The following is a 57,671-nucleotide window of genomic DNA, read 5'->3' as shown; positions in this document are numbered from 1 at the left end:
TGAAAAAATGCGTATTTTTTGGACATTCTTTTGGAGTTTAGTTCTTATCAACATGTCCGCATATGTTGTTAGCTCTATGCAAGGTTTTACATATGACTTTGTAATCGCTTCAATTATTTCAGTTGTTTTCTCCGTTTTTGTGATTATCCTGGGAGAAGCGCTGATTCCAAACGAACCAGTAGATCATCATTAAAAAGAAGCTGCTGAGAATTTCTCAGCAGCTTCTTTTTTTAATGGCTGTTTTTGCAAACATTGTTGCTTTTGGAACATCTGACTTTTAAAATGGTCAAATAAAGTTAGCCTTCCTCAAAGGCAAGTCAAAAAGGTTTTTAGTCACAATAAAAAGAAGCATTGAATCATTCAATGCTTCTTTTTACACGAAACCACACTGATAACGTTTCTTGCTTTTAATGGGCCTAAATGGACTCGAACCATCGACCTCACGCTTATCAGGCGTGCGCTCTAACCAGCTGAGCTATAGGCCCGTATTTTCCACCTGTCAAAGTTTGAACAGTCGCTTTCGCTTGAAATACGAGGATGTACAAATGAAGACGTTGCGCTCTTAGTCTTCGTTCCTTCAATTGGAGCGGGTGATGAGAATCGAACTCACGACATCAGCTTGGAAGGCTGAGGTTTTACCATTAAACTACACCCGCTTATATTTATCTCTATTCATGGGGCGATTGATGGGAATCGAACCCACGAGTGCCAGAGCCACAATCTGGTGCGTTAACCACTTCGCCACAACCGCCATATTTTTTTTTGGCAGGGGCAGTAGGAATCGAACCCACACCGGAGGTTTTGGAGACCTCTGTTCTACCGTTAAACTATGCCCCTATATAAAATGGTGGAGGGGGACGGATTCGAACCGCCGAACCCTGAGGGAGCGGATTTACAGTCCGCCGCGTTTAGCCACTTCGCTACCCCTCCATTTATTTACATAAAAGATGCCGGCGAGAGGACTTGAACCCCCAACCTACTGATTACAAGTCAGTTGCTCTACCAATTGAGCTACACCGGCATCAATAAAATGGTGGCTCGGGACGGAATCGAACCGCCGACACAAGGATTTTCAGTCCTTTGCTCTACCAACTGAGCTACCGAGCCATGGTAATTTGAAATTTTCTTTCTGAGTATTAGCTTTTCTCTTTGCTCGTCGTACCTTACGGTCTTTCTCGCAGCTACATTGATGACTATTCATGGATGTTTACGCTGCTCTACCAACTGAGCTACCGAGCCATGGTATGGCTTGCGATAAACGTCGAATTTCTTTGTCAGCCTCGCTCGCTCACATCCTCACGTATGCAAATACGCTGCGGTGCTTGCTCGATTTCTTCCTCGAACTTCTCGTTTCTCTCAACTCTTTTAAAATTAACATTGTATATCTTACATAGAAAATGGCGGTCCCGACGGGACTCGAACCCGCGATCTCCTGCGTGACAGGCAGGCATGTTAACCACTACACCACGGGACCACCTTAAAAATAATTTATTAAACATGAATTAGAATAAGTGGCGGAGGAAGAGGGATTCGAACCCCCGCGAGCTGTTACACCCCTGTCGGTTTTCAAGACCGATCCCTTCAGCCGGACTTGGGTATTCCTCCACATTATTATAAAATCCATAAAAATAAATTGGCTCCACAGGCAGGACTCGAACCTGCGACCAATCGGTTAACAGCCGATTGCTCTACCACTGAGCTACTGTGGAATGGTGGAGCCTAGCGGGATCGAACCGCTGACCTCCTGCGTGCAAGGCAGGCGCTCTCCCAGCTGAGCTAAGGCCCCTTTATTCTCTAATTCTTTCTTATAATATGGCGCGCCCGACAGGAGTCGAACCCATAACCTTCTGATCCGTAGTCAGACGCTCTATCCAATTGAGCTACGGGCGCATATTTTATTCATTGTCTAGCTGCGAAAGCCAAACCGTACGGCTGTTTTACTTCTTCCTGCGCAGTCAAAAAACGACTCCTTCTCAGAAGCTCCAACATCCTATCGGTTTAAGCGGGCTTTCTCCGCTTTTCTTAATTGGTGCCGAGGACCGGAATCGAACCGGTACGGTAGTCACCTACCGCAGGATTTTAAGTCCTGTGCGTCTGCCAGTTCCGCCACCCCGGCACTTACAATGTCTAGTTTCGGCTCCTAACCTTTCGGTCGTTTCACTTCTGCTATTGAAACCAAAAAGCGGTTTCTATATCCGAAGCTCCAACGCCTCTCAAGGCTGAACAGTCGCCTACACTTGACGTACATGGATGTACAAATGAAGACGTTGCAACAGGACGTTGCGTTCTTAGTCTTCGTTCCTTAATTGGAGCGGAAGACGGGATTCGAACCCGCGACCCCCACCTTGGCAAGGTGGTGTTCTACCACTGAACTACTTCCGCGAAATGAGCCATGAAGGACTCGAACCTTCGACCCTCTGATTAAAAGTCAGATGCTCTACCGACTGAGCTAATGGCTCTTTGGCTGGGCTAGCTGGATTCGAACCAACGCATGACGGAGTCAAAGTCCGTTGCCTTACCGCTTGGCTATAGCCCAATATGAATGGTGGAGGATGACGGGATCGAACCGCCGACCCCCTGCTTGTAAGGCAGGTGCTCTCCCAGCTGAGCTAATCCTCCACTATAATGGTGACCCGTACGGGATTCGAACCCGTGTTACCGCCGTGAAAGGGCGGTGTCTTAACCGCTTGACCAACGGGCCACATTTAAAAAAGCCTGGCAACGTCCTACTCTCACAGGGGGAAACCCCCAACTACCATCGGCGCTGAAGAGCTTAACTTCCGTGTTCGGCATGGGAACGGGTGTGACCTCTTCGCCATCATCACCAAGCCTACTGCATGAGTTTACATCTCTGCAGGCTTGCACTGAGGAATCTTTCTTCCTTGAATCCACTTGCAGACGCAAGTGCAGACAGAATATCAAAGGTTATTCCTTCAAAACTAGATAACGAGCTGCTGAGTATTGCTTTACTTTTCTTCATTGTCCAGCTACGGTTCCTAATCTTTCGGCCGTTTCACTTCTGCCCATGAAACCAAAAAGCGGTTTCCCGTTCAGAAGCTCCAACGTCTCTCAAGATTGAACAGTCGCCTTCGCTTTTCTTTAGGTTAAGTCCTCGATCGATTAGTATCAGTCAACTCCACATGTCGCCACGCTTCCATCTCTGACCTATCAACCTGATCATCTTTCAGGGATCTTACTAGCTTGACGCTATGGGAAATCTCATCTTGAGGGGGGCTTCATGCTTAGATGCTTTCAGCACTTATCCCGTCCGCACATAGCTACCCAGCGATGCCTTTGGCAAGACAACTGGTACACCAGCGGTGCGTCCATCCCGGTCCTCTCGTACTAAGGACAGCTCCTCTCAAATTTCCTGCGCCCGCGACGGATAGGGACCGAACTGTCTCACGACGTTCTGAACCCAGCTCGCGTACCGCTTTAATGGGCGAACAGCCCAACCCTTGGGACCGACTACAGCCCCAGGATGCGATGAGCCGACATCGAGGTGCCAAACCTCCCCGTCGATGTGGACTCTTGGGGGAGATAAGCCTGTTATCCCCGGGGTAGCTTTTATCCGTTGAGCGATGGCCCTTCCATGCGGAACCACCGGATCACTAAGCCCGACTTTCGTCCCTGCTCGACTTGTAGGTCTCGCAGTCAAGCTCCCTTGTGCCTTTACACTCTACGAATGATTTCCAACCATTCTGAGGGAACCTTTGGGCGCCTCCGTTACATTTTAGGAGGCGACCGCCCCAGTCAAACTGCCCACCTGACACTGTCTCCCACCCCGATGAGGGGTGCGGGTTAGAATTTCAATACAGCCAGGGTAGTATCCCACCGACGCCTCCACCGAAGCTAGCGCTCCGGCTTCCAAGGCTCCTACCTATCCTGTACAAGCTGTACCAAAATTCAATATCAGGCTACAGTAAAGCTCCACGGGGTCTTTCCGTCCTGTCGCGGGTAACCTGCATCTTCACAGGTACTATAATTTCACCGAGTCTCTCGTTGAGACAGTGCCCAGATCGTTACACCTTTCGTGCGGGTCGGAACTTACCCGACAAGGAATTTCGCTACCTTAGGACCGTTATAGTTACGGCCGCCGTTTACTGGGGCTTCGGTTCAAAGCTTCGCTTGCGCTAACCTCTCCCCTTAACCTTCCAGCACCGGGCAGGTGTCAGCCCCTATACTTCGCCTTACGGCTTCGCAGAGACCTGTGTTTTTGCTAAACAGTCGCCTGGGCCTATTCACTGCGGCTCTCTCGGGCTTGCACCCTATCAGAGCACCCCTTCTCCCGAAGTTACGGGGTCATTTTGCCGAGTTCCTTAACGAGAGTTCTCTCGAACACCTTAGGATTCTCTCCTCGCCTACCTGTGTCGGTTTGCGGTACGGGTACCTCCCACCTCGCTAGAGGCTTTTCTTGGCAGCGTGAAATCAGGAACTTCGGTACTCTATTTCCCTCGCCATCACAGCTCAGCCTTACGGTGAACGGATTTGCCTATTCACCAGCCTTACTGCTTGGACGCGCATATCCAACAGCGCGCTTACCCTATCCTTCTGCGTCCCCCCATTGCTCAAACGGTGGGGAGGTAGTACAGGAATATCAACCTGTTATCCATCGCCTACGCCTTTCGGCCTCGGCTTAGGTCCCGACTAACCCTGAGCGGACGAGCCTTCCTCAGGAAACCTTAGGCATACGGTGGACAAGATTCTCACTTGTCTTTCGCTACTCATACCGGCATTCTCACTTCTAAGCGCTCCACCAGTCCTTACGGTCTAGCTTCACCGCCCTTAGAACGCTCTCCTACCACTGACATCGCAGATGTCAATCCACAGCTTCGGTGATACGTTTAGCCCCGGTACATTTTCGGCGCAGAGTCACTCGACCAGTGAGCTATTACGCACTCTTTAAATGGTGGCTGCTTCTAAGCCAACATCCTGGTTGTCTAAGCAACTCCACATCCTTTTCCACTTAACGTATACTTTGGGACCTTAGCTGGTGGTCTGGGCTGTTTCCCTCTTGACTACGGATCTTATCACTCGCAGTCTGACTCCCAAGAATAAGTCATCGGCATTCGGAGTTTGACTGAATTCGGTAACCCGTTGGGGGCCCCTAGTCCAATCAGTGCTCTACCTCCGAGACTCTTATCTTGAGGCTAGCCCTAAAGCTATTTCGGAGAGAACCAGCTATCTCCAAGTTCGATTGGAATTTCTCCGCTACCCACACCTCATCCCCGCACTTTTCAACGTGCGTGGGTTCGGGCCTCCATCCAGTGTTACCTGGACTTCACCCTGGACATGGGTAGATCACCTGGTTTCGGGTCTACGACCACATACTCATTCGCCCTATTCAGACTCGCTTTCGCTGCGGCTCCGTCTCTTCAACTTAACCTTGCATGGGATCGTAACTCGCCGGTTCATTCTACAAAAGGCACGCCATCACCCGTTAACGGGCTCTGACTACTTGTAGGCACACGGTTTCAGGTTCTCTTTCACTCCCCTTCCGGGGTGCTTTTCACCTTTCCCTCACGGTACTGGTTCACTATCGGTCACTAGGGAGTATTTAGCCTTGGGAGATGGTCCTCCCAGCTTCCGACGGGATTTCACGTGTCCCGCCGTACTCAGGATCCACTCAAGAGGGAACGAAGTTTCAACTACAGGGTTGTTACCTTCTTTGACGGGCCTTTCCAGACCTCTTCGTCTACTCCGTTCCTTTGTAACTCCGTATAGAGTGTCCTACAACCCCAAGAGGCAAGCCTCTTGGTTTGGGCTAATTCCGTTTCGCTCGCCGCTACTCAGGAAATCGCAATTGCTTTCTCTTCCTCCGGGTACTTAGATGTTTCAGTTCCCCGGGTCTGCCATCAATATCCTATGTATTCAGATAAAGATACTGTTCCATTACGAACAGTGGGTTTCCCCATTCGGAAATCTCCGGATCAAAGCTCACTTACAGCTCCCCGAAGCATATCGGTGTTAGTCCCGTCCTTCATCGGCTCCTAGTGCCAAGGCATCCACCGTGCGCCCTTTCTAACTTAACCTTGCGGTAAAAGATTAGCGTCGAATTTCTTCGTTGGCTTCGTTTCTGCGCTGCTCACGTATATAAATACGCTGTGCTGCTCGAAACTTCGCCGCCTCGAACTTCTCGCTTCTCTTTTCCCTTTGTTCATTGACAAAGGATTTATGTTTAGAAAAGTTTTCACTTTCCTCAGCTATTACTGTTATCTAGTTTTCAAGGAACAAACATAGCAAGAGATAAAAAATATCTTATGCAAGATAAGATAAGTTATTCATCTCTATTTTGAGAGAATGAACTCTCAAAACTGAACAAAACGTTTCGTCAACGACTCTTGTAAAAATCCTTAGAAAGGAGGTGATCCAGCCGCACCTTCCGATACGGCTACCTTGTTACGACTTCACCCCAATCATCTACCCCACCTTAGGCGGCTGGCTCCTTACGGTTACCTCACCGACTTCGGGTGTTGCAAACTCTCGTGGTGTGACGGGCGGTGTGTACAAGGCCCGGGAACGTATTCACCGCGGCATGCTGATCCGCGATTACTAGCGATTCCGGCTTCATGCAGGCGAGTTGCAGCCTGCAATCCGAACTGAGAACGGTTTTATGAGATTAGCTCCACCTCGCGGTCTTGCGACTCTTTGTACCGTCCATTGTAGCACGTGTGTAGCCCAGGTCATAAGGGGCATGATGATTTGACGTCATCCCCACCTTCCTCCGGTTTGTCACCGGCAGTCACCTTAGAGTGCCCAACTAAATGCTGGCAACTAAGATCAAGGGTTGCGCTCGTTGCGGGACTTAACCCAACATCTCACGACACGAGCTGACGACAACCATGCACCACCTGTCACTCTGTCCCCCGAAGGGGAACGCTCTATCTCTAGAGTTGTCAGAGGATGTCAAGACCTGGTAAGGTTCTTCGCGTTGCTTCGAATTAAACCACATGCTCCACCGCTTGTGCGGGCCCCCGTCAATTCCTTTGAGTTTCAGCCTTGCGGCCGTACTCCCCAGGCGGAGTGCTTAATGCGTTAGCTGCAGCACTAAGGGGCGGAAACCCCCTAACACTTAGCACTCATCGTTTACGGCGTGGACTACCAGGGTATCTAATCCTGTTTGCTCCCCACGCTTTCGCGCCTCAGCGTCAGTTACAGACCAGAAAGCCGCCTTCGCCACTGGTGTTCCTCCACATCTCTACGCATTTCACCGCTACACGTGGAATTCCGCTTTCCTCTTCTGCACTCAAGTTCCCCAGTTTCCAATGACCCTCCACGGTTGAGCCGTGGGCTTTCACATCAGACTTAAGGAACCGCCTGCGCGCGCTTTACGCCCAATAATTCCGGACAACGCTTGCCACCTACGTATTACCGCGGCTGCTGGCACGTAGTTAGCCGTGGCTTTCTGGTTAGGTACCGTCAAGGTACCAGCAGTTACTCTGGTACTTGTTCTTCCCTAACAACAGAGCTTTACGACCCGAAGGCCTTCATCGCTCACGCGGCGTTGCTCCGTCAGACTTTCGTCCATTGCGGAAGATTCCCTACTGCTGCCTCCCGTAGGAGTCTGGGCCGTGTCTCAGTCCCAGTGTGGCCGATCACCCTCTCAGGTCGGCTACGCATCGTTGCCTTGGTGAGCCGTTACCTCACCAACTAGCTAATGCGCCGCGGGCCCATCTGTAAGTGATAGCCGAAGCCATCTTTCAACCAAGGACCATGTGGTCCTCGGTGTTATCCGGTATTAGCTCCGGTTTCCCGAAGTTATCCCAGTCTTACAGGCAGGTTGCCCACGTGTTACTCACCCGTCCGCCGCTGACTTCAGGGAGCAAGCTCCCATCTGTCCGCTCGACTTGCATGTATTAGGCACGCCGCCAGCGTTCGTCCTGAGCCAGGATCAAACTCTCCGAAGAAATGTTTGACTTGCTCATAATAAAATAGAATTAACGTTGACGTTTTTTTGTTTTGTTCAGTTTTCAAAGTTCACTATCGCTCCGAAGCGACTTTTTTATCATATCATTTACTACCAATCAAGTCAACAACTTTTTTATTTGTTTTCCCAACATATAATTTGTTTTGCTGACAGGAATATAATATATCACCTCAAATCTTTATCGTCAATAATATTTTTCAATATATCTTCCTTTTTTTATAATTACCTAATAATTGGCGCTTTGTTTTGCCTAAAACTTAAAAAGGATGTTGTCCGATAAGTAATAGATTTTCACGCAAAAAGAGACGGTAAGATCCGTCTCTTTTTACTATAACCGTTGAATGACAAAAGCATCGTTTGCCACGTCGATGATTAGTTCATCATGATCATGGATTTTTCCTGCAATCAATTCCCGTGCCAATTTAGTTTCTATATGTTTTTGAATATATCGTTTTAATGGTCTTGCTCCGTATACCGGATCAAAAGCCGCTGTTGCAATGTAATTTTTTGCAGCATCTGTCAATTTAAACGTAATATGACGATCTGCTAATCTAATTTCAAGATGCTTTAACAGTTTTTCCACAATTCCTATTATCTCTTTCGCAGCAAGAGGCTTAAATAAAATAAGATCATCCACTCGATTTAAAAACTCAGGACGGAAATGGCTCCGCAACTGAGACAGCACTTGTTCTTTCGCTTCTTCCTTAATATCCCCTTGTTCTGTAACACCCTCCAATAAATAATGCGATCCGATATTCGATGTCATAATAATAACCGTATTTTTAAAATCAACTGTTTTTCCCTTTGAATCGGTAACACGACCATCATCAAGCATTTGCAATAGAACATTAAAAACCTCCGGATGGGCCTTTTCGATTTCATCCAGCAAGATCACAGAATAAGGGTTACGACGAACAGCCTCTGTTAATTGACCTCCTTCTTCATAGCCTACATATCCGGGAGGTGCCCCAATCAAACGGGAAACAGCATGTTTTTCCATATATTCCGACATATCGATTCGGATAATATGTTCTTCACTATCAAATAGCGCTTGAGCCAATGTTTTGGCCAACTCTGTTTTCCCCACCCCCGTCGGACCAAGAAAAATAAAGGAACCGATTGGGCGATTGGGATCTTTAATACCAGCACGGGCACGTAATACTGCGTCCGTAACAAGGGAAACAGCCTCATCTTGCCCGATGACACGTTCATGAAGAATCGATTCAAGGCGTAAAAGTTTTTCCCGTTCTCCCTCCACAAGCTTGGAAACGGGAATCCCTGTCCACCGCCCTACAATCTCGGCAATTTCTTCCTCCGTTACTTCCTCACGTAATAATCGGTTTTCAGCTTGATTGTTAATAGAGGATTGTTCCATCTCTTTTATTTCCTTTTCTAATAGCGGAATGATTCCGTGTCGGAGTTCTGCCGCCCTGTTTAAATCATATTGATTTTCTGCTTCTTCTAAATCACGTTTCGTTTTCTCCAATTTTTCACGTGCTTCTTGGATTGTTTGAATGGATTTCTTTTCATGCTCCCACTGAAGTTGCATAACATGAACTTTTCCTTGTAAATTGGCAATTTCCTTATTAATAGCCTCTAAGCGTTCCTTGCTCATTTGGTCTGTTTCCTTTTTTAAAGCCGCTTCTTCAATTTGCAGCTGCATCAATCGCCGTGTGACTTCATCCAATTCTGAAGGCATGGAATCAATTTCAGTGCGAATGGTCGCACATGCTTCATCGATAAGGTCGATGGCTTTATCTGGCAGGAATCGATCAGTAATATAACGATTAGACATAGTGGCTGCAGCAACGAGAGCACGATCATGAATATTAACTCCATGATGGATTTCAAAGCGTTCCTTTAACCCGCGCAAAATGGAAATCGTATCTTCCACTGTCGGTTCGCTTACAACCACTTGTTGGAATCGACGCTCTAAAGCCGCATCTTTTTCGATATACTGACGATACTCATCAATTGTTGTAGCACCTATACAATGCAGCTCTCCTCTTGCAAGCATAGGTTTCAATAGATTTCCTGCATCCATTGCTCCATCCGTACGCCCTGCCCCTACAATCGTATGTAGTTCGTCAATGAAGAGTAACACTCTCCCTTCGCTTTTCTTCACTTCCTGTAACACTGCTTTTAAACGCTCCTCAAATTCTCCCCGAAATTTGGCTCCGGCTACAAGTGCCCCCATATCTAAAGCAAAAATGGTTTTGTCTTTCAGTCCCTCCGGTACATCCCGCCTAACAATCCGCTGAGCCAATCCTTCAACAATGGCTGTTTTACCAACACCCGGCTCTCCAATTAATACGGGATTATTTTTCGTCTTGCGCGATAAAATGCGAATAACCCGGCGGATTTCGCTGTCTCGACCAATAACGGGATCAATCTTTCCGGAACGTACATCAGCTACTAAATCTCGTCCGTATTTTTTTAATGCTTCATATGTAGCTTCTGGATTTTGACTAGTCACGCGCTGATTCCCCCTAATGACTTTTAATATTTGCACTAGTCGATCTCTCGTTATTCTATGACGAGAGAATAGCGATTTTATATCTGAAGAAGTTGAATCTGTTAAGGCTAAGAATACATGCTCCACCGATACAAATTCATCCTGTAATTGATGAGCTTCTTGCTCTGACTTTATTAGCACCTGCTGCAACTGATTTGTAATATATATTTTTCCTGTTTCAGCACCAGTCCCTGTGACAACAGGACGCTTTTTTAACATTTTCAGCATCTGTTCCTTAAATGCTTCGCAGGAAATATCCATGGCTTCTAATATTCTGGGGCCAATCCCATCTTGTTGATTGACTAAAGACCATACTAAATGGGCAATGTCAATTTCTTGATGATGTTTTTGTATAGCAAATGATTGTGCCTCTATAAAGGCTTCTTGCAGTTTTTGCGTCATTCTGTTCATATCCATACAAAAAACCTCCCAAAATCATTTGACCATTTCTGACTTTTGTTTATATTATACCTACTTTTACACAAAAAGAAAACTCGTCTGGCAACGAGTTTTCTCGAAAGTTATCTCTCAGTTAGGGTTTACGCATATAGGTCCAATGGCGATTATGATTAGCCGTTTCAGGAAAACGATCGCCCGCTTTTAGTTTTATTTTTTGCGGATTTTTCACATTGCTTCCTGTTTCGCCGATTTCTATATAAACACCGTTATTCGGTGCCTTTTGACCAGGTGTAAAATGTCGGTTTTGACCCATTTTTATTGCCTCCTTTAATAAGGTGCTTCATTCAATATCATCCCCATTTTTCTCATTTTCATGAATGCATGGAAAACGACTGTTAAATTTAACATGAAAATTTCATCTTCAAATTAGAGGAAATATTTTCTATACTGATAGAGTCTGTTTTTTTGAACGTACAATCAAAAGTTGGAGAGGATATGAATGGAACAGTTATATAATGTGTTGAAATATTTATTTTTAGGATTATTCCAAGGGTTTACAGAACCTATTCCCATTTCGTCCAGCGGACACCTCGTTTTGGCGCAATATTTTTTAGGATTGGAAATAGAAGGATTAAGCTTTGAGCTTCTCGTAAATTTCGCTTCATTATTAGCCGTCCTGCTTATTTATCGTGAAGACCTAGTCAGATTGGCTTCAAATGGGATCCGATATACGACTACCCGAGACCCATCAGCCAAAGCCGACTTTCGCTTCATTATTTACTTAATTGTAGGCACCATTCCAGCTGGTTTTATTGGTATACTGTTCGAGGATTTTATTTCAGAAAATTTAAAGTCAGTTAAAGTATTGGGTGTAACTCTTCTCATTACAGGCTTTGCTTTATGGACGATTCGAAACTTGCGCGGTCGCAAGGGTGATGCCGGATTAACCATTAAGGATGCACTCATCATAGGTTTGGCTCAAGCGGTGGCTCTTATTCCTGGGATTAGTCGCTCCGGGGCTACCATCGTAGCTGCCATGCTGCGCGGTACAAAACAGGAAACAGCCCTTCGCTTTTCTTTCTTATTGTTTATCCCTGTTAGTGTTGGCGGAATGATTTTGGGCGCATCCGACCTTTTACGGGACCCACATCTTAACGAGTTGATGCTGCCATATACTGTAGCGTTTTTAGGATCCCTTGTCGCTTCTTATTTTTCTCTGAAGTGGTTTCAAGGGATCATGGAACGAGGCAACTTAAAATACTTTGCTGTTTACTGCTTTATCGTAGGGACACTCGTCCTGCTATTCACTTAATTCCTTCCCTCTAAAAAAATCAAATAAATTTTCACCTAAAAATGTTATAGGTACTTTTCACAGCTATTAAAAAATCCGGCCAGATGGCCGGATTTTTTTATCCAAGTATAGCTTGTAACAAGGCTTTTTGGACATGCATACGATTCCCTGCCTGTTGGAAAACAAAAGAACGAGCACCGTCTATAACTTCCGCCGTTACCTCTTCGCCGCGGTGAGCCGGCAGGCAATGCAAAAATAAATAATCATTTTTAGCGTATTGAACGAGTTCTTGATTAATTTGATAAGGGGCAAAAACCGCTAAACGTTCTTTCGATTCCTCTTCCTGCCCCATACTTGTCCATACATCTGTATAAAGGGCATCTGCATCCTTTGCAGCAGCAACAGGGTCATGACAAATCGTAATAGTTGCACCCGTTGCCTTAGCCGTTTCTTGTGCATATTTGACGACGAACTCCTTTGGTTCATAGCCTTCAGGACACGCAAGCGTGAAATCCATTCCTACTTTAGCGCAGGCAATCATAAGTGAATGAGCAACATTGTTGCCATCTCCGATATAAGCCGTCTTTAGGCCTTTAAACGATTTCTTATGCTCATAAATGGTTAATAAGTCAGCAAGAGCCTGACAAGGATGGAAATCATCTGTTAAACCGTTGATGACCGGGATGCTGGCATGCTTAGCGAGTTCAACCACTTTTTCGTGTTCAAAAGTACGAATCATAATGACATCAATGAACTCTGACAATACCTTTGCTGTGTCGGCAATCGTTTCTCCTCTTCCAATTTGCAAATCTTTGCTATTTAAGAAAAGAGCATTTCCTCCTAGTTGCATCATGCCTGCTTCAAATGACACACGAGTGCGGGTGGACGATTTTTCAAAAATCATTCCAAGAGTTTTTCCTTTTAAAGAAGAAATGATCTCGCCATTTTTATGCTTCTTTTTAAGCTCAAGAGCACTTTCCAACAAGTACAGGATCTCCTCTTGTGTTACATCCATTAAGGTCAACAAATCTTTACCCTTTAATTGAGTTTGCCCTTCTTTTAACGAAACTGCTCCCATCATACCGTCACTCCTTTTGCTTGTTGATCATCATATTTCCATTTTTGTAATGAACAAACATCGTATTGCTCCTGTTTGAGAGCTGTCATGAATAAGTCCACTGTTTCTTTTTCTGTCAAAACAAGTAAGCCATGTTTTAAGGCTGTTAATCGTTTTTGCTTTCCTTCTTCCCCTTTGTTGAAGCTGATAAAGAGCAGCGCCTCTGGTTTTGATACCCATTCACTTACTTCTTCCTCTGTGACAATATCTACACCATGCTCCACTAACTCGTTAAGCCATTGTTCATCTGCTGGGCCATCCACATACAACTGACCAGCAGTTGAACGAGCTGATAAGTAAGGGTAAAAGACTTTTAACGCAGCTTCTTCAATCGTTGAGGCAATGGCAATTCCTTCACCGGTTGATTTCATTTCCGGTCCGACAAGAGGGTCGACTCCTGCTAACTTATTTGTTGAAAAAACAGGAAACTTAATTGTTTGATAAGTAGGATCTGACAACAATCCTGTTTTTTCATGAATTTCCGCCAAAGATTTCCCGAGCAATATTTTAGTCGACAGCGAAATTAACGGAACACCGGTCACTTTACTGACGATAGGAACCGTACGACTCGCTCGCGGATTTACTTCTAGAACGAGTACATTGTCTCCATCCACCAAATATTGAATGTTCATGACGCCTTTATAGCAAAGTTTTTGGGCTATTTTTTCAGCATAGTCCACAATTTTTTCTTTAACCGTCTCTTTTAACGTCTGAGCTGGCAAGTAAGCATAGCTGTCACCGGAGTGAACACCTGCTTTTTCAACATGCTCCATGATGGTTGGAACAAGAATGTGTTGTCCATCTGTCACTACATCAATTTCAGCCTCTTTTGCCGGTAAATACGCATCAATTAAAATTGGATAATGACTTGGCTCAATCAACTGTACATAAGAGGCTAACTCCTCTTGATCATAAAGAGTCACCATTCCTCTTCCTCCAATGACATAGGAAGGACGAATTAAAATCGGAAAACCGATTGCATCTGCCTTTTCCATCAATTCCTGTTCAGTGTCAGCCATTTCTCCAGGTACGTGAGGAATAGCCAGCTCTTCCAACAGCTGATAAAACTTATCGCGATCTTCCAGCGCATCGATGATGTCTTCTGTGACACCTAAAATCGAAACCCCCGCTTCCGTTAATCCTTTCACAAGTGAAATCGCGGTTTGTCCCCCATATTGAATGATGACATGGTCAATTCCTTCTGCTTCAATCACATTTAATACATCTTCGACCGTGATCGGCTCAAAGTATAAGCGGTCTGCCACCTGAAAATCCGTACTGACGGTCTCAGGATTGTTGTTAATTAGAATCGTTTCGTACCCTTCTTCTTGCAGTGCGTAAACACCGTGAACAGAACTGTAATCGAATTCGACTCCCTGCCCGATTCGAATAGGACCTGAACCGATAATCGCTACTTTCGTTTTATTCGATTCCCATAATTCGCTCTCACCATAATAACTGGAATAAAAGTAAGCTGTAGTGGACTTAAACTCTGCTGCGCACGTATCAACCATTTTATAACTCGGCACAATATCAAGCTGTTTTCGTTTCTCCCGCACTGCCATTTCCTCTACATTCCAGATGAAAGCGAGATATTCATCAGAAAAGCCTTTTTCTTTTGCTTGTTTAAGCAGCGCAGGCTCCACTGTTTCCAGATTCAAGGATTTCAGCTTTTGTTCAAAATCAATTAATTGAACAAAATGAGTTAAATAAAAATAATCGATTTTCGTTACCTCATGAATATCTTTTATGCTGTATCCGCGGCGAATCCATTCGAAGATGACAAATAAACGCTCATCATTTTGCCCGCTCATTCTGTCTGCCAATTCTTCTTTTGATAAGCCTTGTAAAGCTGGAAGCTCCAATCCATTCAATTTAATTTCCAGAGAAGAAATGGCTTTTTGCAGACTTCTCTCTAAGTTACGATCAATTGCCATGACTTCTCCGGTGGCCTTCATTTGCGTACCAAGCTTGCGATCGGCTTGCGCAAATTTATCGAACGGCCAGCGCGGGAACTTCACAACCACATAATCAAGTGCCGGTTCGAAACTTGCATATGTGTTTCCTGTTACCGGATTTAAGATTTCATCCAATGTATATCCGACAGATAATTTAGCTGCAATTTTAGCAATTGGATATCCTGTTGCTTTAGAAGCAAGGGCAGATGAACGGCTGACGCGAGGATTCACTTCAATCAGATAATATTGCTTACTTTCCGGGTCGAGGGCAAATTGAATATTGCATCCTCCGATAATTCCTAAAGATGAAATGATTTTAATAGATGCTGTTCTCAGCATCTGATATTCGACATCTGTCAATGTTTGAGATGGAGCCACAACGATGGAGTCTCCTGTATGAATACCAACTGGATCAATATTTTCCATATTACAAATCGTAATGCACGTATTATTCGCGTCTCGCATGACTTCATATTCGACTTCTTTGTAACCCGCAATGCTTTTCTCAATCAAACATTGATGAATGGCACTTTCACGCAGACCGCTTGTTGCCAAAGACTTCAGCTCATCTGTATTATGGGCAATTCCTCCACCTGTTCCTCCAAGCGTATAGGCGGGACGAACAATGACTGGAAAGCCGATTTCTTCTCCAAAAGCAAGCGCTTCTTCTACTTTTGTCACAATCGTACTTTCAGGTACCGGCTCGTTCAGTTCCTTCATTAATGCACGAAAATCTTCGCGATTTTCTCCCTTTTTAATGGATTCAATCGGTGTGCCCAGCAATTTTACACCATGTTTTTTCAAAATCCCTTTTTCATTTAACTCAAGCGCAAGGTTTAAACCTGTTTGTCCGCCTAATGTTGCCAATAGCCCTTCCGGCTTTTCTTTTTCCAGAATTTTATCGATGCTGTCAACGGTTAATGGTTCGAAATAAATGACATCTGCGACGTTTTCATCCGTCATGATAGTAGCTGGATTATTGTTGACTAAAATGACTTTGTATCCTTCTTCTCTTAATGAAAGGCAGGCCTGAGTTCCGGAATAATCGAACTCCGCTGCCTGGCCGATAATGATAGGACCTGAGCCAATGACTAAGATGGTTTGTAATGATGTATCTTTAGGCATACACTTTTTCTCTCCCTGCTTGCTTCACTAATGTTAAGAATTCGTCAAAAATGTAGCTGCTATCGCTTGGTCCCGGATGTGCTTCAGGATGATACTGTACGGATAATACCGGTAACGTTTCATGCATCAATCCTTCAACAGAGCCATCGTTTACATTTTTAAAACGTACTTTTAGTTTCGTATTTTTAACACTCGTCTCATCTACCACATAGCTGTGATTTTGAGAGGTCATATATACTTTTTGCTTTAGTAAATCCATTACTGGCTGATTGGCGCCTCGATGGCCGAATGTCAGCTTTTTCGTTTTGGCACCGCAAGCAAGCCCGATTAATTGATGGCCAAGGCAAATGCCCAGTGTTGGATACGATTCAATCGCCTTCTTTAGAACCGGAAGCTGAGGAATCAATTGAACCGGGTCTCCAGGCCCATTGGATAAGACGATTCCGTCAGGCTTTAATTCTGCCAATTGTTCAAAAGAAAAGTTATAAGGAAGGACAGTTACCTTACATTGGCGTTCCATGATTTCTTGTAAAATGGATTTTTTATAGCCAAAATCAATGAGGGCAATATGCTTATCACCTTTTCCGTACGTTTCTGCTTGTGGGGTGGATACTTCTTTTACAACAGAACTCTTTTGCTCTTGGAAAGCATCCGCCGAAACAGAAGACTTAGCAGAAACAACAGCTTGCATCGTTCCTTCATTGCGAATACGCTTGACGACTGCACGCGTATCCACATGTGTAATAAGGGGAATATTCCACTTGTTTAAATACTCTTTTAATGTATAAACCGCTTCGTAGTGAAATCCTTGATCCCAGCACTCGTAGACCACTACTCCTGCCACATGAGGTTTTTTGCTTTCAAAATCTTGCTCATTGATTCCATAATTTCCGATCAGCGGATACGTGAATACAATAATTTGATTTTTATATGACGGATCTGTCAGTACTTCTTGATAACCGGTCATTCCTGTAAAAAAAACGATTTCTCCCGTCATCTCTTTACTTGTGGAGGTATCCTCCAAAGTCCCTTCAAACGACTCGCCGTTTTCTAAATGAACGTAACTTTTCATGATAGTCCCCCGAACGAATTTTTATTTACAAATAAGTATTTTTATACATTTTATTTTATAAAAAACCGCTTCATTTTACAATGAATTTTTTTCTTGAATGCATATATTTTCAATAATATTCAAAGCTTGGTCCATTTCTTCCATGGTAACCGTTAGCGGTGGCAGCAATCGAACAACAGATGGACCAGCTCCTAATACAAGCAAACCGTTCTCTCTCATTTTCGCTATAAGCTCACTTTGCTTTTCCCCGCATTCAATTCCAATTAAAAAACCTTTCCCGCGGATCGTGGAGATAAAAGGTACAGATGATAGTCGTTTTTGAAGCTCCTCCATAAAGTAAGCCGATTTTTGCTCTACCTCATTCAGGAAGCCCTGCTGGAAGATAATTTGCAGCGTAGCTTTAGCAGCCGCCAAGGCGATTGGATTCCCCCCAAATGTTGATCCGTGTGAACCAGGTCCAAATGCCTCTATTAAACGGCTTTTCCCAATAAGGGCCCCGACCGGCAAACCGCTTCCTAACCCTTTAGCTGCTGTGATGATATCAGGAGATAAGCCGTAGTGTTGATAAGCGAACGGTTTTCCTGTACGCCCGATTCCGGTTTGTACTTCATCAACAATAAGCAATGCCCCATTTTCCTGACAAAGATGCTGCACAGCTTGTAAAAATTCTGCTTGGGCCGGAACGACTCCGCCTTCCCCTTGAATGACTTCCAGCATCACGGCCGCTGTTGTCTCATCCATGGCTTTCTTTACTGCTTCTATATCGTTATAAGGTACATAGACAAATTCCTGCAGCAGCGGTCCGAATCCGTCATGAATTTTGGATTGTCCCGTCGCTGACATAGTTGCAAACGTTCGACCATGGAACGATTTTTCAAATGTAATGATTTTATGGCGTTTCGTATATTTTCGGGCTAATTTAATGGCCGCTTCATTCGCTTCCGCTCCGCTGTTACAAAAGAAAACAGCATCTCCGTCCGAATACTGGACAAGCAATTCCGCCACATCTTCTTGAAGAGAAACATGAAATAAGTTCGATACGTGCCATACTTGATTTAATTGTTCTTCGACAGCTTTTTGTACATCCGGATGGCGATGACCTAGATTGCATACCGCAATACCAGAAATAAAGTCGAGATACTCCTTATCATTTTCATCCACCAGCTTTGCTCCGCTCGCACTTTTTACTTTTACATCAAACCGTTGATACGTTGGAAACAAAAAACTCATGTGTTTCTCCCTCCGCTTCATCTTCTGTATATTGAATCGTTGTTCCGATCCATTCCCCGTTTTCATTCATGAAAGAACTTTTTCCACTGACAATTTGCACTTTTGGCAAGGAAGAAGACAATGCTTTTATAGCCGATTTTACTTTTGGAATCATCCCGCCGTATATAACCCCATCTTTAATTAATTGTTCAATATAAACAGGTGTTACCTCGTCAAGCAGCTCACCATCTTTTATAATTCCTTGCACATCTGTTACGAACAATAGCTGCTTCGCTCCAAGCGCCTGGGCGACCGCACCCGCTGCCAAGTCAGCGTTAATATTGAAAGATTCACCCTCTTGATTTGCTCCAATGGACGAAATAACAGGGACATATTCTTTTTCCATTAAATGATGGAGAAGTTCATCATTCACGTTAACTACTTCACCAACATATCCCAACTCTTCATAATTAATGGCTTCTGTTTCAAGAAGCATTCCATCACACCCGGACAGGCCCACACTATTCAACCCACATGCTTGTAAAGACATAACCAGCTGTTTGTTCACCTTTCCTGCCAACACCATTTTCACGACATCCAGTACTTCCGCTGATGTTTTACGCAGTCCATTGACGAACTCTGATTGAATATTAAGCTGTTTTAATATCCCTTCAATATCTGGGCCTCCCCCATGAACAATGACGAGACGATAGCCTTGTTCTGCTAAACGGGACAAGCTTTGAAAGAAAGAATCGTTCAATTGACTCATAACGCTGCCACCGCATTTCACGACAATGGTTTCTTGATTACCCATCATTTCTCTCCCCTATGAGCGATAGCTCGCATTGATTTTCACATAATCGTATGTTAAGTCACATCCCCAAGCCGTTCCGTTTTCATCGCCTTCACCAAGCTGAACGTGAATAACGACTTCTGGCTGCTGCAGATACTCCTTAGCTGCCGTTTCGTCAAAGGGCTGCGGCTGGCTTTTCTTCAACATGCAAATGTTCCCAAGGCTTACATCGACTTTAGTCGGATCAATTTCGACCCCGCTGTACCCAATGGCTCCTATGATGCGGCCCCAGTTAGCATCCGCTCCATATACAGCTGTTTTGACAAGATTGGATCCAACAATTTGTTTCGCAATTTTATTGGCGTCTTCTTTCGTTTTGGCTCCATTCACTTGAACCTCAATTAACTTTGTCGCGCCTTCCCCGTCTCGGGCAATTGCCTTTGCCAGGTCTTCACATGTCAGCTTCAATGCTTCATAAAACTGTGCCCACTCGGGGTGGCTTGGTGTTAACGGGTTATTTCCTGCCATTCCATTCGCCATCACGATGACCATATCGTTTGTGGATGTGTCTCCATCCACTGTAATCTGATTAAATGTTTTATTCGTAATAGAGCTTAAAGCTTCTTGAAGAACAATGGAATCAACCGCTGCATCGGTTGTTACAAAGCCAAGCATTGTCGCCATATTCGGATGAATCATTCCAGAACCTTTAGCAGCTCCGCCGACTGTCACCTTTTTGCCATCAATCATCGTTTCATAGCAAGCCGTTTTCATCACGAGATCTGTTGTTAAAATAGCCGTTTGAAAGTCTTCCGCTCCAGTTTGGTCTGCACTTGGCTCCAATTCTGAAATTCCTTTACGGATTTTCTCCATATTCAGTAATTCACCAATTACACCCGTAGAAGCGACTGCTACATAATGGGAAGCCACTCCGAATTTCTCCGCAAACGCTTCTCTCATTTCATAGGCATCTTTTAATCCCTGTTCTCCTGTACAAGCATTGGCACATGCACTGTTTGCAATAATTCCTTGCAACTTCTTTTCCTTGCTAATGCTTTCTTTTGTTACATGAAGAGGTGCTGCCTGAAAACTGCTTTGTGTATAAACCGCTGCACAGCTTGCAGGACTTTCGCTCATTACGGCTCCCACATCTTTTTTTCCGTGACTCAAGCCTGCATACACACCTGCTGCAAAGAACCCTTTTGGTGTCACTACCGTTCCGTTTTCAACCTTCTTTACCTCTGTTTTCACTTTCGCCTTAATCACATTCATTCTCCTCTCTCTACATCTTTCTCTTATGGATAAACAGGAACGAAAGTTAAGCCAGTTTGCTGTTCATAGCCCATCATGATATTGGCGTTTTGAATCGCTTGACCTGCCGCTCCTTTTACTAAATTGTCGATAACTGCTACTACCGTAATGCGTTTCGTTCGTTCATCAAATGCGAGCCCGATATCACAATAGTTAGAGCCGCATACTTCTTTTGTGGATGGAAATTTCCCTTTCTCTCTTACTCTGACAAAAGGGGCTCCTTCATAGCTTGCTAGATAAAGAGCATGTAAATCTTCAAAAGTCATATCACTTTTCGCCTTTGCATAAACCGTGCTCATAATCCCTCTTGTCATCGGCACTAAATGCGTACTGAATGTAATTGGTTTGATGTTTCCATTCCATCTTGTAAGCACTTGTTCAATTTCTGGAATATGCTGATGTTGATTTACTTTATAGATTTTAAAATTCTCATTCGTTTCTGCATAATGTGTAGCACTTGATAAGCCTTTTCCTGCTCCTGAAATGCCTGACTTTGCATCCACAATAATCGAATCTTCTTCAATCAAACCATTTTTCACGAGAGGAGCTAATGCCAATAACGTTGCTGTCGGATAGCAGCCAGGGTTGGCTATAAACGAACTGCTTGTTACTTCTTCCGCAAACCACTCAGATAACCCGTACACTGCTTGATTTAGATAAGTTGTTGGAGCAGATGGCTTTTTATACCATTGTTCATATACCTCTTCTTCTTTTAAACGAAAATCGCCTGACAAATCGACTACCTTTACCCCCGCATCGATTAAGTCAGGTACAAGCTGGCTTGAGATTCCCGAAGGTGTAGCGGTAAATACCAAATCTACATCTTTGGCTATTTGAACCGGGTCAATATCCTGAAGTTTCCATTTTTCATGAGATAAATGCGGATATACATCCTTCAATTGCATCCCTTCTTGAGATGAAGAATAAATTGAATAAATATGAAAAAATGGATGAGAAGATAACAACCTGATCAACTCGATCCCACCATATCCTGTTGCGCCAATAATACCGACTTTAATCTTTTTCATCATAATGTAATTTTAACGTCCCTTCATATCTATTAAATTATTAATCATTATAATACCGTATAAAAATAAAATCAAATGAATATTTAATTATTAAGATTGATTTGGAAAATATGGCGTGACCAAAAGACGGTCACGCCATATTTTCCAAACCTAAGCGGCTGCCACTCCCCTTGCGGGGTCAGCGCCATCCGCTTAGGTGAACCTTTGAAGGCAAATTCAAGTGGTCTAAATAACTGATTGTGAATATCCCTCAATCGAATGAAGATGTGTCAAATTATTAAGTGGAATAATATAAACGAATCCGTCACCAGGATTCAGTAAAATCAAGGAATTGAATACGGGTCCTTTCAGTAAAAAATTATTTTTACGGCCTTTTAACTTATGCAACAGTTACATATCTATGTCTATAAATTCGACATAGATTAAAAAACACTCATGTCGAATTTATAGGATTCCTTTCGAAACTTCTCGACGAACAAAGAATTGAATATCTAAATTTGATTTTATTGAACTCCTAATGCAATTTTAGCGTAACGTGACATTCGCTCTTTGCCCCACGGAGGATTAAAGGTTATATTCACTTCTACTTCTTTCACTTCCGGAAGCCCCGACAGTGCTTTTTTAACATCTTCTGTAATAGCTCCAGCAAGCGGACAGCCAATAGATGTTAAGGTCATGGTGACGATAGCCGTTCCCTTTTCCGTTAATTCCAAATCATAAACAAGCCCTAAATTAATGATATCCACCCCAAGTTCAGGGTCCTTTACTTCTTCCAATGCTTCCATCATGAGTTCATTCATTTTTTCGTCCATTCTTCCAGCCTCTTTTCTTCAAATTGTCATCAGAGCAGTTCCATTGTCCATGAAACAAAAAGGGTTCATTATGTTTAATGAGGGATAAACAGCCGCGCGACACATACATATAATTATGTTAAAGTAAAATTATCTCTAACCTCATCGAAAGGAGCCCTTATGAGCAAACAACCACATTTAATTGCACTCGACTTAGACGGAACATTATTGACCGATAAAAAAACGATTTCTCCTAAAACGAAATTGATTCTGGAAAAAGCCAAACAAGCAGGTCATATTGTGATGATTGCAACCGGACGCCCTTATCGTTCAAGCTCCATGTACTATGCTGAGCTAAAATTAGATACACCTATCGTTAATTTTAATGGGGCACTTGTTCATCATCCTCTCGAACATTCATGGGGCATCCACCATAATCCCCTTCAGCACCACACCGCTCATGACATTGTTGATGCCATGGAAGATTACCAAATTAACAATATCCTCGCTGAAGTAATGGATGATGTGTATTTGCACTACGATGACCGTGAACTGATTGATGTCATTAATTTAGGGAACCCGAAACTCCAAACAGGCGATTTGCGCCTCCATTTACATCATGATCCTACTTCTATTTTAATTCATGCTGACGAAAATCATGTAAATGACATTCGCTCGCACTTATCACAAGTACATGCCGAAGTCATTGAACATCGTCGCTGGGGGGCTCCTTGGCATGTCATTGAAATCGTCAAAAAAGGGTTAAACAAAGCAGTAGGCCTTCAAAAAGTCGCTGATCATTACAGCATTCCCCAAGAACGGATCATCGCATTTGGCGATGAAGATAATGATTTGGAAATGATTGAATTTGCAGGACATGGTGTAGCGATGGGAAATGCCATTTCCCCCCTCAAAAACATTGCTAAAGAAATCACCTTATCAAATGAAGAAGACGGGATCGCCATTTATTTACAAGAAGTATTAAAACTATAAGGAAGAATATCTGTTGAAAAATAATTTATCTAAGGTCCCATATTAATATTGAGTTCTTTTAAGCAATGCGACTATTCAACATGATGACGCATCGACACTTCAAATCAAAGGTACTCCCCTAATGAACTTTTTTCACTTTATGTCAGGAAAATTTTTATCGCTATATCCATTCTGAAACTACATAAACTACAATGGACACAAGCAATTGTGTCCATTTCGTTCATTTTGAGGAGGAATGCGTAATGGGTAGAAGCAATAAATCTAAGCGTTTTGTTAAACAAGGTGCTGACGCTGTCCAACTTCATGATCAGCGTATCCCTTACCATATGACTTTGGCTGAAGCTGAGCAGCTAAAAGCTAAACAAAATCACTCCTCTTCTCCTGGAGGTCAGATGTAATGGCAGACTCTTTATTTCAACAGGCTGTTGATAAAGTAAAAGAAGTTCTATCGCCATCTGGACAACAAACAACATCACCTTCTGCTAACAGCCAAAAAGATGATAATGCTGCAACAGGTACCTCTTTTGATATGGGAATGATGCAGTCTATTTTGACAGCAGGCATGGGAAGCTTGTCCAAAGAAGATCAACAAAAAGTCCAGGAATTTCAGCAAAGCTTTCAATCAAATACACAAAGCCAACCTTCACCGAATAACCATAATGGAAAAATGGATATATCGGGAAATGTTGTTTCTTCAGCCATGAAGCAATTATCAATGGAAGAGCAACAGCAGCTTCAACAATTCCAGCAAACATTGGGTATTGAATCTGCACAAGAAATTAACCCCCAACAGCCAATGGTAATGGGACAAGAAACCGGTTCAAGTGCTGCCAATCAAGCCGCCTCTCAAGAAAAAACAAAGGTAAATGCACTGGCAGAAGAACTGGGCGGAAAAATGTAACCAAAAAAGTCCCATGTTTCTCTTTAAAGAGGCATGGGACTTTTTCCATAAAAGCATATGTTCTTCTTAATCTTTTCGGAAGAAACCAAAAATTCCGGTTGTCTGAACAATGTTAGTAAAGGCATTTGGATCTACTTCCTTAATAATTCGCTCCAAGTCGAACAGCTCGTATCTTGTAATGACAATAATCATCATTTCCTTCTCCTCGTTCGTAAAAGCCCCTTTAGCTGGAACAGTCGTAATTCCCCGGACCAATTTGGCATGAATGGCTTTTTTCAATTCCTCTCCTTTTTTCGTAATAATCATCGCCGTGAGCTTTTCATGGCGAGTGTGAATCGCATCGATCACACGAGTGGAGGCGTATAAAGCGACAAGCGTATATAAAGCTTTTTCCCACCCGTATAATAACCCTGCCGTCCCGATAATAACTACATTGATGGCAAAGAAATAGGTACCTACCGGTTTGTCCTTCATGCGGGATAAAATCATTGCGATAATGTCCAACCCTCCTGTTGAGGCCCCCCATTTCAATGTAAAGCCAACACCCACAGCAAGAATGACTCCGCCAAACACAGAATTCAATAAGATATCTTCAGAAAGAGCATAAACCGGGATGAACCCTAAAAAAACCGTCGTCGCTGCTACGCTTAAAAAGCTATATAAAGTAAAGGACTTCCCTACTTTCATCCAACCTAAAATCGCTACAGGAATGTTAAACAAAAGGAGTAAAACACCCGTTGAAATATGAATCGGCGTGTAATCGGCCAAAACACTCGAAACCAGTTGAGCCGCTCCCGTAAAACCACTTGCATAAATATTGGCCGGAATTAAAAATAAATTCAAAGCCAAGGCATTCAATAGCGCACCGAGCAAGACAACAATAAATTTTTTGACTTCTAACCAAACCATCAAATGTTTCCTCCCGTCATGCATATACATTTACTACTAGTATAGTCGCTTCTTATTCATTAATCCGTGCTGGAGGGAAGGGAATAAGAATTCCCTTCCCTCCAGCACGGTCAAAAGAATTGTGTTTTAGTCCAACTGTCTATAAAATATTCATGGCACATAAAAGTAATAGGAAGGTGACAATGATGTCAATCAAAATTGTAACGGATAGTGCAAGCGATTTGCCTTTGCATTTTTTCGAAGAACATGACGTTCAGTTCATTCCCCTTCGCGTTCATCTCAACGATGAAGAATATTTAGATCTTCAAACGATTCAACCGCTTGATATATATAAGCATATTCGTAATGGAGCCCATCCAAAAACATCGCAGGCAGCACCTGCTGCCATCTATGATACTTTTGAATCGATTGTTAAAAATGGGGATGCTTGCATTTACATCGCTTTTTCTTCTCAGTTATCAGGTACTTATCAAACATCGGTCATGATACAACAAGAAATAAAAGAAAACTATCCCGATGCCCAAATCGAAATCATTGATACAAAATGCGCTTCAATGGGCCAAGGACTTATCGTGCATCATGCCGTTCAGCTTCTCAATCAGTCGCTGCCATTTGAAGAAATTGCAGAAAAGATTCAAACATACAGCCGCCATATGGAGCATATCTTTACGGTCGATGATTTGGATTTCCTTGCAAAAGGCGGGCGTGTAAGTAAAGCTTCTGCTTTTATCGGCGGCCTTCTCAATATTAAGCCTCTGCTTCATGTCGAAGACGGCAAGCTTATTCCAATCGAAAAAATACGGGGACGTAAAAAGGTATTAAAACGCATGGTCGAATTGATGGAAGAACGCGGACACAATTTATCTTCTCAAACGATCGCCATCAGTCATGGAGATGACGAACAAACGGCCCTTGAACTCAAACAGCTCATTCAAGAAAAATTCGGATGCCAGTCTTTTATCATTAACACAATTGGCGCTGCTGTCGGTTCCCATGCAGGTCCTGGTACGATTGCGCTTTTTTTCTCAAATGACCCTTTGTCATAACTTGCATACATTAGAAAAACGGAGGCGTCCTGCTCAGCTGCCGTGTATAAATTAAATGCTCCAGGCGAACCTTAATATCATCATCAGGTGAAAGGAGTGTTTTAATTTGGGAAATGATAAAGCACATTTTAAAACAAGCGACAATGACAAAAAGGCAAGAGATAATAACGCTAAACGACATGAAAAAAATATTTTGAGGGAAAAGAACCGTCAAGCGGGAGAGCGTTCATACTCGAAGGAAACAGATCATCTCTAAATAGAATGACCATATATGTATTCCTTCCTCAATCAAAAGGAAGGCAAAAAACAATTTCAACTGAAAGGCCCCATTACGAAATCCTCAATTTTACTGGATTTTCATAATGGAGCTTTTCAGAAGGTGGATTCAAAAGGGATACTTTTTACCCTCTTGAATCTCCTTCCTCTTCTTTTTTTATATAAGTCCAGCCTTCTTCTTGGGTAATCTTATTTTCCTTCATCAGCTTGCCAAGAGCACGCTTAAACGCGGCTTTACTCATATTAAAGCGATCACGAATATCTTCTGGAAAGCTCTTGTCCCAATAAGGCATCGCTCCGCTCCTGCTTTGTAAATACTCATAGATTTTATCCGCATCTTCCCCCATGCCTTCTTGTTTACGTGGAAGCATCGACAAATTTAATGTGCCGTCCTCCTTTACATGGATGACCCTCACTTTTACTCTTTCACCTAAACGCGGCTCTTCTCTCCGTTCTGTTTCGTGAACAAACCCCAAATAGCCCTCATCTGTGATGAATGATGTTCCTACTCTTAATACACGATAAACCGTTGCATTTATATCTTTATTGAATAAAGACTTCGGCGCTTCCTTGGAGATGCCTTGCATCACGTCTTCTGTTGCCGGCTTCCCGTACAAAAGTCCCCGCTTCGTCGCTTTTATGGTACAGTACAGCAAGTCTCCCTCTGCTGGCCATAATGACTCGAGGGCAGGCAAATCATTTTTTTCCACCAGTAAATCTTTGCTTATGCCAATATCCACGAATACCCCAAGCCCTGGTTCGGTTCCAACGACCTTGACCCATTGATAAGTTCCTGCTTCAATGACCGGCAATGTCATCGTAGACGTCAGTCTCCCCTCTCGGTCCAAGTATATAAAAACTTTGACTTCCTCTTCTTCTGCCAATGTTGCGGTTGCCTCGTTTCGATGAAGAAGCACTTCTTCCCTTCCATCTGTCAGCATATATCCTAATGGTGTTTCCCTTACTACACGAAGCACCATCGTCTTTCCAGGTTGTAATTTACTCATTCGTTTGTTTTCCTTCCTTCGTTTCAAAATATAACGTCATCCTTCAGTCAGTGAAGGCGTTACTGCCCCTTAGTTCGGCACCAACATATGGTGATTGTACCAATTCCTGTCCGCCCATTCAACTTTTCGTTCAGTTGTACCCATTCTGATATTTGTCTATAATAGTAATAAGAAATTTTTAACAAATGAGGAGGTTACTATGTCTAAAGAAAGCTCGTTCGATATTGTATCCCAAGTAGACCTTTCCGAGGTTACAAATGCGATTAATATTGCCATGAAAGAAATTAAGAACCGTTATGATTTCAAAGGAAGCAAAAGTGATATTTCCCTCGATAAAGAAGAACTGGTTCTCATTTCAGATGATGAGTTTAAGCTCAATCAACTGAAAGACGTCTTGCTTTCCAAGCTCGTTAAACGTGAAGTCCCGATTAAAAACTTATCGTATGGCAAAGTGGAGAATGCTTCAGGCGGTACCGTCAGACAACGTGCGTCATTGGTGCAAGGAATTGATAAGGAAAATGCCAAAAAGCTAAATACCATCATTAAAAACACAGGCCTTAAAGTCAAAAGCCAAATTCAAGATGATCAGCTGCGTGTCTCCGCCAAAAGCAGAGACGACTTACAGCAGGTCATTGCCGCAATCCGCGAAGCAGATTTGCCGATTGATGTTCAATTCATTAACTATCGCTAAGAAGATGACGAAAAAGGGGATGTTCTCCCCTTTTTCGTCATCTTCCTGAAAGACCCCGTCGCGGAAATCCAGTAAAATCAAAGGATTTCATGACGGGGTCTTTAGGAAACAGCCCTTTCTGTTGCATAAAATGAAGTTGAATCACTGAGGACTTAGTATCAATCAAATACGGGATAAAATCTTCCGTCCTCTCCATACTAACAAAAGAAGCAGCAGAAAGAGGAGGTAACATTATGACCAATCAACAAAATCAACAACAAACATTCCCGCCTCAGCACCAAAATAAACAGCCCGGTATTCAATCAGAGATGAATCCAATTCCGGTTTCTTTTCATAATCAATATAAAGCAGGAGGAAAATTAAAAGACAAAGTGGCCATTATTACAGGGGGAGATAGCGGAATTGGACGTGCTGTAGCTTATCACTATGCAAAAGAAGGAGCCAATGTCGTCATTGCTTATCTTGACGAACACCAGGATGCAAAAGAAACAAAAACGCAAGTAGAGCATTTGGGAGGGAAATGCTTACTTCTTTCAGGGGATATTGGCGAAGAAAATTTTTGCGAGCAAATTGTCAAAGATACGATTTCCACATTTGGAAAACTCGATATTCTTGTTAACAATGCAGCGGAGCAGCATCCCCAAGGGAACCTTTTAGATATTACAGCTGACCAACTTCAAAAAACGTTTCGGACGAATGTTTTTTCCTTTTTCTATTTGACAAAAGCAGCTCTTCCTTATTTGAAAGCGGGAAGCTCGATCATTAATACAGCCTCCATCACGGCGTACGAAGGAAATGACCAGCTTATTGACTATTCCTCTACAAAAGGTGCCATCGTCACCTTTACACGCTCTCTGTCACAATCCCTTGTCGGAAAAGGCATTCGTGTTAACGGAGTGGCCCCTGGTCCTATTTGGACACCGCTTATTCCTTCTACCTTCTCAAGCAAAAAAGTGGCAAGCTTTGGTGCCAACACACCAATGAAACGTGCAGGCCAGCCTCATGAAGTGGCACCTAGTTATGTATTCCTCGCAAGTGACGATTCATCTTATATTACAGGGCAAATGCTGCATGTAAACGGCGGAACAATTGTAAATGGATAAGGAGTTAAAAGGGAACTCGTTCCCTTTTAACTCCTTATCCTGAAAGGCCCTCCACCAATGGAAGTTTCCGTTATTCAAGACTTCTGAAACAATCTCTTCAACTAGTCGTGTCAACGGTCTTTTTAGTTAGCGGTTTACATGATTGTCGTTTGATCATTTCATGCGGCACTTTAATTTGCTTAACCATTTGATAGGGATATTCAAATTGGTCAATCAAACAACGTACGGCTTGATAGCCAAGCTCAAAAATATTAATATCCACAGATGTCAGAGCAGGGCGGGCCAGCTCCGCAATTAATGCATTATTAAAGCTTACGATGGAAATATCATCCGGAACGGAGATTTCCATTTCATCCAATGTATTTAAGATTCCAAGCGCCATTAGATCATCTGCTACAACTAGTGCTGTCGGCCTTTTTTCCAATGACATTAGTTTACGAACAGCTTCTTTGCCGCCCTCGCGTAAAAATTCTTGATGAATGACATATTCATCGCGATATTGAAGATTAGCTCCCCGAATAGCCTTATCATAACCCGTCAGGCGGTCGATTGTAACGACAAGGTCTAAATTCCCGCCCACAAACGCGATTCTCTCGTGTCCCATCTCAATCAAATATTCGGTCGCTTCACGTCCGGCACGGAAATTATCATTGTCGACAAAGGATACTCCTTCTCCGTTTTTAAAAGGCTTCCCAATCACGACACATGGTACTTCATGTTCTTGAAGATACGGTAAAATCATATCATCTACTTTTGAATATAATAGGATAATTCCATCCACTCGACGGCCTTGGACCATTTGAACGACTTCTTGAAAAATTTCCTCTTCGGTTTCACCTGTGGACATGTAGATCGCATGCTTTTTCTCATGTGCCCCTGTACTGATTCCCCTAATGACTTCAGGAAAAAATGGATTTTGAAATACTTTATCAGCCGAGCTTGGCATAACAACCCCTATCGCTTGTGTCGATTGGTTGGCGAGACTTCTCGCAATAATGTTCGGATGGTAGCCCAGTTCTTTCATGGCTAATCGAACTCGCTGCTTTGTTTTTTCACTGATGCGCGAGCTGTTTGCGATGACCCTGGAAACCGTCGAAGGCGCAACTTTAGCTAAATTGGCGACATCCTTGATGGTTACGCCCATATCCATGCACTCCTCTCCCAATGTTGTCTAATTATTGTTTCCTTCTTTATTAAGACATTAAGACGCTTGTTTCTTTTTTCCCCGCTTCCAAACCAAATAAATGAATATCATGAAAGTCCCATAAACGATGACCATGGCAGCAATGAACTTTACATTCAAACCTGTTTTATCACCTAGTACGTAAATGTTCGCTTTCTCCCGGTCAATTGCTATACGATATCCATCTCCTGTAGAGCGGATCATATCTTCCTCTAACAAACCTCGCAGTTCTTTTTCTCTTCCCATCTGTTCAACAGGAATGTCTACTATCTGGGTTTCATCTGTATTATTAATCGCTACAACCGTCGTTTCATTTTTATATCCACGCTTGTAAACCATTATCCCATCTTTTTCATAAATCAATTCAAACGTTCCTTTTCGTAAAGAAGGCATTTGAGCTCTTATTTCACTTATCTTTGATATATAATCAATCAATTCTTTCTCTACACGGAAATTCATTGATCGATTATTATCGGGCTCTTCCCCTCCATCCAGGGCTATTTCCGTTCCATAATAAATTGTCGGTATACCTGGTGCCGAAAATAAATATGTCAGCGCAAGCTTTGTCCTTGTGCCTGGATGATGGCGGTTTTCCAACGCTTTTCTTGTGAAGCGGACTGTATCTTCATCATCAATCATCGTACCAACTGTAAAAGCATTTTCATAGGAAGATACCGTTTGTCCCCATCGTTCATATAAACCCTTTGATGAAGAATTAATTTTGCTGAACACATCGGAAATTTGTTCATACAGAGAATAATCAATAATTAAATCAAAACCAGCTTTCTCATATAAAGTTCCGTCACTGCCTTCTGGAGCGGAGCCAATCAAATAAAACTCCGGTGAATGTGCTTTCACCTGATTAACGAACGCTTTCCAAAAAGAAGGGGACTTTTCTTCTAAAGAGGAAATTTTATATCCATCTATGTCTACTTGATCCATCCACCATACAGCAGCTTTTAGCGTTTCTTGATCATTATCTGATGCGACAAAACGCAGCACCACTTTCATGTCACGATCATGAGCTTCTTTTATAAGTTGTTTGAGCTGTTCCATCGTTCCATAACGCTCGTCCATTTTATAAAAATCCTGTACACCGCTCCCATCGTAAGTACTGCTCTTAAACAGAGGAGACAGTACGATAGCGGTAACCCCCATATCCTGTATATAATCCAGCTTATCGATAATCCCTTTCACATCGCCGCCATGATAACCGTTAGGATTATGAATATCTATACCTTGATCATTTGTAGGGTCTCCATTGTTAAAACGATCAATCATAATGGAATACATCCATTCATCTTCCCATATTCTTTCTTCTGTTTCCGCTGCTACAACCGGAACACTGCTGATCAAAAGAAACGGGATTAAAAGTAAAGCCATTACTCGGTTACCAATCATCATATCCTCCTCTTATCCTCTCTATCTCTTCAGCGGAGGTTTTCTCAAATTATAATGGGCGCTTCTCTTTCTCACAACACCCTTATACAAACTGCATATAATCAGTCGACACTTTCATAGACAAACACTTCACATGAGCAAGTCAAAAGCTTCCCTGCCAGCAATTTTCCTAAATAAAAACAACTATGAAAATAGAAATGATTAACCATTTCTACATCGTAACAATCAACAAATGAAATCGCTTGCAACCTACTCACTCTATTATACAAGTAACGAGATGATTCTCAATCCCTTTTTAAGCATTCATTTTTGTCCATTTTGTTACACCCCATCACGTTTTACAAACCTCCGATAGGAATTAGGTGTTAACCCTTCTTGCTTTTTAAAAATCCGCGAGAAATAGGTATAATCTTGAATGCCGACTAAGTTGGAAATATCCTTCACTTTCATATTGGTTGTTGCTAACAGCTTTTTAGCTTGGGAAATTCTATATTGTTGTAAATATTGAACTGGGCTCATCCCAATCGTTTTTTGCATACTTCTTGTCATATAATCTGGATGATAATGGAGTCTTGCAGACAATTCTTTCATTGTAATGGATTCATTGTAATATTCACGAATATAAGCGACTATTTGCTCTGTTACTTGTTCAGCCGCGGTCGGGATCGCAAGCACCTCTTTTTGAAGCTGAAGACAGAACTCCTGAAACAGAAGCTGCTGCCGCAATTTATTTTCCACACCTTCATATTCATCCAACCCCACAAGGTAATTAAGCAACCGATTGATTAGCGGACGATTTTGAACGCTTCCGTATCTCGGTATTTGGAAAGTAAAATACCATGGCTCTGTAATCGTCCCTTCTTCTTTCACTAAACTCGACCATTCGATATGTTCTTTTGGCAACGAAGTATAGCCTTCCTCCATAAAAAAGTGGATCCATATAAAGTCTGTCTTCTCCTCGCACCCCTTATGACCATAGTGTTCGATTCCGGGAACGAGAATAATATATTCTCCTTCACTCACCTCATACGGAATGCCGTCTTCCGTAATAAATAACACCCCGCTCTTTACATATAGTAAATCAAATACGGTAAACACCCGTTTCACATGCTTCTTTCCAATATCAAGCATATGCCTACCTCCAATAATAAAAGTCGGAAACGGCGGCACCGAAAAATGAAGAACTGACATCGTACACTCCCCTTGCTATTTAAATTCAATGAAAGTTTCTAACCTTTTCTGTTGACTATTATCCTATTTGCACCTTTCTGTTCCTATATCTTAAATAAGTTCACAAAAAATTTCGTATAAGGAGCGGGGAGAACCCTCAAGGGTTCTCCCCGCTCCTTATAGGTCGGAATTATCCAACCTTTATCGTTTTTATCTCTTTCTATTATAGTAAAAACCTTATAACATAGTAATGATTTTAAGTCGGAATTATCTAAAGGAGAAGAATGAATGAGCAATGAAAAAACAATCAAAAGAATGACGCTATTCGTGTTAACATGGCCGATTTTCATTGAGCTTTTCTTGCATATGCTGATGGGTAATGCCGATACATTAATGCTTAGTCAATTTTCGGATGACTCTGTAGCAGCGGTAGGAGTCGCCAATCAAATTTTAAATTTATTGATTGTCATGTTCGGGTTTATTGCCACAGGCAGTTCCATTATCGTCGCCCAGCATTTAGGAGCCAATCAACGGAGCACAGCTGCTGACGTATCAGTCATTTCCATGGTATCCAACTTGATTATCGGTCTTATTTTAAGCATTGGCATTTGGATATTCAGTGAACCCTTGCTGCGAATGATGGATTTACCGGAAAAACTAATGCCTGAGGCATCCATTTATTTGAAAATTGTAGGAGGCTTTTCTTTCCTCCAAGGTCTCATCATGACCGTCGGTGCAGTATTACGCAGCTATAGCTTTACAAGAGATACGATGTATGTAACGATCTGGATGAATTTACTGAACATTTTCGGAAACTATTTGGTTATCTTTGGTCCTTTTGGCTTTCCTATTTTAGGAGTAGAAGGTGTTGCCTTATCAACAACCTTCAGCCGTATGATCGGTTTAGTTATGATTGGTTTTCTGCTATTTAAACGAATTAATGAGAAGCTGCCTTTCAGGTCTTTTTACCGAATCCCAAAAGTTCATTTGAAGAACTTGCTGAAAATCGGGATTCCGTCTGCCGGAGAGCATCTCTCTTATAATGCATCTCAAATCATCATTACGTACTTTATTACATTGATGGGAACAGAAGCGCTGACGACAAAAGTATATGCTCAAAATATCATGATGTTCATCTTCCTATTTAGCGTGGCTGTCAGTCAAGGAACCCAAATTATGATTGGATATCTGGTCGGAGAAAGAAAATTGGAAGAAGCTTATAATCGATGTTTAAAGAGCTTGAAGATTGCCGTTGCAATCTCTGCTTTAATGGCTGTTCTCTTTTCTTTTTGCTCTGAAGCTCTATTGTCTATCTTTACGTCTAATGAAGATATTATCTCTACCGGAACCACCCTCATCTTTTTAACGATCCTCCTGGAACCTGGACGCGCGTTTAATCTTGTGATTATTAATTCCCTTCGAGCAGCCGGTGATGTCACATTCCCCGTTTACATGGGGATCTTATCCATGTGGGGAGTGAGCGTGACCATTTCTTACTTCTTGGGGATCATTCTAGATTTCGGGCTAGCGGGAATTTGGATCTCTTTCATTGTTGATGAATGGCTGCGCGGGTTGCTTATGCTCAGGCGTTGGCGTTCTCGTATATGGGAGAAAAAAGCATTTTTGCCTCGAACAGCTTAAATTACTGTACCTTATTACTAGGACTTAGCAGGCAATAAAACAGAAGGACAGCCGATTGGCTGTCCTTCTGTTTTATTGCGATGAAATTTTAACACTGTATATTTTTTGTGCACGCGTCGCTATTACAACCATGTCATTATAAACTGCCGGGGATGCTTCTATGTTATGGCCAAGATTTATTTTCGAGATTACTTTTCCATCTTTTCCAGACAATAGGTACATCATTCCTGCAGAATCAGCCTGAATGAGATAAGCGTTCCCCTTTTCGTCATATACATCTACAGGAGAGGACCAAGCATAGCTCGGCATTTCCCAGCGCCATATCTCTTTTCCCGTTTGCTTGTCCAATGCTACCAGCAGCCCTTTTTCAAGAGACGGCGTTCGAGCGATTGTATAAATGACCATATTTTTGATTTCATGCTTTCCGTTAATAGGAGTCGCCAGCAATCCGCCATTTACCGGATTTTTCCCTTTTACTGTTAATGCAGGATAGGATATTGACCATATCTCGTTCCCTGTCAGCCCATTAATTTTCCTTAAACGGGCAACTCCCTTCTTCCCTTGCTTGTCTACTTCTGTTCCTGTATATAAGTACGGGGTATCTCCGTTTTCCTCGTCTACCACAATGGTCGCATCTGTATCATCTGTTTTAGGAAGAGCCCAAATTGGACGATTTGCGTTCACGTCTACAGCCTGTATACTCCCGCCATTATCCGCAAACCATATGACATTTTTATAAGCCGCTAAAGAATTCTCAATACCGTAATGAAGGTTCCCTTTTATATGGTATCGATACTTCATGATTGCAGGATTTACTGTAACGGTCTTTTTCTCTTTTGAAAAGTTCGTTTGAAGCTTAATATGATACATAAGACCATTTTCTCCTCCGACCACCATTGTATCCGTTTCTCGATTAATCAATGGTGAACTGCCAAAAGCCCCCCATTTCCTATAGGCAAGCGGATCGATTCCCGGAATCATCGTCAGCTGTTTTCCATCGATTAAACTAAAAATGCGCAGCCCAATGTCAGTTTTAGAGGTTTGAGGAACGCCTTGGCCCACGTACAACAAAGGATATCCTCTCGGGTCAAGGGCCACGCTTCCCCTAATGGCATTGCCTATATTAATGGGCGGCCTTGATGGTTTGCCGGATTGCAGATCAAAAAAGTAAATACGCCCATCCAATGAACCGTATACCACTTCTACAAACGATGACTTGTTTTTAAACTCTTCATAAACATTCATCATTTTCACAACATCGTTATCCCATTTAATAATGGCAGGCTGGCCCGTCCATCCTGCTCCGCCTCCCCAGTCAGGGCTTCTTTTAGTCGTGAACTCCCACGCTTGAAGGAGCTGCTTCGGTTGAGCTTGTATATAACCAAAAGCCGGCTGGTCCCGGAAATGATTACCGCGGAAAGTCAAAACGCCGTCAACTTCGGAATAAGTAGACGGAAAAGCCGTTTGAATCACCTTATCTTTATCAGCAACCACCTTATATGATAAATGGGGAATTTCTTGTTGCTTGAACGTAAGAATATTAGAGTATGTTTTAGTTAACTGATCATTTACGTCCTTTTGCTTTAAACCAACCTGGAGCTCCTTGGCACTCTCCGGATTTACATTGATAACAGGGACCTTCACGCCTGTTTGCAAAGCTTTATAGCAGCCAACAATGAGAAGCAACGCTAAAAATAGCATTGGCATAAACAATTTAATCTCTTTCATCTCATTCCCCCTCCATTTTTCGACTTTAATCCTGCCTATCCTTACTATAACAACTAACCGGACAAGATTCTGTATAAAAGTACGAATGTCATCTAATTTTAACAAAAAGAGGATGAACGACAAGGGCCAAATACGGCCCTTGTCGTTCATCCTCCTGAAAGCAGTTTTTGTGATTCATTAGAGATTTATGAGACAGCCTCTCCAACCGTCACAAAATGTTTGCACCTAAAAAATTGTTGTACAGATACTCTGTTGTTACTCCACAACGTTTATATTATACTCTTTGAACCAGATATGCATTTGAGCTAAATGGGCTAACAACTGCGGCCCAGTCATCAATTGTCCGAACCATGGAACAGTAAATTCCCTTCCTTCTGATTGAACAATGCCCATTAATTGGTCGGCATCAAAAAATTCATGCAAAGCCGAACTTTTATCTGCAAGCAATTGCTCCAACCACGTTTTTACCGCTTTTGTATAGGCCGGATTATGCGTTTTCGGATAAGGGCTCTTTTTGCGATACAGAACATCATGAGGCAATATCCCTTCAAGAGCTTTTCGCAAAATTCCTTTTTCCTGATTACCGGTCATTTTCATCTTCCATGGAATATTCCATACATACTCCACTAGACGGTGATCAGCAAACGGAACGCGAACTTCCAAGCTCGCTCCCATACTCATACGATCTTTTCTATCCAATAATGTCGGCATAAACCATATCATATTCATATAAAACATTTTGCGGCGCTGGGTCTCTTCTGGAGATTCCCCATCAAGGACCGGCGTTTCAATAACCGTATCTTCGTAACTTGCTTGAACATATTCATTTAATTGAAATTTGGTTTTCCAACCGCCTTTTAACAAATTCATACGGGCGTCAACAGACCTCATCCATGGAAAGGAATCCGAGGCTAGATCATGCTTTCGATGGAACCACGGGTATCCCCCAAAAATCTCGTCGGCGCATTCTCCTGATAAGCTCACCACAAAATCTTTCTTTATTTCTTCACAAAACCAGAGCAAAGAAGAATCTATATCAGCCATTCCAGGTAAGTCACGCACAATTACTGCCTCTGTTAAATAATGAACAAGACTCTCTGTCGGAATGACACATCGGTGATGAATGGTATTAAACTGCTCCGACATTTTCTGAATATAAGCTCCATCGGAATTCGGCTGGAATTCATTTGCCTTAAAATACTTATCATTATCTTCGTAATCAATGGAGTACGTATGAAGCTGCCCTTTGCCTTCTTCTCTAAACGCATTCGCGGCGATGGCTGTAATGGCACTGGAGTCCACGCCTCCGGATAAAAAGGTGCATAAAGGAACATCCGATACAAGCTGTCTTGTGATTGCATCTTTTAGTAGAAATTGAACCTTTTCCGTTGTTTCTTCTAAAGACTCGGTATGTTCTGCACTTTTGACATTCCAATAACGCCATATCTTCAAACCGTTTTTCGTAAACATTAAGGCATGAGCGGGACGCAGTTCATCTATACCTTTAAATACTCCGTGGCCAGGAGAACGGGAAGGCCCAAGCCCAAATACTTCTGCTAATCCATCCAACCCGATTTCCGCTTTTACCTCTGGATGAGCCAAAAGGGCTTTTAACTCTGAACCAAACTGTATGCCTCCATTGTAGGAACGGTAAAATAAAGGCTTCACGCCAAGGCGGTCTCGGGCAATAAATAATTTTTGCTCATGCTCATCCCATACGGCAAATGCAAAGATTCCATTTAAATGCTCAATACATTGTTCTTTCCATTCCATATAAGCGGTCAGCAATACTTCCGTATCCGAATGTCCTTGGAACGTGTACCCACGTTTTAGTAGCTCTTTTCGAATATCTTCTGTATTGTAAAGCTCACCATTATAGCAAATGGTATACCTATCATTTTGTTTCGCCCTTGTCATGGGCTGTCTTCCGCCGACAGGATCTACTACAACAAGCCGTTTATGACCAAAAGCAACGTGATTTCCCGTCCAGACATTTGTGTCATCAGGTCCTCTTCTAGAAAGTGTATTTGCCATTTTGTATACCACTTGTTGCTCTTCAGTTAAATCACGCTGGAAATCAACCCAGCCTGTTATTCCACACATACCTTCCTCATCCTTCCTTCTATATGGGCATTTGACTCTGTTGAATAATGACATATTATGCAACAGCAAACATCTCGTTACTTTGTCCGATGAGATTTACAAAAGAACAAGTTATAAAGCTCTTCTTTTTGGGCAATAAGATACATATACACGTCACTTTTTAGATATGGAGGAAAATCCTCCATATCTAAAAAGTGACACATAAGCGATTGATAATAACCGTACGGTTATTATCAATCGCTTATGCCAAAACCTTCTTAGTTTATTTGACATACAAGAGCATAAAAAACGGAGAGGGTAAAAATCAAGTACTGCATTGAAATAGGCTTATATAACAGAAAGATATTTTCTGAAGATAGGAGAGATGTTAGGTGAGTTATCAGTCTCGATTGCACTTTTTAAAAGAGCAGCCGCGTGCATTTGTTTGCGGTATGATAGAACATATTGATAAACAGTGGGTATTTTTTGATGATGAAAGTGACGAGGCTTTTATGCTTGGGGAAATTGCCGACGATTCGCTTGAGATTCAATTATCCCAGCGCTGGCATAAAGCGATGTGGACGGGAGAGGACACGATACAGACAAACGGACAGATTTACATGCTGAAAGAAGGGGACTACATTAGAGTTCGCAAAACATTACAGCATGCGTATGAAACACTGCTGGAAGAGCTGACACTTGAAGCGCTGTCCCAGTTCACCCATCATTTAAACGAGTTGAATTTTTCTCTTTACGATTGCATTTATTGCTTTAACAGCTTATGTTTTCAAGAAAATGCTCCCTCCAAAAGCGGAGTGAACTTTTTGACTTTCGATAACGGAGAGGAAATTTGTTCCATTCACCATTTTTTTGAACGAAACCATCAAACGATGGATCGATTCGAATTCACTCTCAATAACGGAAAACGCCTGATGACTATGTCTTTAAACTGAGTCATCAGGCGTTTTCTTTTTATGCCTCTTCTTTTATGCGAATGGAGCCCAGTTTAATGGCAATCTAAGCCCAAGATATAAAACGACAAGCACTGCAATCACAAACTGAATCCATGCTCCCTTTGCGTCTTTTTCTTTTTTTGTACGGATCAATACCATTTCCATTGCTCCAATTACCCATAAACCAATAAGCATTTTGATGCCGTACCACATATGTATATCGCCTGTTGCTGTTTTCATAATAGATTGGTACAGTAAAAATCCTGTTATAATAATAATAATATACATAAGACGAGTAATCATATGTACCATTTTAGCTTTAGAATTTTTGTTTTTGTACATCGCATTCGCAACAAAAAACAAAATAATTCCAACAGCCCAAGCCGTGATATGAGCGTGTGTCATGCGAAAAAATCCTCCCTGTTCAAAATATTTTCTCCTTCATCATATCATGTATCAAAGTATTCGCGAAATATTACACATTATTATGTAACAAAAATGACGAAATTAGAAACAACGGGTTCGCCAAGTGGCGAACCCGTTGTTTCTATTTCACTGTATTTCTAAGCGTTCCAATTTCCTCTATTGTGACTTCCATCATATCTCCCGGCTTTAAGAAACGCGGCGGATTAAACCCTTTCCCCACTCCAGCGGGTGTACCCGTTGCAATAATATCTCCCGGTTCTAACGTTGTTCCTTTCGCAATGGTAGAAATAATATTGGCAATCCCGAAAATGAACTGCTCAGTATTTCCTTTTTGCCTCACTTCTCCATTGACTCTCGTCTCGATTTGAAGAGACTCGGGATTTTGAATAGCTGATTGATGAACAATAACCGGTCCCATCGGACAAGATGTGTCAAGGCTTTTCCCCAATAAAAACTGTTTATGTTTCTCCTGTAAATCACGTGCTGTTACATCGTTAATGAGTGTATAGCCAAAAACATGGTCCATTACCTCTTCTTCTTTGATGTTTTTGCATGTCTTGCCAATAATGACGGCGAGTTCTCCTTCATAATCCAATTCGGTTGTCACCTGCTGATGGGCAAGTACATCTCCTTCATGTCCCGTCACTGAAGTTGGTGCTTTAGAAAAAAGCATTAAGTGAGCGGGAATATCCGCTGCGCTCCCCATTTCAATTGCATGGTCCGCATAATTTTTCCCGACGCAAAAAATGTTCTTGCGAGGGCGAGGAATCGGTGCGAGCCATTTTATTTCCTCAACCGAATAAGCCGCTTCTCCATTGGGTACTTCTTGTCCCCATGTATGGATAACAGCTAACTTTTCACTTATCTCCTCATAATGTTCAATCAACTCAATCATGGAGCAAGGGATTTCACTTGTATGAAACAGCTTTTCTTCTGCCTTGCATATATCCACAATCCGGTTATTGATAAGCATCCCTGTGAACACGCGTTCTTTATAAGAAACCGTAACAAACTTCATTTGCCATTTCCCCCCTATGTAATCTCATTGCTCCATTCGACAAAACTTTCTTATTTCCTTTTAACCATTATGTATAAAATTAATAATTGACCTATACTGCAAAACCTCTCACACTTTCGTACCCCTACGTTCATTTCAACAGAAAATCGACAGCCCCTTTTAACAGGCTCAACATCTCATTTGGAAGTGTAATGAATGCCATTAAAGAAGAAACTGAGATAATGGTAACAACTAAAGAATAATCGGACATCTCCCGCTTTGTCTTTTTAAGAAGTGACTTTCTTGCTTGATTCATATCCCTCATCCCTTTCACCTTTGACGCCTTCCGTTGAGCTGCCCCTAAAAACGACTCCCACGGATAGTAAAAAAATAAAAAACACTCCCGCTTTATTCTTACCGAAAATAACGAGAGTGTTCCTCTGAATTCCTACATCCTATTGTTATATTCGGCAGCTGGCTGGCATTGTATCGTAACATTAGCCCCTTTAGCTTTGCGTCCCTGATTTTCATCAAGTTTGCCTTTATCTTTTTTAATCATAGAAAAATTTACCCTTCTATAAAATCGACCAACTTTCTCATTTTCTACATTCAACAGAGCAAAAAATAGCCAGACAAACTACCTATGAACTAATTAACGAACTTTTTTAAAATGAAATAGCCTAGTCTAAAAAATCCTTTACTATCAATGGTACATTCATATGAAACTCCCCTATTTAACAGCTTTGAATTTTCCGAATATAAATTCATCTTAACACAATCATCCGTTATTATCACAAAGAAATAAAAGCGTCATCTTTGATTCTGTTCATATATTGGAAACCTCTAGGCATTCACCCTTTCCGTTCTTTTACATAGGATATTAGCAGAAAATAAATTAAAGGGTGTTTTATATGCCAGCATTTGTTGGAGCAGTCAATGTCAACAGTGTCGGAAGTGCAAGTGTATTTCATATTGGAGACGTGTATGCCATTTCCCCAAACTCTGCAGCAAAAACATTTGCGGGTGCTGGTTCATTTAATACAGGCAACGGAATGCGCGTATATAATCAGCAAAGCTCAACCAATGTGGCGGACCAAGATAATGCTGATCAAAACATTACAGCCAATGCTTAGGAAAGGGGAAATTCGATGAATTTCTACGTTAATCAAAGCATTTGCATTCATTCGTTAAGGATAAATGCCGTAACGAATTCATCCCTATTGCAAATCGGGAGTGTCGGCTTTGTTAAAGCAACATCTAACTTGTTCAATACAGGAGGATTTACGGGACCGGCTCCAGAAGCGCAAAAGTTTCAGACGCCGATTATACCCCTGCAAGGAGGGCAACCCGTTACCGGCCTTCTTCAATATACCGCTACCCCTCCTGCCCCTGAACAGTAATTGCCGCTCATCTATTCCGTTTTTATCTCATATGTTTAAAGTATCCACGTATGAAACGGAAGGATGATGAAATGGATTATCTTCAGCTTTGCCATTATGTCCAGCAGCTTGCTTTACAGGTCCACATGCAAAATGACAAAATAAAAAAATTAGAACAAGGAATGAACCAACTTCGACAACAGCTGAAAGAAATAGAAGAAAATCCGAAGACCAATATTGAAAAAATCGAATACAAATTTGACCAACTAAAAATTGAAACGTTAGAAGGGACACTAAATATTGGATTAAATCCGACACAGCCTGAAAACATCGATGATTTTACCGTTAGTTCCATGATTCCACAAGGAGCTGTCGATCCGCTGGCAGGGTCTTCGTCGCCCCGGACAATCCCGGCAGATATCGCCCAAGAGATTCATAGCAAAATGAATGAGGAACTGGACGAAAATGGATATACCATCATTTCGGAAATTCTCGCTGAACGCAATATGCAAATTGCCGACCCTTACTATGAATTCATTATGGAAGATATTAAAAAGCAACTGGAACAACGTGTGGCTTTTCACTTACAGCAAATGGAGCCACAGCAACTGGAAGCCCACCGAGATGAAGTTATCGCAAACGTTATTATAAAACTGCAAGAAGAAGTCAAAAAAGGAATTCATGCTTTTTTAACATATCTCCCCGACTCGTTAAAAAAAGGAGATGGATAAAGTGAATTTTACAGTTGTCAATCGTGAGCTATTAGTAGGAGATATTAACATTACGGGAGTTACTTCTTCCTCGCTTTTTTTGGTAGGTGATATGCAGAGTGCAACATTATCTTCTATTTTCGATACACCTGCCGAATCATTGATTATTGGTCCATACGTACCGTTATCCTTATCATAAGGGTGTGCCGCTTTATGGTTAAACGAATGTCTTGTGTCAATCATATTAATATTACCTCCATGGATTTAAGCTCCATTTTGCAAATTGGAGACTCTTGCCATATCATCGCTAAAGCTAAAGTACTTGCGGTTCAAAGGGAGCATCCTTTCTTTTTCGCACAGGAAGGAAGATTCGAAGACTATTTAACTTTTACCGAAGAACTTCCTGTTCAGCCGCTTGAGTTTATCAATATGCGGACCGTTCATGAGGTTCCTGCTATTAAAATCAACCATATCGATATTTTAGGGGTTTCCACTTCTTCTCTTGCACACATCGGTTCAACGGAAACATTTTCTGCAGAATCACGTGTGCTCCATATTCGTCAGCTATCCGGCGACAGGAGACCAGCCTCACCTAATAACTGAAAGAAATGAACGTTTATCTGTCAGTTTCATAGACTAAGAGTATCACCAAGAACGCATTTTCTAAAAAAGGATGTTATTATATGCCCGCAATTGTTGGTCCTGTTAATATCGGCAACGCAGGCGGTATTGTGACCTTCGGAGATGTTTTTTATATCTCGCCAAAAGAAACATCCAAATCAGCTTCCGGGTCAGGTGCAGGCAATACCGGTAACTTCATTATTACAAACAACGGGTTATCTGCAACCAACACACTTGATCCGGACATTGCTGACCAAAATAATGCCGCCAATGCGTAATGGCCTTTTTACATGAGGAAGTGTAAAAGAACACACTTCGCTTACACATGAATGAAGATGACCCGCAAAGGCTTGCTTTTGCGGGTCATCTTCTTACTTTTTCTTTCGCTCATTCGACTTTTTCATACGCGGAAGCCTGGATGGTGGCTGCTTGCGGACCCACTTTAAAAAAGAGGCGATCTGCTTATCGTGTTGAAGCGCCTCGATTGTGTTCAATCGAATAGCCAGCTCTGCATTCGTGTATAATGCATGAATTTGCTTATGGCACGGAATACATAAGTCAGCGGTCGGCTCGAACGTACCGCCCATTTCTTTCGGTGTTAAATGGTGAACGGTAAGAATGACTTCTTCTCTGCCGCATAATTCGCATGCTCCGAGCTGCTCTTTTTTTGCCATCATCCTTCTGCCTTTCTGCTGGATTTTTATCCTTATTTAACTTACAGTGTTTCCACCATCACTTTCGTTCCTCTTCCCGACGGCTCAGCCGGCTCTACAACAAGGCGCTTTGGCAGCCTTGCCCTTAACTCCTGTACATGGCTAATAACTCCTATAGATAGTTGGTTCGATTGAATTTTTTCAAGGGAAGTTACCACGGTATCCAATAGCTCTGCATCAAGTGTCCCAAACCCTTCATCAAGGAAGAAAAATTGAAGCGGATATTCTCCTCGCAGCTGGATTTGAGCCGATAATGCCAACGCGAGCGCTAAAGAGGTTAAAAATGTTTCTCCTCCTGACAGCGTCGTAACCGGACGCTTCACTCCTCCATTTGCATCATCTCTCATGATAAAGCCTCCCTGTGAATCTACTTCAATGGCATATCTCTGCCTTGTCAAAATACCGAGACGCTGGGAAGCATCGCGGCTAACGCTCATCAACTGTTCTTCGGCAATGAATTCCACAAAGCTGTTTCCTTTAAATACACTTTGCAGTTTTTGGTGTTGGGAGAGTAAATGTTCGACATGAACACGTTTCACATCAAGCTCCTTAAAGCGCTCATGACGGGCTTGAAGATCCTCAAGTGTTTTTTGAGCGGCTCCTTTTGCCTGCATCGCTTCACGGACGCCAGCTTGCAGTTCCAGTTGAAGCTTCTTCGTCTCCTCCCATTGTTCCTCGGTTAACACCAATCCTTGCAAACGCTCTTCCAAATGAGCCATCGCATGTTCGTGCTCTTTTAGTTTGTCCCAAAACTTACGGATCGTTTCTTTCAACAATATTCGCTCTTCTTTTTCGATAAAGGCGTGTCTTACCTCTTCAATCGATGAAAATGAAGTTTCGCTATGCTTTTGATTCCATGTTTGCTTCGCTTCTTCATAGTGGCTTTTCAGCTCTTGCAGAGACTGCTCCAATGCTTTTGTACGGCTTTCATGCTGCTGATATGCAAGTTGATTTTGCTGCCATGTTTCATATGCTGATGATTCTTCGGAAGAAAACATCTCCATCATACGAACCGTTTTTTCTAGCAGCACTTGGGCATCCTCTCCGCCCACGATGTTTTTTAATTGTAGTTGTTTCTCGGAACATAGCTCCTGCTTCCCGCTGAGTCGCGCCGCCAGTTCAACTTGCTGACGCTCCAGTTCATTATTCTCTGCCGTAACACGTTTAATAAGTTCTGCTTGCTCCTCTAAAAAGGGAATGCTCTTTTCAATTCGCTCTTTCAGTTCCTGCTGTTGTCGATCTTTGGATGTAATGTCCTGCTGCAAACGTTCTATATCATCCAATCGAAATGGATCAAACTGTTCGTTCCAACTCGCTGCAGACTGTTCTACATCGTGTTGTAATTGGTTCAGTTTTTCTGTTCGCTCCTGTAAATCGGCTTCATACAGCGAAACACGGGATGCGGCCTGTTCGTATTTGTTTTTGATCATTCGAAACTGTTGAATAAAAGCTTGAACATCCTCTTTTAGCTTTAGATAATCCTGTTGCAGCGATTTCGTCTCTGTTTGAATAACAAGCACAATAGCCTCAATATTTTCAGATGTCAGAGCGGCTAACGGCTCAATCGCGGATAAAATACTGATTTTACCCACCTTGCCTTCAAGCTCACCTGTTAGTTGCTGTGCTGTCTGTTCAAGCTGCACTTTTAAAGAAGTAAATCGGGATTTCTCCTCTCGCAAGACGAAAAACAGCTGTTCTGCTCTATCCAATCTCTCCTTGATTTCTTTGACTTGAGATACGCCTTGATGCTGAACAGGAGAGGGATGATCCGTCGAACCGCAAACCGGGCAGGATGAACCTTCCGTTAACTTTTCTGCCAGTTGCAAAGCCAAATGTTGCGCTTTTTCCTTTTCCGCTTGATTCTTCAATATTTGAACATCGCCTTCGACCTTAAAAACGGCCTGTTCAAATTCCTTTTCACGCTCACAAAGAATATGATACGTCCCTTGGACCCGTTCAAATAAAGTCTTCCCGTTTTCTAACAAAGCCTCATATTTTTCATGAAACTGTTCGGCTTCCCGCTCCGCTGCCTTTACTTGTTCTTGTTTTGTCTCGCGGCTCTCCATCGCTTCTTTCATCATCTCTTGAAGACGAATGAGGTTGTGCTTTTCGGCAGAAGCCTGCTGTACCTTTTCGCGATACTCTGTTGCCACTTCGGTTTGCTTCAGTTCTTCTTTCAGCTGCTTTTGCTTTTCTGTTCCTCTTTCATAGAGACGTTCCGCTTTTTCCAATTCTTCTTTTTTTTGTTGAAGAGCTTGTTCCAGCAGTTGTTGCTGCTTACGCAAATCATCAATTTCTTTCGTTAAATTTTGTACCGAAACCTGCCATTCTTTTGCTTGTTCCAACTTTTCCTTTCGAGCCGCTAATCCAGGTTCTTCCTTCAAACGAATTTCTCTTTTTTCTTGATACAGCGCCATCGATTGTTCGTAAGATTGCTTTATCTCGTCCAGTTTTTCCTTTAGCTGATGAAGATTCATTTCGGCTTGAATGTAACGGCTTTTGTATTGCTCATATGCGTCCATATACGGTTTTAGGCTTTCGGCCTGCTCCGCCCTCTCGACAACCTGCTCTTTTTCTTGAAGGGCTGGTTTTTGTTGTTCTAAAACGAGAAGTTTCTCCTGAATGGCCTCCCGCTCTTGCTGCCATCCCCATAGTTGTTTGTGCTGCTCGAATTGCCGGTTAATGTCTGAAAGCTCTTTTTCCCTTTTTTGAAGGAGCCGATCACCATTTTCCACTTCTTCTTCTGCTTCTTTTAAACGCTCGGCCGATGCATCCCCCAGCCCTGTCTGCTCTGCATTGATTTTATCAAGATCACTGTTTAGCTTCTGGACTTTCTCGCGAAGCTGTTTATTAAGGCGGTCTCCATACTGCTCTAAATTAAATAGGCGTTGAAGCATTTGCCGGCGTTCTACGCCTTTTAACGACAAAAACTCGGCAAACTTTCCTTGAGGAAGCACGACTGCGCGTGTAAAATCATCAATCGTCAATCCAAGAAGCTCCTGTACCTGTTGATTCACGTCGCTTGTCTTATCAGCTAATACAAATCGCTCTTCATGTTCCTCAATCAAACGGCTTGTTGCCGATTTCACCCGGAGCTCATCAGAACGCTTAAAACTTCGCTCTACTGTATAACGGCATTTCTGCTCTGCATTTTCAAGCTCGAATGTAAACGCCACGTGCAGCTCTTTTTCTGCATGATTTAAAATTCCTTGTGTATTATTGGCCGCTCTTTCTACTTTTCCGTATAACGCCAATGTCATCGCATCCAAAATGGAAGACTTTCCGCTTCCCGTCGGCCCAAAAATCCCAAAAACCCCGCCTTCACAAAGCGTTTCAAAATCGATGACTTGTTTTTCGCGGAAGCTGTGGAGCCCTGCAATGGTTAACGTAATAGGTTTCATGCTTCTTCCTCCTCCCCAGTTGATGATTCTTCATGAACGAGTGATAAAAATAATTGAATCAGCTCATCATCCGGCTGTGCTCCCCCCGTTTGGCGCCCGTAAAAACGTTTGAATAACTCGTCAATTGGAAGATTTCGAGCAGTATCCGGTGTTTCATGTTCTTCCTCCTCTTCAAATACCGGGCGAATGTGAACAAAGCCGCTGTGCAACTTGCGCAGCCGATGAATTTCTTCAATGGACAGTGCATCTTTTAAATGAACTTCAAGGTCGATCCACGCTTGTCTGTCCCGCCCCTCGTCAATCCAGTTATACACTTCCATCAACCCGTTTTTCGCCTTCCATCTAACAAGCGGCTTGCCGCTTGTTAAATACACTTCCGTCAATTCAATAGGAGCGTGGGGTTTCGCATCTACAATCGTCACGGATTTCGTATAGCCTGACTCCGAAAAACTGTAAGCTAAAGGTGAGCCGGAATAACGGGCGGTTGTATGGGCCCGCTTAATGTTTTGAGGTCGATGCAAATGTCCGAGCGCTACATATTGTGCAGCCTCAGGAAGACTTGTTGCCGCTACCGTATAAGCACCCCCTACCTCAATCGGACGCTCCGAGTCGGTTGAGCTTCCTCCCGCTACATAAATATGGCTCATCGCGACATGAACGGCATTCCGTGAAAATTGGCTGCTCATCGCTTGAAAAATCCCCTGAATTCGCTGGTCATATGAGTTTCGAATCGCCAGTTCATCATTTTCAGCAGATAAAAGTTCTTTTAAGCGCGATTCCGATGGATACGGCAATGCAGCTACTTCAAGCAATTCTCCCGTTGTCGGAATATGAATGGATTGAATATTCGTTGTCGGCAAGCCGAGTAAAGTAATATTTTGGTCTCTTGCCAAAGGCGTGGCTGCGGCGAGCCGATCCGGGCTGTCATGATTTCCTGAAATAACCGCCACAGGTCTGCTTCCTTTATTGGATAACCGCGATAGACTTTCATAAAAAAGCTGTTCAGCCGCTGCAGGCGGATTCACCGTATCAAAAGCATCCCCTGCCATCAATACGACATCTATTTTTTCTTTTTCGACGATTTCTGCCAGCTCGTCCAAAAACTGTGCTTGCTCCTCAAGGCGACTGCGTCCTTCAAGTGTTCGCCCCAAATGCCAATCGGCTGTATGCAAAATCCGCACGTATTCCTTCCCCCTCTTCAAATCCCTTTTGACTTGTATTTTATCATATGACACACAGCAGAAGGGCGGCCGACTTCCGGCCACCCTTTACACTACACATTTCTCTTATAATGTGAGACTCCCTATAAGTCTCTGATAAACTGCAAGAATTGCTTTTTAATCTGTTATACTTCAATCACTTGGCTGCCATCAAAAAAGTACAAATAACGAGCTGCCACCGGGCGATTCAACGTATGCTCGACCGCTTTGGCATATAGGCTTACTTGCATTTCATAACGATTCAGCAAGAACGGCTTAGCCCGCTCAAAATCTCCTTCAAACCGTTCGGAAATGTTGTCTGTTTTAAAGTCAATTAATACAATGCCCTCATCGTCTTCAAATAAACAGTCAATGACACCCTGCACTAGAACCGCTTCTTCCTGGGGAGCACTCCACGTCGCATAGGCCTCGGAAGCCGGAACGTATAAACTGAACGGCATTTCACGATAGACATGTTTGGCATATTGCAGCCTTTTTCCAAGATCTGTCTTAAAAAACGCCGAGATACTTTCAAAATCGATTTCATCCGCTTGCTCTGTTGTAAGAAGTTCCCTCGTCACCATCGAAGCCACCAGCTCCCTTACATCATCAGCTGTTACCTCTTGGTGCAATGAGACATGCTGCATAACAAGGTGCATCGCCGTTCCTCTCTCCGCTGCCGTTAAAGACTTTTCCTGCATGAATCTCGGACGGTCGACAAGCGGGGCTCTCACCTTTCGGATGAACGCATCATCACTGCTGTCCTCCGTTAATTGATGCTGATGCTTCATTTCAGATACAGATTGTTTGGACCGGTGAACGGCTGCCGCTTGGAAGCCGTATTTCCATTCAAGCCTTCTTTTAATTTCGTCTTTTTTCTCGCTCTCGATCGGAACGGCCCTTCCTTGCTTCAATGCTTCCAGCAGCTCTTCATGGTGATGCTGCTCCTGGTGGGATTCATCGACAAGATTGGAGGCTTGAATGACCTCCAGTTTCCATGATGACGGATGTTCATGGACTTCAGGCAATACAGTGGCCTCTGCCGCTTCTCCTAATAACTGTTCCCCGCTCTTGTGGCGAATGACAGAAGCCCCAACCCAATCCAAATAGCATTTTGCCTGTGCTCTTACATGGATTGGCAACACCCAATCGGGATGGGCTAAGACACTCTTCCACTTTGTTAAGGTATTAGCAAAATGATTGACGGTGCCGACCAATATGAGCTTTTCTTTTGCACGGGTCAACGCCACATATAAAACCCGCATTTCCTCTGCCATGGTTTCTTTTTTCATTTTTCGTTTAATCGTCTGCTGAAGCAGCGTCGGGTAACTGATTCTCAGTTTAGGGTTCACAAGCTTGGACCCAAATCCCAATTCTTTGTCAAATAAATACGATTGATGTAAATCCATCATATTAAACTGCCTGGAAAGTCCCGCCACGAAGACGATTGGGAACTCCAGACCTTTACTGCTGTGAATGGTCATCAGCCGTACGACATCTTCCTGCTCTCCTAGAGCTCTGGCCGTGCCCAGGTCATCCCCGCGATCCCGCATTCTTTCAATAAAACGCAAGAAGCGGAACAGCCCTCTAAATGAGGTCGATTCATATTGGCGTGCGCGATCATACAACGCCCTCAAATTGGCTTGTCTTTGCTTTCCACCCGGCAAGCCGCCGGCAAATTCAAAGAAGCCAGTATCACGGTACAGCTGCCAAATAAGAGAAGACAGCGCTCCTTGACGAGCCTGTGTACGCCATACTTGCAATGATTCATATAAACGGGACACTTTCTGATAAATAACATTACTCTCGTCAGATGTTGCCATAAAAGCCTTAAGCGCTTCATAGTAAGTTCCTTTTTTATCCGCTAATCGGATAACCGCCAATTCTTCATCACTCATGCCGACGATTGGAGAACGAAGCACGGCCGCAAGCGGAATGTCTTGGTACGGATTATCCACGACTTGCAATAGGGACATCATGATTGTAACTTCCGTCGCATCAAAATAACCTTTTGCCAAGTCCGCATAAAGCGGGATTCCATGCTGCTTAAATTCTTCCATGATTTGGGGAGCCCACGGCATGGAGCGAAGCAAAATGACAAAATCCCGATACGTGACATTGCGCATTCGGTCTAATGCACGATCATACACTTGGAAGCGATTTTGAACCATTTCCCTTATTTTTCGCGCCATTACTCTTGCCTCAAGTTGAGCTGTCTCCAGTTCTGCATCCGAAAATGCCCCGCTTCCCTGTTCGGACTCTTCGTCCAGCTCAGCAGAAACCTCCGCCCCTTCTTTCGTGACAAGGAGCAATTCTGTTTCCATTCCCTCTACTTTCGGATAACTGGCACCAAGTTTTAAAGAAGCATCATCGTCATATTCGATTTCTCCCACAGCCTCATCCATGATTTGCTGAAACACAAAGTTCGTTGCATCCAGCACCTGTGAACGGCTGCGAAAGTTTTTATTTAAATCAATTCGTAAGCCTGAATGTTCTCCGTCTTGAGTAAATCGCTTGTATTTGCTTAAAAATAAGAAGGGTTCAGCCAAGCGGAAGCGGTAAATCGACTGTTTCACGTCGCCGACCATGAACAGATTTCCTGTTTCTTCTTCATCTTTTGTAATAAGCTGAATAATCGATTCTTGAACCATATTCGTATCTTGATACTCATCCAACAATACTTCCGTAAACTGTACTCGATATTGCTTCGCAACTTCCGAAGGAACGAGGGCTTGTCCCCCCTGTTCGTCGTCTCGTAACACTTGCAGGCAGTAATGCTCCAAATCGGAAAAATCGACAAGCCCTTTCTCTTTTTTTACTGCTTCATACCTTTTTCCGTATTCCAAAACGATAAACACCAGTGTTTCAATGATGGGCTTCATCGTTTTCAAGTCTTCTAAATAAGCATGAAGCGGACGGTTGAACAATTCACTTTGCATCTTTTCCAGTGATGTTTTGGCGCTTTTCCTTAAATCAGACACTTTATCGAGGAGTTCGGGGTGAAACTCATCGCCTTTACATGACTTCAGTCTGGAAAAAGAAAGGGACTGAAATTGTTCATGCAGTAAAGAAAAGGATGTCTCGGACGCATGGACCAATCCTTGAACTTGGCGGAAATCATCTTCTATATTAACTGCCCTTGGCGCAGGTCCCCCTGGAACTTTAGTCAGTTCCAACGCTTCTTGCAGCAATGCTTCAATACCTTGAAGCTGCATACGCACATCATCCAGCAAAAAACGGACAAACGGCAATGAATCCACCGTCATCTCATCCGTCACCTCATATTGGCGAATCAATTGCTCCAACCAAAGGTCCGGATTCGGGTTGGAACGCGCAAAATCATATAGTTTCCGCACAATCACTTGGATATCATTATCACTGCGGTCGCTCGTGTAACGATCGATCACCTCAAAAAAACGCTCATTGTTCTTGATGCTATATTGCTCTTCAAATAACTCATCCAGCACTTCTTCCCGAATTAATTCGGCTTCTGTATCATCCGCAATGCGAAACCCCGGATCTAAATCGATCATATAATAAAATTTTCGAATGACTTCCAAACAGAAAGAATGCAGCGTTGAAATGGAAGCACGGTTTAACAAACTTAACTGTCGCCGCAAATGAAGAGAGGAGGAATTTTTCTTCAATTCCTTTTCAATGGCCTCCCCGATTCGATTACGCATTTCCGCAGCAGACGCATTCGTAAATGTCACAACAAGCAAACGATCTACATCGATTGGATTTTCATTCGATACGAGCTTTTTAATAATCCGTTCTACAAGAACGGCCGTTTTGCCTGATCCTGCCGCTGCTGCGACAAGAATATCCTGTCCAGAGGCGGCAATGGCTTTCCATTGATCATCGGTCCACTGGCTTCCCTCTGGTTTTGGTATCCATTTACTCATGGCCATCTCCCTCCTGTCTTATTTTTTCTAAAATAATCTCTGGTTTTTCTACCTTCAAATGACGATAATCATGTTTCTCCATCGATTGGTCAAACTGGCAAACGGAACGGAACGAACAAAATTCACAAGGAGTCTTTTCCTTTAACTTATAAGGGGAAATGTCAATGACTCCATCCGTAATCTTCGTACCAATATCCGTAAACTGTTTCCTAATATGCTTCCTTAAATCAGCGAACTGCTGCTCACCCGCTATGGATGAATTTGAATAAAAGCCTCCGCCTCTTTTCAAACCGGCGGAAACAATGCGGGAATGTCCCGTCTCGAGCGTCTGATCCATAAGGCGAACCGCTTCCTCATCGCCAAGAAGCAAGCCTTTCATTTTAAAACGTTTAAAAATTTCCTCTTCAATCTCATCCAACGTCAATGCTTTTGAGCTGTTGATCATCGGATTGTGAACATGGAAATACAGCACGCCTGCAGGCAATGCATGTTGTCCGGTACCGACCAACTTCTCGGCATACGTGATGACGACATCTAAATATGCAAGCATTTGAAGGGCTAATCCATAATATACTTCCACCAGGTTCAAGGCTTTGTCACTCGATTTATAATCGACAATCCGAAGTAAAAGACCGTTGGAACCTTCCGCTTTATCCACACGGTCGATTCGGCCAATCAACTCCATTGTGCTTCCATTCGGAAGCGTAAACTGCATCGCAGGCAGCTGCTGCTCCGGTCCAAATGCGAGCTCCAAGCCGATTGGAACAAAGCCACTCGCCTTTGCATGATCGCTCAGCACAAGGGACGCACGCTCAATGATTTGCTGGAGCTTATGCTTCAGGTAATGATGGCGGTTTGAACTTAGCAAAATTTCATTTTGCAATTTCGGAGCCAGTTCATCCACTACATGATGGGATAGCTGCTCACACTCCCTTTTCGTCAGATGACGCCAATCCTTTTGATTTTCCCGCAGCTGTTCTGCCATCATTTTTAACGCCGCATGGAATAGTTCTCCGATATCAGGAGCTTCTAAGCGAAAGACCTTTCTCTCTTTTAAACGCAAGCCATGTGAAGCAAAATGAGCATATGGACACGCCTGGAATTTCTCCATTCTCGATACACTTGCTTGAATATGTTTTCCATATAAATGTGTACTCGTTTCCTTCGATAACCCTTTGACTTCATTCCGGTAAAACAAGCTGTTTAATACCTTTTGGCTGTAAGCATTCCAATCTTCATCCCCCACATAAAAGTTATAGGCATCCCACCATACATCATCAATCGGATAGTGCCTTTTCCAGGCTTGCAGCTGGCCTGATAAATACGTTAACGTCATAAGCGGATTGGATACATATTGAATCTGTTCCTCTACGACTAATTCAGCCGGCTCCTGCATGAGAAACTTTTCCTTAAGAAGGGGAAACATATCTTTTAAACGGCCGATCATAACAGATGGAAGCAGTGTTTTTCCTTCCTCATTAGCGAGAGGATACGTGATATAAAGTCTTTCAGATGGGCTGACGAAGGCCGAATAAATGTAAAAGGGCTCGTCAAATAATTGCCGCTTGCTGCTCGGAGCGACTTTAAATCCCGATTGCCACAAATATTCACGCTCTTGATCAGATAAAATCCCGTCTTCTTGCGGTTTTGCCGGAATGACTCCTTCGTTAACCCCCAATATGAACGTGGCTTTAATATTGGAGAAACGAGAGCGTTCAAAGCTTGCAACCAATACTTGATCGATAGCGGGAGGAACCAAAGCAAATTGCATGGCATCTAAACCTGTTTCGATTACACTAGTAAATAGAGCGGTCGATACCTTTTCTTCTCCCATCATCTCAACAAACTGGTCCAATAGACCAATTATGGCTTGCCAAGCCTGGGCATGTTCTCTTGATGTGTCCAAATCTCCCTGCTGTTCTGCTTCATCACGCCATCTTTCCAGCTTCTCTGGAATATTCAGCTTTGTTAAATAAGCATAAAGAGCCTCACACATCGCTTGACCAGACTTCGCCTTTTTCAATGAATCTTGCAATTGTTTTAACGGCGTTACGATTAGTTGGCGCAACTCATTGATCTTCTCTTCAAATTCCCGCTCTTCATCTGTTTGGGGAATGTCCATGTCCTCTAGGGAGCGATAACGGCGATATGTCCAGCGCTCGTCCATTGTCCATTTCGTTCCTTGAATTCCATATCTCAATACATAGTTTTCAAAACGATCCATCTCTTCCCTTAACAAGGGAACATTCGCATCGAGCGGAAACAGCAAGTCCGTTTTGACGGAGCGGAAAATAGTCTCGTAGCGCCATACGCCGTTTGCCGCTTCCAAACTAGCCCGGATGAATTCAATGAGAGGATGATGGACCATCGCGCGTTTTCGATCTTGGAAATAGGGAATCTCATAATCTTGAAAGATGGTTTGAATCAAATCATCATAATCTTGTCCATTACGAACAACGAGTGCAATGTCCCGATATCGAAAGTCCTTCTCACGCACAAGCTCCCTAATCTCTCTTGCCACCCCTTCTACTTCAGCACGACGATTGACAGCAGGCAGCAATTGAATATCGTCGACTGGTTCATTAAATGGTACGGTTGGCCTGTCATCAAAATATTTTTCGAGATGAGCAAGCCCAGGGGCTGCTTCAAATCGCTTCGTTTTATTTAAAATGATCGCCTCTTTGATTTCCACCTGGTGCTCCCGTGCCATTTGATGAAGGACATGATACGTTTGGGCTGTAATATGAAATAAATCCATTTCATGAGGCAATTCATATTCATAATCCCGATCAGCCGTTAATGCAATCGTTACTGACGGACACGTTTTCATCAACACCGCAATTACTTCTAATTCTTGCGGGGTGAAACTGTAGAACCCATCAATATAGATAGAGGCATTCTTTAAATAAGAAGAATACGGCATCTTCTCTGCCAGCAACCGCAAATAATCTTCCGAATCGACATATTTATGCAAAAGCTGCTTTTCCAGTTCTGCATAAATGATTTGAAGATCATGAAACTTGTCTCCCAGCACTTTCTGGGAATCGGCTAGAAGTTCTCCCTCTTTATGTGCCAGAGCTTCTGCTTCTAAACAGTATCGTTTGAATTCGGTTAACATACGCTCTAAATGATCGATAAATCCCGGCTTCTCGGAAGCAGTCGCAAAAATTTTCAACTCTTGCTTATGCTTTTCAATACTTTTCCTAAGAAGCATGTTAATGCCGGTATTATCTATGTGATAACGGCTCATGCCTCCGACCTCCTGCAGAACACGCCAGGCTAACCGGGTTAAACTGAATACTTGAGCACGCATCATTCCTTTCAAACCTGGTGTTTGAATGAGCGAATACTCCGATTGAAAGGTCATTTGCTCCGGTACGATATAAATAACGGGCGGTCCAAGCGGTTCCTGCCGCAATGTTTCAACGATTTCATTTAAACAATAATTCGTTTTGCCGCTGCCGGAACGGCCAAGTAAAAACTGAATTGCCATGAACATCCCCCTTTTATCTTTATTATCTATTATATTTATCCCACATTAACGGGCAGTAAGACTCCGCTGCTGGAAGTTTCCTTTGCGGTATAAACCGATAAAGGATGGCTAAAAGACATAAAAATCTGCGCCTTTCCAGCCATCCTTCCAAAAGAATCTGTTATGATGAAATCCTATTCATATACAGCCTTTTCCATAAATAACCATTTACTATCTCGGTTCTATATTGCATTGCTTCTATTTTACTAAAGTTGGTTCCTAAATTCTATTCACCAGTCACTGTCAAAAAACATAAAATGATTAATTTCAACACATAATCATTTTAGCACATATGTTCGTTATCCCCAAACGAAACACTTTCCATCTATATATCACCTTTCGCTTCTACATAACGTAATATGGGTAATCCGTCTATATTATTAAAAAAGTGAGTTTTATTCTCGTCACAGCAGCCATTTTAGTGGACTGCAACATCTATATATTAATTCCATTATACTCCCCCATTTCAACAGACTTTCATGTTCCCATGAATGACATCATTTGAGGAAGCAGTTTTTTCACCTTTTTTTATGCATTATTGAGTTTTGGTCCAATTTCAGAGCGTATCGGGCCGCTGCTTGTCGCCTCTCTTTCAATCAGCAGCACCATGCTGTTATTGACTTCTTTTTTCTCGATTAGCTTTCTTTTGATCTTCACTATCAAAAGATGAAAAATGAAGGAGCCTTGTCACTGACAGAAGGCTCCTTCCCTATATTCCAGATTCATCTATTAAATTGCTATTCTAAAACATGGAACTTTAGTCTCGTATAAAATGAATGATTCTGTAAGCGCATTCTCAGTGTCCATCTTATAAAGCTTCAATAAATAACGCAGCTCCCATTCCTCCGCCTACACATAATGAAGCGATTCCCTTTTGCAGTTGCCTGCGCTTTAATTCATGAATCAAGCTCACAGTAATTCTAGCGCCTGTACACCCAATCGGATGACCAAGACTAATCCCGCTTCCATTGACATTGACTTTCTCGCGATTCAGCCCCAACTCCTTCTCTACTGCTAAGTATTGGGCAGCGAAAGCCTCATTTACTTCGATTAAATCCGCCTCTTCAAGCGACCATGATACTTGCTCCAGCCCCTTTCGAATTGCAGGAATAGGACCTCTGCCCATGACGGTTGGATGAACACCTGCTACCGAGCAGCCAACAATTCG

At 42.7% G+C, this 57,671-nt stretch carries 43 protein-coding genes, 18 tRNA genes, 3 rRNA genes and 1 riboswitch (1 of these 65 cut by a window edge); of the genes, 17 read left to right on the top strand and 47 right to left on the bottom strand.

Annotation, left to right across the window (positions count from 1 at the left end):
• Positions 1-7: 7 nt before the first annotated feature.
• Complete coding sequence (locus BK575_RS01955) at positions 8-193, top strand: YjzD family protein (protein ID WP_078408655.1); 186 nt, start codon at positions 8-10, stop codon at positions 191-193.
• Positions 194-411: 218 nt separating this feature from the next.
• On the opposite strand, the gene BK575_RS01950 is transcribed toward BK575_RS01955, so the two are convergent.
• The 23 genes from BK575_RS01950 to BK575_RS01840 form a co-directional block, all read right to left on the bottom strand.
• Positions 412-485 (bottom strand) — tRNA-Ile (locus BK575_RS01950).
• Between the two features lie 97 nt (positions 486-582).
• Positions 583-656, bottom strand: a tRNA-Gly gene (locus BK575_RS01945).
• A 19-nt stretch (positions 657-675) separates the two neighbouring features.
• A tRNA-His gene (locus BK575_RS01940) sits at positions 676-751 on the bottom strand.
• A gap of 12 nt (positions 752-763) precedes the next feature.
• A tRNA-Trp gene (locus BK575_RS01935) sits at positions 764-837 on the bottom strand.
• 8 nt (positions 838-845) lie between these two features.
• Positions 846-930: transfer RNA gene (locus BK575_RS01930), tRNA-Tyr, on the bottom strand.
• A gap of 18 nt (positions 931-948) precedes the next feature.
• Positions 949-1,021 (bottom strand) — tRNA-Thr (locus BK575_RS01925).
• A gap of 10 nt (positions 1,022-1,031) precedes the next feature.
• Positions 1,032-1,107, bottom strand: a tRNA-Phe gene (locus tag BK575_RS01920).
• Positions 1,108-1,398: 291 nt separating this feature from the next.
• Positions 1,399-1,474: transfer RNA gene (locus BK575_RS01915), tRNA-Asp, on the bottom strand.
• Between the two features lie 38 nt (positions 1,475-1,512).
• A tRNA-Ser gene (locus tag BK575_RS01910) sits at positions 1,513-1,605 on the bottom strand.
• 29 nt (positions 1,606-1,634) lie between these two features.
• Positions 1,635-1,709: transfer RNA gene (locus BK575_RS01905), tRNA-Asn, on the bottom strand.
• A gap of 1 nt (position 1,710) precedes the next feature.
• Positions 1,711-1,786 (bottom strand) — tRNA-Ala (locus tag BK575_RS01900).
• A 27-nt stretch (positions 1,787-1,813) separates the two neighbouring features.
• A tRNA-Arg gene (locus BK575_RS01895) sits at positions 1,814-1,890 on the bottom strand.
• A 137-nt stretch (positions 1,891-2,027) separates the two neighbouring features.
• Positions 2,028-2,116, bottom strand: a tRNA-Leu gene (locus BK575_RS01890).
• A gap of 191 nt (positions 2,117-2,307) precedes the next feature.
• Positions 2,308-2,382, bottom strand: a tRNA-Gly gene (locus BK575_RS01885).
• 4 nt (positions 2,383-2,386) lie between these two features.
• A tRNA-Lys gene (locus BK575_RS01880) sits at positions 2,387-2,459 on the bottom strand.
• Between the two features lie 2 nt (positions 2,460-2,461).
• Positions 2,462-2,536 (bottom strand) — tRNA-Gln (locus tag BK575_RS01875).
• 7 nt (positions 2,537-2,543) lie between these two features.
• Positions 2,544-2,619, bottom strand: a tRNA-Val gene (locus BK575_RS01870).
• Positions 2,620-2,626: 7 nt separating this feature from the next.
• A tRNA-Glu gene (locus BK575_RS01865) sits at positions 2,627-2,701 on the bottom strand.
• Positions 2,702-2,713: 12 nt separating this feature from the next.
• Positions 2,714-2,829 (bottom strand): 5S ribosomal RNA (gene rrf / locus BK575_RS01860).
• A gap of 271 nt (positions 2,830-3,100) precedes the next feature.
• A 23S ribosomal RNA gene (locus BK575_RS01855) occupies positions 3,101-6,032 on the bottom strand.
• Positions 6,033-6,357: 325 nt separating this feature from the next.
• Positions 6,358-7,907: ribosomal RNA gene (locus BK575_RS01850) — 16S ribosomal RNA — on the bottom strand.
• Together the 16S, 23S and 5S rRNA genes with 18 tRNA genes alongside form the textbook arrangement of a ribosomal RNA operon.
• A 348-nt stretch (positions 7,908-8,255) precedes the next feature.
• Complete coding sequence (gene clpB / locus BK575_RS01845) at positions 8,256-10,859, bottom strand: ATP-dependent chaperone ClpB (RefSeq protein WP_078408654.1); 2,604 nt, start codon at positions 10,857-10,859, stop codon at positions 8,256-8,258.
• A gap of 115 nt (positions 10,860-10,974) precedes the next feature.
• Complete coding sequence (locus BK575_RS01840; RefSeq protein ID WP_078408653.1) at positions 10,975-11,154, bottom strand: YjzC family protein; 180 nt, start codon at positions 11,152-11,154, stop codon at positions 10,975-10,977.
• Between the two features lie 186 nt (positions 11,155-11,340).
• On the opposite strand from BK575_RS01840, the gene BK575_RS01835 reads away from it, so the two are divergent.
• Entirely contained in the window at positions 11,341-12,153 is an 813-nt protein-coding gene (locus BK575_RS01835) for an undecaprenyl-diphosphate phosphatase (RefSeq protein WP_078408652.1), read from the top strand.
• 97 nt (positions 12,154-12,250) lie between these two features.
• On the opposite strand, the gene argF is transcribed toward BK575_RS01835, so the two are convergent.
• From argF to BK575_RS01795, 8 genes are all read right to left on the bottom strand, one after another.
• A complete protein-coding gene (argF, locus tag BK575_RS01830; RefSeq protein WP_078414603.1) occupies positions 12,251-13,210 on the bottom strand; it encodes an ornithine carbamoyltransferase in 960 nt (319 codons plus the stop codon).
• Positions 13,210-16,332: a carbamoyl phosphate synthase large subunit gene (locus tag BK575_RS01825; protein WP_078408651.1), complete on the bottom strand. Its 3,123-nt coding sequence runs from the start codon at positions 16,330-16,332 to the stop codon at positions 13,210-13,212. The genes argF and BK575_RS01825 overlap by 1 nt, the downstream gene beginning before the upstream one ends.
• A complete protein-coding gene (locus tag BK575_RS01820; protein ID WP_078408650.1) occupies positions 16,325-17,404 on the bottom strand; it encodes a carbamoyl phosphate synthase small subunit in 1,080 nt (359 codons plus the stop codon). Before BK575_RS01820 ends, BK575_RS01825 begins: the two co-directional genes overlap by 8 nt.
• Positions 17,405-17,479: 75 nt before the next feature.
• Positions 17,480-18,634: an acetylornithine transaminase gene (locus BK575_RS01815; protein ID WP_078408649.1), complete on the bottom strand. Its 1,155-nt coding sequence runs from the start codon at positions 18,632-18,634 to the stop codon at positions 17,480-17,482.
• Positions 18,600-19,427: an acetylglutamate kinase gene (gene argB / locus BK575_RS01810; RefSeq protein WP_078408648.1), complete on the bottom strand. Its 828-nt coding sequence runs from the start codon at positions 19,425-19,427 to the stop codon at positions 18,600-18,602. The genes BK575_RS01815 and argB overlap by 35 nt, the downstream gene beginning before the upstream one ends.
• 12 nt (positions 19,428-19,439) lie before the next feature.
• The gene (gene argJ, locus BK575_RS01805; RefSeq protein ID WP_078408647.1) at positions 19,440-20,678 is read right to left on the bottom strand and encodes a bifunctional ornithine acetyltransferase/N-acetylglutamate synthase; all 1,239 of its coding nucleotides are present in this window, start codon (positions 20,676-20,678) and stop codon (positions 19,440-19,442) included.
• A 23-nt stretch (positions 20,679-20,701) separates the two neighbouring features.
• On the bottom strand, positions 20,702-21,736 hold the full coding sequence (gene argC / locus BK575_RS01800) for an N-acetyl-gamma-glutamyl-phosphate reductase (protein ID WP_169907996.1): 1,035 nt from the start codon (positions 21,734-21,736) through the stop codon (positions 20,702-20,704).
• A gap of 512 nt (positions 21,737-22,248) precedes the next feature.
• On the bottom strand, positions 22,249-22,557 hold the full coding sequence (locus BK575_RS01795; RefSeq protein ID WP_078408646.1) for a metal-sulfur cluster assembly factor: 309 nt from the start codon (positions 22,555-22,557) through the stop codon (positions 22,249-22,251).
• A gap of 159 nt (positions 22,558-22,716) precedes the next feature.
• Here BK575_RS01795 and BK575_RS01790 point away from each other — a divergent pair, with 159 nt between their 5' ends.
• From BK575_RS01790 to BK575_RS01785, 3 genes are all read left to right on the top strand, one after another.
• Entirely contained in the window at positions 22,717-23,529 is an 813-nt protein-coding gene (locus BK575_RS01790; protein WP_078408645.1) for a Cof-type HAD-IIB family hydrolase, read from the top strand.
• Positions 23,530-23,771: 242 nt separating this feature from the next.
• Positions 23,772-23,927: a hypothetical protein gene (locus BK575_RS28265; protein WP_169907489.1), complete on the top strand. Its 156-nt coding sequence runs from the start codon at positions 23,772-23,774 to the stop codon at positions 23,925-23,927.
• Positions 23,927-24,430, top strand: coding sequence for a hypothetical protein (locus tag BK575_RS01785; RefSeq protein ID WP_078408644.1), 504 nt, complete (start codon positions 23,927-23,929; stop codon positions 24,428-24,430). The genes BK575_RS28265 and BK575_RS01785 overlap by 1 nt, the downstream gene beginning before the upstream one ends.
• Before the next feature lie 66 nt (positions 24,431-24,496).
• On the opposite strand, the gene BK575_RS01780 is transcribed toward BK575_RS01785, so the two are convergent.
• The gene (locus BK575_RS01780; RefSeq protein ID WP_078408643.1) at positions 24,497-25,339 is read right to left on the bottom strand and encodes a YitT family protein; all 843 of its coding nucleotides are present in this window, start codon (positions 25,337-25,339) and stop codon (positions 24,497-24,499) included.
• 185 nt (positions 25,340-25,524) lie between these two features.
• On the opposite strand from BK575_RS01780, the gene BK575_RS01775 reads away from it, so the two are divergent.
• Positions 25,525-26,385, top strand: coding sequence for a DegV family protein (locus BK575_RS01775; protein WP_078414601.1), 861 nt, complete (start codon positions 25,525-25,527; stop codon positions 26,383-26,385).
• A gap of 106 nt (positions 26,386-26,491) precedes the next feature.
• Entirely contained in the window at positions 26,492-26,641 is a 150-nt protein-coding gene (locus BK575_RS01770; protein ID WP_078408642.1) for a DUF3941 domain-containing protein, read from the top strand.
• A gap of 145 nt (positions 26,642-26,786) precedes the next feature.
• On the opposite strand, the gene BK575_RS01765 is transcribed toward BK575_RS01770, so the two are convergent.
• Positions 26,787-27,668 carry a CvfB family protein gene (locus BK575_RS01765; RefSeq protein WP_078408641.1) on the bottom strand — a complete coding sequence of 294 codons (882 nt, stop codon included), beginning with the start codon at positions 27,666-27,668 and terminating at the stop codon, positions 26,787-26,789.
• A 199-nt stretch (positions 27,669-27,867) separates the two neighbouring features.
• Here BK575_RS01765 and BK575_RS01760 point away from each other — a divergent pair, with 199 nt between their 5' ends.
• Both BK575_RS01760 and BK575_RS01750 read left to right on the top strand, forming a co-directional pair.
• A complete protein-coding gene (locus BK575_RS01760) occupies positions 27,868-28,359 on the top strand; it encodes a YajQ family cyclic di-GMP-binding protein (RefSeq protein WP_078408640.1) in 492 nt (163 codons plus the stop codon).
• 233 nt (positions 28,360-28,592) lie between these two features.
• Positions 28,593-29,462 carry an SDR family oxidoreductase gene (locus BK575_RS01750; RefSeq protein WP_078408638.1) on the top strand — a complete coding sequence of 290 codons (870 nt, stop codon included), beginning with the start codon at positions 28,593-28,595 and terminating at the stop codon, positions 29,460-29,462.
• A gap of 97 nt (positions 29,463-29,559) precedes the next feature.
• Here the strand turns inward: BK575_RS01750 and BK575_RS01745 are convergent, their stop codons facing one another.
• From BK575_RS01745 to BK575_RS01735, 3 genes are all read right to left on the bottom strand, one after another.
• Entirely contained in the window at positions 29,560-30,606 is a 1,047-nt protein-coding gene (locus BK575_RS01745; RefSeq protein ID WP_078414600.1) for a LacI family DNA-binding transcriptional regulator, read from the bottom strand.
• A 57-nt stretch (positions 30,607-30,663) separates the two neighbouring features.
• The gene (locus BK575_RS01740; protein WP_235867285.1) at positions 30,664-32,049 is read right to left on the bottom strand and encodes an alpha-amylase family glycosyl hydrolase; all 1,386 of its coding nucleotides are present in this window, start codon (positions 32,047-32,049) and stop codon (positions 30,664-30,666) included.
• A gap of 318 nt (positions 32,050-32,367) precedes the next feature.
• On the bottom strand, positions 32,368-33,237 hold the full coding sequence (locus BK575_RS01735) for a helix-turn-helix transcriptional regulator (protein WP_078408637.1): 870 nt from the start codon (positions 33,235-33,237) through the stop codon (positions 32,368-32,370).
• Positions 33,238-33,504: 267 nt separating this feature from the next.
• On the opposite strand from BK575_RS01735, the gene BK575_RS01730 reads away from it, so the two are divergent.
• Positions 33,505-34,857, top strand: a complete 1,353-nt coding sequence (locus BK575_RS01730) for an MATE family efflux transporter (protein WP_078408636.1) — start codon at positions 33,505-33,507, stop codon at positions 34,855-34,857.
• A gap of 72 nt (positions 34,858-34,929) precedes the next feature.
• On the opposite strand, the gene BK575_RS01725 is transcribed toward BK575_RS01730, so the two are convergent.
• Both BK575_RS01725 and asnB read right to left on the bottom strand, forming a co-directional pair.
• Positions 34,930-36,585 (bottom strand): outer membrane protein assembly factor BamB family protein, encoded by a 1,656-nt coding sequence (locus BK575_RS01725; protein WP_169907487.1) that lies wholly within the window; start codon positions 36,583-36,585, stop codon positions 34,930-34,932.
• Positions 36,586-36,840: 255 nt separating this feature from the next.
• Positions 36,841-38,688: an asparagine synthase (glutamine-hydrolyzing) gene (gene asnB / locus BK575_RS01720; RefSeq protein ID WP_078408634.1), complete on the bottom strand. Its 1,848-nt coding sequence runs from the start codon at positions 38,686-38,688 to the stop codon at positions 36,841-36,843.
• A 371-nt stretch (positions 38,689-39,059) separates the two neighbouring features.
• Between asnB and BK575_RS01715 the strand changes: the two genes are divergently transcribed.
• A complete protein-coding gene (locus BK575_RS01715; protein ID WP_078408633.1) occupies positions 39,060-39,620 on the top strand; it encodes a DUF2777 family protein in 561 nt (186 codons plus the stop codon).
• 33 nt (positions 39,621-39,653) lie between these two features.
• On the opposite strand, the gene BK575_RS01710 is transcribed toward BK575_RS01715, so the two are convergent.
• The 3 genes from BK575_RS01710 to BK575_RS28260 form a co-directional block, all read right to left on the bottom strand.
• Entirely contained in the window at positions 39,654-40,025 is a 372-nt protein-coding gene (locus BK575_RS01710; RefSeq protein WP_078408632.1) for a YisL family protein, read from the bottom strand.
• A gap of 142 nt (positions 40,026-40,167) precedes the next feature.
• Positions 40,168-41,064, bottom strand: coding sequence for a fumarylacetoacetate hydrolase family protein (locus BK575_RS01705; protein WP_078408631.1), 897 nt, complete (start codon positions 41,062-41,064; stop codon positions 40,168-40,170).
• Positions 41,065-41,194: 130 nt separating this feature from the next.
• Positions 41,195-41,359 carry a hypothetical protein gene (locus BK575_RS28260; protein ID WP_169907485.1) on the bottom strand — a complete coding sequence of 55 codons (165 nt, stop codon included), beginning with the start codon at positions 41,357-41,359 and terminating at the stop codon, positions 41,195-41,197.
• 150 nt (positions 41,360-41,509) lie between these two features.
• Positions 41,510-41,594: riboswitch (cyclic di-GMP riboswitch) on the bottom strand.
• 360 nt (positions 41,595-41,954) lie between these two features.
• Between BK575_RS28260 and BK575_RS01700 the strand changes: the two genes are divergently transcribed.
• The 6 genes from BK575_RS01700 (at position 41,955) to BK575_RS01675 (ending at position 44,031) form a co-directional block, all read left to right on the top strand.
• Positions 41,955-42,176, top strand: coding sequence for a spore germination protein (locus BK575_RS01700; RefSeq protein ID WP_078408630.1), 222 nt, complete (start codon positions 41,955-41,957; stop codon positions 42,174-42,176).
• 15 nt (positions 42,177-42,191) lie between these two features.
• Positions 42,192-42,443 carry a spore germination protein GerPB gene (locus tag BK575_RS01695; protein WP_078408629.1) on the top strand — a complete coding sequence of 84 codons (252 nt, stop codon included), beginning with the start codon at positions 42,192-42,194 and terminating at the stop codon, positions 42,441-42,443.
• Between the two features lie 71 nt (positions 42,444-42,514).
• Positions 42,515-43,153, top strand: a complete 639-nt coding sequence (gerPC, locus tag BK575_RS01690) for a spore germination protein GerPC (RefSeq protein ID WP_169907483.1) — start codon at positions 42,515-42,517, stop codon at positions 43,151-43,153.
• Between the two features lies 1 nt (position 43,154).
• Positions 43,155-43,331 carry a spore gernimation protein GerPD gene (locus BK575_RS01685; RefSeq protein WP_078408627.1) on the top strand — a complete coding sequence of 59 codons (177 nt, stop codon included), beginning with the start codon at positions 43,155-43,157 and terminating at the stop codon, positions 43,329-43,331.
• Between the two features lie 14 nt (positions 43,332-43,345).
• Positions 43,346-43,735, top strand: coding sequence for a spore germination protein GerPE (locus BK575_RS01680; protein WP_078408626.1), 390 nt, complete (start codon positions 43,346-43,348; stop codon positions 43,733-43,735).
• Between the two features lie 80 nt (positions 43,736-43,815).
• Entirely contained in the window at positions 43,816-44,031 is a 216-nt protein-coding gene (locus BK575_RS01675; protein WP_078408625.1) for a spore germination protein, read from the top strand.
• A gap of 93 nt (positions 44,032-44,124) precedes the next feature.
• On the opposite strand, the gene BK575_RS01670 is transcribed toward BK575_RS01675, so the two are convergent.
• The 6 genes from BK575_RS01670 to BK575_RS01645 form a co-directional block, all read right to left on the bottom strand.
• The gene (locus BK575_RS01670) at positions 44,125-44,427 is read right to left on the bottom strand and encodes an HNH endonuclease (protein WP_139368115.1); all 303 of its coding nucleotides are present in this window, start codon (positions 44,425-44,427) and stop codon (positions 44,125-44,127) included.
• A 41-nt stretch (positions 44,428-44,468) separates the two neighbouring features.
• Complete coding sequence (locus BK575_RS01665) at positions 44,469-47,867, bottom strand: AAA family ATPase (protein ID WP_078408623.1); 3,399 nt, start codon at positions 47,865-47,867, stop codon at positions 44,469-44,471.
• Positions 47,864-49,048 (bottom strand): exonuclease SbcCD subunit D, encoded by a 1,185-nt coding sequence (locus BK575_RS01660; RefSeq protein ID WP_078408622.1) that lies wholly within the window; start codon positions 49,046-49,048, stop codon positions 47,864-47,866. Before BK575_RS01660 ends, BK575_RS01665 begins: the two co-directional genes overlap by 4 nt.
• Before the next feature lie 164 nt (positions 49,049-49,212).
• Positions 49,213-52,971 carry a helicase-exonuclease AddAB subunit AddA gene (gene addA, locus BK575_RS01655; protein ID WP_078408621.1) on the bottom strand — a complete coding sequence of 1,253 codons (3,759 nt, stop codon included), beginning with the start codon at positions 52,969-52,971 and terminating at the stop codon, positions 49,213-49,215.
• Positions 52,964-56,464: a helicase-exonuclease AddAB subunit AddB gene (addB, locus tag BK575_RS01650; RefSeq protein WP_078408620.1), complete on the bottom strand. Its 3,501-nt coding sequence runs from the start codon at positions 56,462-56,464 to the stop codon at positions 52,964-52,966. Before addB ends, addA begins: the two co-directional genes overlap by 8 nt.
• A gap of 847 nt (positions 56,465-57,311) precedes the next feature.
• Positions 57,312-57,671: the 3' end of a thiolase family protein gene (locus tag BK575_RS01645; protein ID WP_078408619.1), read on the bottom strand. It continues 816 nt past the right edge of the window; the window shows 360 of its 1,176 coding nt (coding positions 817-1,176); its start codon lies beyond the right edge, outside the window; the stop codon is at positions 57,312-57,314.

The organism is Priestia abyssalis, from assembly GCF_002019595.1.
GTDB lineage: Bacteria > Bacillota > Bacilli > Bacillales > Bacillaceae_H > Bacillus_BA > Bacillus_BA abyssalis.
This window is presented reverse-complemented; position numbering and strand designations above follow the sequence as displayed.

What these genes read in the sequence shown, in the direction of transcription:
- BK575_RS01750 (WP_078408638.1), top strand. Translation starts at nt 28,593, where the DNA reads ATGACCAATCAACAAAATCAACAACAAACATTCCCGCCTCAGCACCAA.
- BK575_RS01670 (WP_139368115.1), bottom strand. Translation starts at nt 44,427, where the DNA reads ATGGCAAAAAAAGAGCAGCTCGGAGCATGCGAATTATGCGGCAGAGAA.
- argF (WP_078414603.1), bottom strand. Translation starts at nt 13,210, where the DNA reads ATGGGAGCAGTTTCGTTAAAAGAAGGGCAAACTCAATTAAAGGGTAAA.
- addA (WP_078408621.1), bottom strand. Translation starts at nt 52,971, where the DNA reads ATGAGTAAATGGATACCAAAACCAGAGGGAAGCCAGTGGACCGATGAT.
- clpB (WP_078408654.1), bottom strand. Translation starts at nt 10,859, where the DNA reads ATGGATATGAACAGAATGACGCAAAAACTGCAAGAAGCCTTTATAGAG.
- BK575_RS01680 (WP_078408626.1), top strand. Translation starts at nt 43,346, where the DNA reads ATGGTTAAACGAATGTCTTGTGTCAATCATATTAATATTACCTCCATG.
- BK575_RS01730 (WP_078408636.1), top strand. Translation starts at nt 33,505, where the DNA reads ATGAGCAATGAAAAAACAATCAAAAGAATGACGCTATTCGTGTTAACA.
- BK575_RS01700 (WP_078408630.1), top strand. Translation starts at nt 41,955, where the DNA reads ATGCCAGCATTTGTTGGAGCAGTCAATGTCAACAGTGTCGGAAGTGCA.
- BK575_RS01955 (WP_078408655.1), top strand. Translation starts at nt 8, where the DNA reads ATGCGTATTTTTTGGACATTCTTTTGGAGTTTAGTTCTTATCAACATG.
- BK575_RS01665 (WP_078408623.1), bottom strand. Translation starts at nt 47,867, where the DNA reads ATGAAACCTATTACGTTAACCATTGCAGGGCTCCACAGCTTCCGCGAA.
- BK575_RS01815 (WP_078408649.1), bottom strand. Translation starts at nt 18,634, where the DNA reads ATGAGTTTTTTGTTTCCAACGTATCAACGGTTTGATGTAAAAGTAAAA.
- argB (WP_078408648.1), bottom strand. Translation starts at nt 19,427, where the DNA reads ATGGGTAATCAAGAAACCATTGTCGTGAAATGCGGTGGCAGCGTTATG.
- BK575_RS01790 (WP_078408645.1), top strand. Translation starts at nt 22,717, where the DNA reads ATGAGCAAACAACCACATTTAATTGCACTCGACTTAGACGGAACATTA.
- BK575_RS28260 (WP_169907485.1), bottom strand. Translation starts at nt 41,359, where the DNA reads ATGAATCAAGCAAGAAAGTCACTTCTTAAAAAGACAAAGCGGGAGATG.
- BK575_RS01825 (WP_078408651.1), bottom strand. Translation starts at nt 16,332, where the DNA reads ATGCCTAAAGATACATCATTACAAACCATCTTAGTCATTGGCTCAGGT.
- BK575_RS01840 (WP_078408653.1), bottom strand. Translation starts at nt 11,154, where the DNA reads ATGGGTCAAAACCGACATTTTACACCTGGTCAAAAGGCACCGAATAAC.
- BK575_RS01745 (WP_078414600.1), bottom strand. Translation starts at nt 30,606, where the DNA reads ATGGGCGTAACCATCAAGGATGTCGCCAATTTAGCTAAAGTTGCGCCT.
- BK575_RS01705 (WP_078408631.1), bottom strand. Translation starts at nt 41,064, where the DNA reads ATGAAGTTTGTTACGGTTTCTTATAAAGAACGCGTGTTCACAGGGATG.
- asnB (WP_078408634.1), bottom strand. Translation starts at nt 38,688, where the DNA reads ATGTGTGGAATAACAGGCTGGGTTGATTTCCAGCGTGATTTAACTGAA.
- argJ (WP_078408647.1), bottom strand. Translation starts at nt 20,678, where the DNA reads ATGAATGTGATTAAGGCGAAAGTGAAAACAGAGGTAAAGAAGGTTGAA.
- BK575_RS01775 (WP_078414601.1), top strand. Translation starts at nt 25,525, where the DNA reads ATGTCAATCAAAATTGTAACGGATAGTGCAAGCGATTTGCCTTTGCAT.
- gerPC (WP_169907483.1), top strand. Translation starts at nt 42,515, where the DNA reads ATGGATTATCTTCAGCTTTGCCATTATGTCCAGCAGCTTGCTTTACAG.
- BK575_RS01835 (WP_078408652.1), top strand. Translation starts at nt 11,341, where the DNA reads ATGGAACAGTTATATAATGTGTTGAAATATTTATTTTTAGGATTATTC.
- BK575_RS01710 (WP_078408632.1), bottom strand. Translation starts at nt 40,025, where the DNA reads ATGACACACGCTCATATCACGGCTTGGGCTGTTGGAATTATTTTGTTT.
- BK575_RS01780 (WP_078408643.1), bottom strand. Translation starts at nt 25,339, where the DNA reads ATGGTTTGGTTAGAAGTCAAAAAATTTATTGTTGTCTTGCTCGGTGCG.
- BK575_RS01785 (WP_078408644.1), top strand. Translation starts at nt 23,927, where the DNA reads ATGGCAGACTCTTTATTTCAACAGGCTGTTGATAAAGTAAAAGAAGTT.
- BK575_RS01740 (WP_235867285.1), bottom strand. Translation starts at nt 32,049, where the DNA reads ATGATGATTGGTAACCGAGTAATGGCTTTACTTTTAATCCCGTTTCTT.
- BK575_RS01765 (WP_078408641.1), bottom strand. Translation starts at nt 27,668, where the DNA reads ATGAGTAAATTACAACCTGGAAAGACGATGGTGCTTCGTGTAGTAAGG.
- BK575_RS28265 (WP_169907489.1), top strand. Translation starts at nt 23,772, where the DNA reads ATGGGTAGAAGCAATAAATCTAAGCGTTTTGTTAAACAAGGTGCTGAC.
- BK575_RS01795 (WP_078408646.1), bottom strand. Translation starts at nt 22,557, where the DNA reads ATGGACGAAAAAATGAATGAACTCATGATGGAAGCATTGGAAGAAGTA.
- BK575_RS01675 (WP_078408625.1), top strand. Translation starts at nt 43,816, where the DNA reads ATGCCCGCAATTGTTGGTCCTGTTAATATCGGCAACGCAGGCGGTATT.
- BK575_RS01695 (WP_078408629.1), top strand. Translation starts at nt 42,192, where the DNA reads ATGAATTTCTACGTTAATCAAAGCATTTGCATTCATTCGTTAAGGATA.
- BK575_RS01735 (WP_078408637.1), bottom strand. Translation starts at nt 33,237, where the DNA reads ATGTCAGTTCTTCATTTTTCGGTGCCGCCGTTTCCGACTTTTATTATT.
- BK575_RS01760 (WP_078408640.1), top strand. Translation starts at nt 27,868, where the DNA reads ATGTCTAAAGAAAGCTCGTTCGATATTGTATCCCAAGTAGACCTTTCC.
- BK575_RS01820 (WP_078408650.1), bottom strand. Translation starts at nt 17,404, where the DNA reads ATGAAAAGTTACGTTCATTTAGAAAACGGCGAGTCGTTTGAAGGGACT.
- BK575_RS01725 (WP_169907487.1), bottom strand. Translation starts at nt 36,585, where the DNA reads ATGAAAGAGATTAAATTGTTTATGCCAATGCTATTTTTAGCGTTGCTT.
- addB (WP_078408620.1), bottom strand. Translation starts at nt 56,464, where the DNA reads ATGGCAATTCAGTTTTTACTTGGCCGTTCCGGCAGCGGCAAAACGAAT.